This is a genomic window from Prosthecobacter sp., assembly GCF_044222565.1.
Taxonomy (GTDB): Bacteria; Verrucomicrobiota; Verrucomicrobiia; order Verrucomicrobiales; family Verrucomicrobiaceae; genus Prosthecobacter.
The window spans coordinates 114,950-169,658 of the sequence record NZ_JBGANA010000017.1 but is presented as its reverse complement, the minus strand read 5'-3'; the positions used below and the strand labels follow the sequence as shown (position 1 = coordinate 169,658).

The 54,709-nt window shown below is 60.7% G+C and carries 48 protein-coding genes (1 of these 48 only partly in view); 26 read left to right on the top strand and 22 right to left on the bottom strand.

Annotated features, from left to right (window positions below):
- Positions 1 to 320 precede the first annotated feature (320 nt).
- A complete protein-coding gene (locus ACILSR_RS22890) occupies positions 321 to 698 on the top strand; it encodes a hypothetical protein (protein ID WP_395752128.1) in 378 nt (125 codons plus the stop codon).
- A gap of 246 nt (positions 699 to 944) precedes the next feature.
- Here ACILSR_RS22890 and ACILSR_RS22885 read toward each other — a convergent pair whose 3' ends face one another.
- Entirely contained in the window at positions 945 to 1,385 is a 441-nt protein-coding gene (locus tag ACILSR_RS22885; protein WP_395752127.1) for a hypothetical protein, read from the bottom strand.
- Positions 1,386 to 1,515: 130 nt separating this feature from the next.
- Between ACILSR_RS22885 and trpA the strand changes: the two genes are divergently transcribed.
- From trpA to dapA, 4 genes are all read left to right on the top strand, one after another.
- Entirely contained in the window at positions 1,516 to 2,328 is an 813-nt protein-coding gene (trpA, locus tag ACILSR_RS22880; protein ID WP_395752126.1) for a tryptophan synthase subunit alpha, read from the top strand.
- 42 nt (positions 2,329 to 2,370) lie between these two features.
- On the top strand, positions 2,371 to 3,183 hold the full coding sequence (dapF, locus tag ACILSR_RS22875) for a diaminopimelate epimerase (protein ID WP_395752125.1): 813 nt from the start codon (positions 2,371 to 2,373) through the stop codon (positions 3,181 to 3,183).
- 26 nt (positions 3,184 to 3,209) lie between these two features.
- Positions 3,210 to 4,064, top strand: coding sequence for a DUF6348 family protein (locus ACILSR_RS22870; protein ID WP_395752124.1), 855 nt, complete (start codon positions 3,210 to 3,212; stop codon positions 4,062 to 4,064).
- Positions 4,065 to 4,150: 86 nt separating this feature from the next.
- Entirely contained in the window at positions 4,151 to 5,032 is an 882-nt protein-coding gene (gene dapA, locus ACILSR_RS22865; RefSeq protein ID WP_395752123.1) for a 4-hydroxy-tetrahydrodipicolinate synthase, read from the top strand.
- Positions 5,033 to 5,354: 322 nt separating this feature from the next.
- On the opposite strand, the gene ACILSR_RS22860 is transcribed toward dapA, so the two are convergent.
- The gene (locus tag ACILSR_RS22860) at positions 5,355 to 5,912 is read right to left on the bottom strand and encodes a hypothetical protein (protein WP_395752122.1); all 558 of its coding nucleotides are present in this window, start codon (positions 5,910 to 5,912) and stop codon (positions 5,355 to 5,357) included.
- 113 nt (positions 5,913 to 6,025) lie between these two features.
- Here ACILSR_RS22860 and ACILSR_RS22855 point away from each other — a divergent pair, with 113 nt between their 5' ends.
- From ACILSR_RS22855 to cimA, 6 genes are all read left to right on the top strand, one after another.
- Positions 6,026 to 6,688, top strand: a complete 663-nt coding sequence (locus tag ACILSR_RS22855; protein WP_395752121.1) for a hypothetical protein — start codon at positions 6,026 to 6,028, stop codon at positions 6,686 to 6,688.
- Positions 6,685 to 7,872, top strand: coding sequence for a gephyrin-like molybdotransferase Glp (gene glp / locus ACILSR_RS22850; protein ID WP_395752120.1), 1,188 nt, complete (start codon positions 6,685 to 6,687; stop codon positions 7,870 to 7,872). Before ACILSR_RS22855 ends, glp begins: the two co-directional genes overlap by 4 nt.
- Positions 7,873 to 7,916: 44 nt before the next feature.
- Positions 7,917 to 8,519, top strand: a complete 603-nt coding sequence (locus ACILSR_RS22845; protein ID WP_395752119.1) for a hypothetical protein — start codon at positions 7,917 to 7,919, stop codon at positions 8,517 to 8,519.
- 65 nt (positions 8,520 to 8,584) lie between these two features.
- Positions 8,585 to 9,229, top strand: coding sequence for a sigma-70 family RNA polymerase sigma factor (locus tag ACILSR_RS22840; protein WP_395752118.1), 645 nt, complete (start codon positions 8,585 to 8,587; stop codon positions 9,227 to 9,229).
- A gap of 46 nt (positions 9,230 to 9,275) precedes the next feature.
- Positions 9,276 to 9,770, top strand: coding sequence for a hypothetical protein (locus ACILSR_RS22835; protein ID WP_395752117.1), 495 nt, complete (start codon positions 9,276 to 9,278; stop codon positions 9,768 to 9,770).
- Positions 9,771 to 10,044: 274 nt separating this feature from the next.
- Complete coding sequence (gene cimA, locus ACILSR_RS22830) at positions 10,045 to 11,610, top strand: citramalate synthase (RefSeq protein ID WP_395752116.1); 1,566 nt, start codon at positions 10,045 to 10,047, stop codon at positions 11,608 to 11,610.
- A gap of 126 nt (positions 11,611 to 11,736) precedes the next feature.
- Here cimA and ACILSR_RS22825 read toward each other — a convergent pair whose 3' ends face one another.
- Together ACILSR_RS22825 and rfbD are read right to left on the bottom strand one after the other, a co-directional pair.
- The gene (locus ACILSR_RS22825) at positions 11,737 to 12,486 is read right to left on the bottom strand and encodes an RluA family pseudouridine synthase (RefSeq protein WP_395752115.1); all 750 of its coding nucleotides are present in this window, start codon (positions 12,484 to 12,486) and stop codon (positions 11,737 to 11,739) included.
- Positions 12,483 to 13,367 (bottom strand): dTDP-4-dehydrorhamnose reductase, encoded by an 885-nt coding sequence (rfbD, locus tag ACILSR_RS22820; RefSeq protein WP_395752114.1) that lies wholly within the window; start codon positions 13,365 to 13,367, stop codon positions 12,483 to 12,485. The genes ACILSR_RS22825 and rfbD overlap by 4 nt, the downstream gene beginning before the upstream one ends.
- 79 nt (positions 13,368 to 13,446) lie before the next feature.
- Here rfbD and ACILSR_RS22815 point away from each other — a divergent pair, with 79 nt between their 5' ends.
- Positions 13,447 to 14,718 (top strand): NAD(P)/FAD-dependent oxidoreductase, encoded by a 1,272-nt coding sequence (locus ACILSR_RS22815; protein WP_395752113.1) that lies wholly within the window; start codon positions 13,447 to 13,449, stop codon positions 14,716 to 14,718.
- On the opposite strand, the gene ACILSR_RS22810 is transcribed toward ACILSR_RS22815, so the two are convergent.
- From ACILSR_RS22810 to ACILSR_RS22800, 3 genes are read right to left on the bottom strand one after another with little or no spacing between them, the layout of a single operon-like run.
- Positions 14,657 to 15,133, bottom strand: a complete 477-nt coding sequence (locus ACILSR_RS22810; RefSeq protein WP_395752112.1) for a hypothetical protein — start codon at positions 15,131 to 15,133, stop codon at positions 14,657 to 14,659. The genes ACILSR_RS22815 and ACILSR_RS22810 overlap by 62 nt on opposite strands.
- A complete protein-coding gene (locus ACILSR_RS22805; protein ID WP_395752111.1) occupies positions 15,130 to 16,344 on the bottom strand; it encodes an acyltransferase family protein in 1,215 nt (404 codons plus the stop codon). The genes ACILSR_RS22810 and ACILSR_RS22805 overlap by 4 nt, the downstream gene beginning before the upstream one ends.
- A 58-nt stretch (positions 16,345 to 16,402) precedes the next feature.
- Complete coding sequence (locus ACILSR_RS22800) at positions 16,403 to 16,849, bottom strand: hypothetical protein (protein WP_395752110.1); 447 nt, start codon at positions 16,847 to 16,849, stop codon at positions 16,403 to 16,405.
- A gap of 126 nt (positions 16,850 to 16,975) precedes the next feature.
- On the opposite strand from ACILSR_RS22800, the gene ACILSR_RS22795 reads away from it, so the two are divergent.
- The 3 genes from ACILSR_RS22795 (at position 16,976) to rpsU (ending at position 19,213) form a co-directional block, all read left to right on the top strand.
- The gene (locus ACILSR_RS22795; protein WP_395752109.1) at positions 16,976 to 17,485 is read left to right on the top strand and encodes an FHA domain-containing protein; all 510 of its coding nucleotides are present in this window, start codon (positions 16,976 to 16,978) and stop codon (positions 17,483 to 17,485) included.
- 143 nt (positions 17,486 to 17,628) lie between these two features.
- The gene (locus ACILSR_RS22790; protein WP_395752108.1) at positions 17,629 to 18,900 is read left to right on the top strand and encodes an adenylosuccinate synthase; all 1,272 of its coding nucleotides are present in this window, start codon (positions 17,629 to 17,631) and stop codon (positions 18,898 to 18,900) included.
- A gap of 76 nt (positions 18,901 to 18,976) precedes the next feature.
- Entirely contained in the window at positions 18,977 to 19,213 is a 237-nt protein-coding gene (gene rpsU, locus ACILSR_RS22785) for a 30S ribosomal protein S21 (protein WP_395752107.1), read from the top strand.
- Positions 19,214 to 19,391: 178 nt separating this feature from the next.
- On the opposite strand, the gene ACILSR_RS22780 is transcribed toward rpsU, so the two are convergent.
- Positions 19,392 to 22,319 carry a PVC-type heme-binding CxxCH protein gene (locus ACILSR_RS22780; RefSeq protein ID WP_395752106.1) on the bottom strand — a complete coding sequence of 976 codons (2,928 nt, stop codon included), beginning with the start codon at positions 22,317 to 22,319 and terminating at the stop codon, positions 19,392 to 19,394.
- On the bottom strand, positions 22,316 to 23,764 hold the full coding sequence (locus ACILSR_RS22775; protein WP_395752105.1) for a hypothetical protein: 1,449 nt from the start codon (positions 23,762 to 23,764) through the stop codon (positions 22,316 to 22,318). The genes ACILSR_RS22780 and ACILSR_RS22775 overlap by 4 nt, the downstream gene beginning before the upstream one ends.
- 93 nt (positions 23,765 to 23,857) lie before the next feature.
- Here ACILSR_RS22775 and ACILSR_RS22770 point away from each other — a divergent pair, with 93 nt between their 5' ends.
- The 4 genes from ACILSR_RS22770 to ACILSR_RS22755 all read left to right on the top strand — a co-directional run bounded on the left by ACILSR_RS22770 (position 23,858) and on the right by ACILSR_RS22755 (position 29,631).
- The gene (locus ACILSR_RS22770) at positions 23,858 to 24,742 is read left to right on the top strand and encodes a polyphosphate kinase 2 family protein (RefSeq protein WP_395752104.1); all 885 of its coding nucleotides are present in this window, start codon (positions 23,858 to 23,860) and stop codon (positions 24,740 to 24,742) included.
- A 79-nt stretch (positions 24,743 to 24,821) separates the two neighbouring features.
- Complete coding sequence (locus ACILSR_RS22765; protein WP_395752103.1) at positions 24,822 to 25,355, top strand: sigma-70 family RNA polymerase sigma factor; 534 nt, start codon at positions 24,822 to 24,824, stop codon at positions 25,353 to 25,355.
- Positions 25,352 to 26,821: a LamG-like jellyroll fold domain-containing protein gene (locus ACILSR_RS22760; RefSeq protein ID WP_395752102.1), complete on the top strand. Its 1,470-nt coding sequence runs from the start codon at positions 25,352 to 25,354 to the stop codon at positions 26,819 to 26,821. The genes ACILSR_RS22765 and ACILSR_RS22760 overlap by 4 nt, the downstream gene beginning before the upstream one ends.
- On the top strand, positions 26,821 to 29,631 hold the full coding sequence (locus ACILSR_RS22755; RefSeq protein WP_395752101.1) for a PSD1 and planctomycete cytochrome C domain-containing protein: 2,811 nt from the start codon (positions 26,821 to 26,823) through the stop codon (positions 29,629 to 29,631). The genes ACILSR_RS22760 and ACILSR_RS22755 overlap by 1 nt, the downstream gene beginning before the upstream one ends.
- Positions 29,632 to 29,645: 14 nt before the next feature.
- On the opposite strand, the gene ACILSR_RS22750 is transcribed toward ACILSR_RS22755, so the two are convergent.
- Positions 29,646 to 31,040 carry a chondroitinase-B domain-containing protein gene (locus tag ACILSR_RS22750; protein WP_395752100.1) on the bottom strand — a complete coding sequence of 465 codons (1,395 nt, stop codon included), beginning with the start codon at positions 31,038 to 31,040 and terminating at the stop codon, positions 29,646 to 29,648.
- A gap of 315 nt (positions 31,041 to 31,355) precedes the next feature.
- On the opposite strand from ACILSR_RS22750, the gene ACILSR_RS22745 reads away from it, so the two are divergent.
- Entirely contained in the window at positions 31,356 to 32,825 is a 1,470-nt protein-coding gene (locus ACILSR_RS22745; RefSeq protein WP_395752099.1) for a DUF1501 domain-containing protein, read from the top strand.
- 84 nt (positions 32,826 to 32,909) lie between these two features.
- Here the strand turns inward: ACILSR_RS22745 and ACILSR_RS22740 are convergent, their stop codons facing one another.
- The 7 genes from ACILSR_RS22740 to ACILSR_RS22710 are packed head-to-tail and all read right to left on the bottom strand — an operon-like array spanning position 32,910 to position 39,107.
- Positions 32,910 to 33,791 (bottom strand): ribokinase, encoded by an 882-nt coding sequence (locus ACILSR_RS22740; RefSeq protein ID WP_395752098.1) that lies wholly within the window; start codon positions 33,789 to 33,791, stop codon positions 32,910 to 32,912.
- Between the two features lie 3 nt (positions 33,792 to 33,794).
- Complete coding sequence (locus tag ACILSR_RS22735; protein WP_395752097.1) at positions 33,795 to 34,790, bottom strand: nucleoside hydrolase; 996 nt, start codon at positions 34,788 to 34,790, stop codon at positions 33,795 to 33,797.
- Positions 34,787 to 35,791 (bottom strand): nucleoside hydrolase, encoded by a 1,005-nt coding sequence (locus tag ACILSR_RS22730; protein ID WP_395752096.1) that lies wholly within the window; start codon positions 35,789 to 35,791, stop codon positions 34,787 to 34,789. Before ACILSR_RS22730 ends, ACILSR_RS22735 begins: the two co-directional genes overlap by 4 nt.
- A gap of 5 nt (positions 35,792 to 35,796) precedes the next feature.
- Positions 35,797 to 36,720 (bottom strand): ABC transporter permease, encoded by a 924-nt coding sequence (locus ACILSR_RS22725; RefSeq protein ID WP_395752095.1) that lies wholly within the window; start codon positions 36,718 to 36,720, stop codon positions 35,797 to 35,799.
- 11 nt (positions 36,721 to 36,731) lie between these two features.
- On the bottom strand, positions 36,732 to 37,079 hold the full coding sequence (locus tag ACILSR_RS22720; protein ID WP_395752094.1) for a hypothetical protein: 348 nt from the start codon (positions 37,077 to 37,079) through the stop codon (positions 36,732 to 36,734).
- A gap of 20 nt (positions 37,080 to 37,099) precedes the next feature.
- A complete protein-coding gene (locus tag ACILSR_RS22715) occupies positions 37,100 to 38,035 on the bottom strand; it encodes a sugar ABC transporter substrate-binding protein (protein WP_395752093.1) in 936 nt (311 codons plus the stop codon).
- 52 nt (positions 38,036 to 38,087) lie between these two features.
- Complete coding sequence (locus ACILSR_RS22710; RefSeq protein ID WP_395752092.1) at positions 38,088 to 39,107, bottom strand: LacI family DNA-binding transcriptional regulator; 1,020 nt, start codon at positions 39,105 to 39,107, stop codon at positions 38,088 to 38,090.
- Positions 39,108 to 39,178: 71 nt separating this feature from the next.
- Here ACILSR_RS22710 and ACILSR_RS22705 point away from each other — a divergent pair, with 71 nt between their 5' ends.
- The 6 genes from ACILSR_RS22705 to modA are packed head-to-tail and all read left to right on the top strand — an operon-like array spanning position 39,179 to position 48,416.
- Positions 39,179 to 40,450, top strand: coding sequence for a sulfatase (locus tag ACILSR_RS22705; RefSeq protein ID WP_395752091.1), 1,272 nt, complete (start codon positions 39,179 to 39,181; stop codon positions 40,448 to 40,450).
- Between the two features lie 44 nt (positions 40,451 to 40,494).
- Positions 40,495 to 41,025: a sigma-70 family RNA polymerase sigma factor gene (locus ACILSR_RS22700; protein ID WP_395752090.1), complete on the top strand. Its 531-nt coding sequence runs from the start codon at positions 40,495 to 40,497 to the stop codon at positions 41,023 to 41,025.
- Positions 41,022 to 42,566, top strand: coding sequence for a LamG-like jellyroll fold domain-containing protein (locus tag ACILSR_RS22695; protein ID WP_395752089.1), 1,545 nt, complete (start codon positions 41,022 to 41,024; stop codon positions 42,564 to 42,566). Before ACILSR_RS22700 ends, ACILSR_RS22695 begins: the two co-directional genes overlap by 4 nt.
- The gene (locus tag ACILSR_RS22690) at positions 42,563 to 45,436 is read left to right on the top strand and encodes a PSD1 and planctomycete cytochrome C domain-containing protein (RefSeq protein ID WP_395752088.1); all 2,874 of its coding nucleotides are present in this window, start codon (positions 42,563 to 42,565) and stop codon (positions 45,434 to 45,436) included. The genes ACILSR_RS22695 and ACILSR_RS22690 overlap by 4 nt, the downstream gene beginning before the upstream one ends.
- 3 nt (positions 45,437 to 45,439) lie before the next feature.
- On the top strand, positions 45,440 to 46,864 hold the full coding sequence (locus tag ACILSR_RS22685; RefSeq protein ID WP_395752087.1) for a DUF1501 domain-containing protein: 1,425 nt from the start codon (positions 45,440 to 45,442) through the stop codon (positions 46,862 to 46,864).
- A gap of 28 nt (positions 46,865 to 46,892) precedes the next feature.
- A complete protein-coding gene (gene modA / locus ACILSR_RS22680; protein ID WP_395752086.1) occupies positions 46,893 to 48,416 on the top strand; it encodes a molybdate ABC transporter substrate-binding protein in 1,524 nt (507 codons plus the stop codon).
- A gap of 7 nt (positions 48,417 to 48,423) precedes the next feature.
- On the opposite strand, the gene ACILSR_RS22675 is transcribed toward modA, so the two are convergent.
- The 5 genes from ACILSR_RS22675 to ACILSR_RS22655 form a co-directional block, all read right to left on the bottom strand.
- Complete coding sequence (locus ACILSR_RS22675) at positions 48,424 to 49,578, bottom strand: ribonuclease D (protein WP_395752085.1); 1,155 nt, start codon at positions 49,576 to 49,578, stop codon at positions 48,424 to 48,426.
- Positions 49,575 to 51,011, bottom strand: coding sequence for a transcription termination factor Rho (rho, locus tag ACILSR_RS22670; RefSeq protein ID WP_395752084.1), 1,437 nt, complete (start codon positions 51,009 to 51,011; stop codon positions 49,575 to 49,577). Before rho ends, ACILSR_RS22675 begins: the two co-directional genes overlap by 4 nt.
- On the bottom strand, positions 51,008 to 51,610 hold the full coding sequence (coaE, locus tag ACILSR_RS22665) for a dephospho-CoA kinase (RefSeq protein ID WP_395752083.1): 603 nt from the start codon (positions 51,608 to 51,610) through the stop codon (positions 51,008 to 51,010). Before coaE ends, rho begins: the two co-directional genes overlap by 4 nt.
- Before the next feature lie 122 nt (positions 51,611 to 51,732).
- Positions 51,733 to 54,369, bottom strand: a complete 2,637-nt coding sequence (locus ACILSR_RS22660; RefSeq protein ID WP_395752082.1) for an Amuc_1098 family type IV pilus outer membrane protein — start codon at positions 54,367 to 54,369, stop codon at positions 51,733 to 51,735.
- 97 nt (positions 54,370 to 54,466) lie between these two features.
- Positions 54,467 to 54,709, bottom strand: partial view of an Amuc_1099 family pilus-like system protein gene (locus ACILSR_RS22655; protein WP_395752081.1) — the final stretch only. 771 nt of this gene lie beyond the right edge of the window; 243 of the gene's 1,014 nt are visible here — the last part of the coding sequence; its start codon lies off the right edge, out of view; the stop codon is at positions 54,467 to 54,469.

Here is a 54,709-nt window from a genome sequence, read left to right as displayed (position 1 = left end):
CCATGGCCACGCGAACCTCATCAAGAGTCGCGTTGTCCATATTGAGCTCGATGCACGGGCGGGCCACCACCGCCTATTCATTACTATGATTCTAAAAAGTACAGCACGAATATGACAATCTTTTCGAGAACTGGTCTAGGAGTGACTGTCGGATATTCGCACATAACGTGCAGCACTCTAAAGACCCCGGCTATCGCCTGCATCGTTTTATTTGGGCCGTGAAGGGGCGGGCATCCGTCTGTCAGGCAACTGGTGGACTACGTCCGGGTAGGGGTTCACCCCACTTGATATCTGGGCCATTCACCCGTCAGTGAATTCCTATGTCAGACAAAATCAAAAAACGCTTCGGAATCTGGATGGACACTCACCACGCGACCATCATCGGCTACGACCCCGAAGCCGCCACGTTCACTGTCCTCGGTCATGCCAAGAATCCAGGTCCAGGCTCGAATTCGAACGAGAATGCAGCGAACCACCTCGAAATCACTTTGGTTCACAAATTCTTCAAGGAGATCGACCACCTTCTGGTGAACGCGGATGAAATCCACATTACCGGCAGCGGCACCATTCAGGAGCAGTTCGTCCACCATCTCGCCGAGACGCCCCAGTTCAAAAAGGCGGTCGTTTCCCAAAGCACCTCCAACCCGATGAGCGATGACAAGCTGGTGGAGTTCATCACCAGCCATTTCAAAAACTAGAGTAAGATGCCGGGCATCGTGAAACCTGAACCAAATGCCCGGCATGAATGGCAGGTTAAGCACTCCGTGCGACATCCACGAGGAGCAGATGAATCGTAAATGCTCAGTTTTGAACCTCCAAGATCCGAACTGAAGCTAACCAAAGCGCATCAAAATCCACGATGACAGGTCTTAACTGAGTGCCATTCACGCCTGACATTTACCTTATGCGTTAATTCGCCACTGCTTCATGTTCAACCATGCCCCTCATTCCAAAGCATACCTCGCCTTCCAACTGTCTGGAATGGGGAGACGCAGGCCATAAAGGTATCTGATGAGCTGGCCTTGATGGGCCGCCTCGTGCTCAAGCAGGTCGATCATCAACCGGTTTTGGGTGTCGGTGAACGAGTCCATCGTGGTCAGTATTCCTGCCAGATTTTCGGCAGAACGGTCAAGTGCTTCGGCCACCGGGCTTTTCTGGGCCACCGAATCGAGGGAACAAGAGAAACCAATCCACTCTCCAGCCATGAGAGCCTGACAGTAGCTCTCACGGGCGCCAACAACACACCACAACTGCAGGCCAATGGAGTTCGAAGGGAGGTTGGGCAGCTTGGAACTCAGCGCCTCATCACCAAAGGAACCGACCAAATCACGATAGAGAGCGAACGACCTCTCAAAACTGGCCCGGACGACTGAGGAGATGGACATCCGTTCAGACTAGCGCCGCGAGCGCCGAGTTGCCAGCCTGCAAACCAACTGGCACCGACTATTTTCCCACAGGCACCACCCCATTCCTTCATTCGACAGCGGGGAAATTGCATGCTAAACACCCCGCCCCATGTCTGCTCCAACCAACCGTCTCGACGCCCGTTTTGCCCAGCTTCGCACTCAGAAGAAGAAGGCATTCGTCGCCTATGTCTGCGCCGGAGATCCCACGCTTGAGGCCACCATTGAGATTGTACTGGGCCTGGAACGCGCCGGAGTGGATGTCGTGGAGCTTGGTGTGCCATTCTCCGATCCTCTTGCGGACGGCATTGTCAACCAGATGGCCGCAGACCGCGCGCTGAAGGCCGGGGCCTCCACGCCGAAGGTGCTGGAGATGATCCGCCAGCTCCGCACACAGTCCCAGGTGCCGCTTGTGCTCTTCACCTACCTGAACCCCGTCTATGCCTACGGCTACGAGCGCTTCCACATCGACGCCGCCGCCGCTGGTGCGGATGGCGTGCTCGTGCTGGACCTGCCACCGGACGAGGCTGCGCAGAACACCGAGCTGAAGCCCACCCCTGAGCTGCGCCACATCCAGCTCATCGCCCCCACCTCCCCGGCCGACCGCATTGCCAGCATTGCCAAATCAGCCGAAGGGTTTGTCTATTACGTCAGCCGCCTCGGCGTCACAGGCGCACAGGCACAGATCGCCACCGGCATCGCCGAGCAGGTCGCCATCATCAAGTCCGCTACGGACGTCCCCGTCTGCGTCGGCTTTGGCGTGTCCAATCCCTCCCAGGCCGCCGAAGTCGCCAGCAAAGCCGATGGCGTCGTGGTGGGCAGCGCCATCGTAAAGCTCATTGAGCAGAACGGCACCGCGCCCGACTGCGCCGCCAAAGTCGAAGCCTTCGTAAAACCCCTCGTCGATGCCGTCCACGCACTTTGACCGCCTTGACATTTTGACCACTCCTTGACCCATCTCCGCCCCATGACTCTGAACTTCACCAAAATGAACGGCGCCGGCAATGACTTCGTCATGCTGGACAATCGCGACCTTTCCATCTCGCTGACCAAAGAGCAGATCGAAAAGCTCTGCGACCGCCATCGCGGCATCGGAGCCGATGGCCTGCTCTGCGTCGAGCCCGCCACCGGCACTGGCGACTTCAAGATGCGTTACTACAACGCCGACGGCGGCGAGGCCGAGATGTGCGGCAATGGCGCACGTTGCTTTGGCCGTTTCGTCAATCATCTGCATGGCGACAAGCTCACCAAGATCGCCTTTGAAACCCTCGCCGGCATCATCTCCGCTGAGTTCGAAGGCGACCAGGTGCGCATCAACATGAGCACCCCGCACAGCCTCAAGCTCTCGCAGCACCTCGAGGTGGCCGGGGCCGGGCTGACCGTGCACAGCGTGAACACCGGCGTGCCCCATGCCGTGGTCATGGTCGATGATCTCGACGTCGTCCCCATTCGCGAATGGGGTGCCGCCCTCCGCTATCACGAAGCCTTCAAGCCCAAGGGCACGAATGCCAACTTCGCCAAGGTCGTGGCCCCAGGCAGCATCGCCATCCGCACCTACGAGCGTGGCGTGGAGGATGAAACCCTCGCCTGCGGCACCGGCATGGTCGGCTGTGCCCTCATCTACCACGAGCTCACCGGCGAACCCGGCCCCATCAGCGTCCTCGTCAAAGGCGGCGACACCCTGAAAGTCGGATTCGAAGAGCCGGACAAGAGCGAATATACCAACGTGACCCTTTTCGGACCGGCGGACTTTGTGTTCACAGGGAGTGTGAACCTCTAAATCTCGTAAAGCGGACATGGACACCCATGTTTGAATGGCTGCGCTCAACTCCTGCTCCAATCATTTGTCCGGACAACCCGGGCAACGGCACCTCCATCCAATGTGCTTTTTCCAATGCCACCGGCACGTGGAATGAGGAAGTGGACCTGCTGCAAAGCCTTGCGGATGTCATGCTGGCAGCAGGACATTCGGTGCAGATCAAAAAAGGCTGGCTGGAAGTCGACGACGGCTTTGTCATCCTTCCGCAGTTTTACAACCTGCAGCCCCAGGAGCCTTCGGGGGTGAGCACCTGCTCCACCATCGAGGTCCGGCATTCCAATCAGATCCCCCAGGGCGTTTTTGAGTACCAGCATTCGTTCGGAGAAAACCTGGCAGCCTCCTTCGCCCGGGGTTTCCAGAAGTGGCTGGAGATCGACTTTGCCGTGTTCCAAGACACCGTTTTGAAGAAGCCGGAAAACTGCCTGAGTCTGGAAATGTCCTTCCCAGCCAAAGACGGCAGCCCTCCTCATTACCGGCGCGCGCTGCTCGGGCCTGTATCTCTGACCCGGGCCGAGCCTCCCGCCGCACCCGTCTCTGAGGATGAACACGAAGCATTCTGCCCCTGCTGCCTCTTCATGTCCCTGTCTGAGCCTTTGAAGCCGCACATGGAATCCTCCAGCTTCATGGCCATCCGTTTCTTCGCAGCCCGCAGTGCCGACGGCGAGGCGTCGGCGGATTGCAGAATCAACGGCATGGACTGGGAGCCCGGCAGGCAGGCCTTGCTGGAATACGTGGGCAAATGGCCCGGGCAGGGGTTTGAATGCCGCAAGCAATACGGAGTGCTCCACTCGGTTGACGGGCCGTTTGAGACGGTGGCGCAGGACGAGCAGCCCGCCGATTGAGGTTCCTCCCCCTACAATTTCCAATTTTCAGTTTTCAATTCTCAGTTTTCAGTCCGACACATCTGCCCTTTCCATCCACCTCTCTCATGTTCGCAGGAACCCACACCGCCATCGTCACCCCATTCCGCAACGGCCAGATTGATGAAGCCGCGCTCAAATCGCTCATCGATTTCCAGTTCGACAACGGTGTCACCGGCGTCGTGCCCTGCGGCACCACGGGAGAATCCCCCACGCTTGATCACGAAGAGCACACCCGCGTGGTAAAGCTGACGGTCGAGTTCTCCAAAGGCCGCGGCGTGGTCATGGCAGGCACCGGATCCAATTCCACCCGTGAGGCCATCGAGCTCACCCAGGAAGCCGAGGCAGCAGGCGCCACCGCCTCCCTCCAGGTCGCCCCTTATTACAACAAGCCCACCCCCGAAGGCCTGTACCAGCATTTCAAAGCCATCGCGGACAACACCAAGCTCCCGCTCATGCTTTACAGCATCCCCGGACGCTGCGGCATCGAGATCGGTCTTGATGTGCTCGTGCGCCTCGCGGAAAACTGCCCGAACATCCGCTCCATCAAGGAAGCGGGCGGCAATCCTGAGCGCGTCAGCCAGATGAAGCAGATCCTTCCTGCCGACTTCGAGATCATGTCCGGCGACGACGGCCTCACCCTGCCATTCATGTCCGTGGGCGGCGTCGGCATCGTCAGCGTGGCAGGGAACCTCATTCCGAAGCAGATCAGCGAGATGGTGCAGCTCGCTTTGAAGGGCGACTACGTCTCCGCGCTGAAGATCCACACGAAGTACTACCCGCTCTTCGCCGCCTTCCTGAAACTGTCCACCAACCCCATCCCGATCAAAACGGCGATGGCCCTCGCCGGTCACTGCACCGATGAGCTGCGCCTGCCGATGACCGGCATGGAGCCGGAGAAGGTCGCGGAACTGAGCGCCACGCTGAAGAAGCTGGGCATCATCGGGTAGGTGATGCTGGGCAAAGACCGCCTGCAATAGTGGTCCGCACCTGCGTAGCCCCGAAGGGAATCCTCTGTGCGGTTCGAGCTACCCAGGGTCAGCTTTCTTCCGAACCACTTCGTGCAGTCGTCGTAGCTTATGAAGCCCCCAATCAGGGTGCGCTGCATTTTTCGCTGCCTAAGTGCCCCGGATATCCAGGGGCTCGCGTGCCGCACAGAGGACTGCGCGGACCACGATCTCGCGCCAGCCGTCAGCCCTCGTCCTTGAGATACGGCTCCGCTAGATGCAGCCATGGGTGAACCCAAACATTGCCGCGGAGAAACCCTGCTCTTCATCGCCGGTGTGCGAACGCCGGAGCGATCAAAGCAACGAGAATGGACAGGACCATCAGCACGAGAAAGAGAATGAAAAGGATCGAGACGATTGAAAACCTGGTCTTCACCTCCGGCGTCAGATCGACGATCCTTTGATACCCGGGCGACATCACGATGCGTCCTTTCTCTGACATCATCAGCCACAGCACATAGCCGTTCATCGTCGGCCCGACGACGGTGGGAATGGACACCACCAGAAGAATGCCCGAGATGACCGCCACGGGCACTCTCGCCCAGGGTTTCAGCCGCCGCAGTCCAGTCCCCAGACACAGGGCGGATGATGCACTCGCCAGGATCACCAGCCAGATCGCGAAGTCATTTCCTCTGAATTTCACGGTGACCAGTTCTCCTCCCACAATCAGCGCCGGCAGTAGCAGCACCGCTCCGATCAGGCCAAACATCGCCCCCACCCCTCGGATCTCCGACTCATGCCTGAGCATCGCACGGCGCATGGCTTCGGGCGATGACTCATCCACCAGCCGCGACTGCGGCGGTGCGTAGGGATTGATGTCCAATTCCTGCTCCATTCAGAATCATCCTACCAGAGTTCTCGCAATGTGCGCCAGCCACATTTGGGTGGCTCTGTTCCATGCTGGACAGCCTGCCACGATTGCGGCATCTATACCGCATGTCGTTTCAGCGCCATCTGTGCCTCGCCTTGCTCCTGGGGCTGTCCAGTTGCACCTACCTCGAAAACAAGTTCGGAGGCATGATGTCCTCATCCTCGAAAAAGTCGTCTGGCGACAAAAAGATCGGCGAGGCCAAGGTCATCGGCGTCATCGAGATGGTCAACCCGGAGCAAAACTACGTGCTCATCAATTGCGAGCAGCGCGTGGACATCCCCGCCGGCACCGAGATCATCTCCCAAGGTGTCAATGGCTCGGACGCCAGGCTCAAAGTCACACCCGAGCGCAAGGGGAACTACATCACCGCAGACATCACTCAGGGTACACCACAGCTGCGCGATCTGGTGGTCTATCAGGTCAAAGCCCCGGAGGGCGCCGCGCCCGCCACCGGCCCCATGGTCGCTCCCAATGCCTCTCCCGTGTCTTTGACACCCATCATGCGGGGAGATGTGCCGCCACCGCTCGATACCCCTTTCCAGCCCATGGGTACCCTGCAGTCAGTGCAAGGCCAGATCCCGGCCCAAACTCAGTCTCCGTCCCCCGTGAACCAGATTCCGCCGTCCATGCTGCAGCCCATTCCGCTGCCGCCAAAAGCGCCCAAATCTTCCCAGCCTGCGGACGAACCTGCGGCAGACCTGAGCAAACTGCCGCCTGTGATCCGATGATCTCTGAAAGCGAAGCCCTCGCACGTGTCCTCGCGGCCATGGCGCCCACACCGTCGCGTTCGCTCGACCTGTTTGCTGCGCTGGATCACTACGCCGCGCAGGAAGTGACCGCCACGGTACCCATCCCCGCCTTTGATCAGTCCGCCATGGACGGCTATGCCCTCCTCGCCGCGGAATCCGCCACCTCCAGGCCTCTGCGGGTCTCAGGTGAGCAGGCTGCCGGGCTGGACGCCTCGCTCCACTTGCAAAGCGGCTGCGCCATTCGCATTTTCACCGGTGCTCCCATACCCGCCGGCGCGGATGCCGTCATCATGCAGGAGGACGTCCGGCGTGAAGGCGACTTCATCATCTGCACCGATCCAGTCTCCGCCGGAGAAAACATTCGCCGCGCTGGCACGGACCTCTGCCACGGCCAGTTCGTGCTGCGTGCCGGCGAGAAGATCACCCCAGGCCGTCTGGCCGTGCTCGCGTCTCAGGGCCTGGATCAGATCCAAGTTCACACCCCGCCGCGCGTCGCCGTTCTGAGCACCGGAGACGAACTCGTGTCTCCCGGCGCCGGCCCGCTGCAGGCGGGCCAGATTTACAATACCAACGGCCTCATGCTGCGCGGCATGCTCGCGGAAACGGGCGTTCGCGAGTCCACCCAAGCGCACTGCCGCGATGATCTGCCGCACACCACCGAGACCCTTCGGCTTCTCCTGAGCACTCATGACGTTGTCCTCATCAGCGGCGGCGTTTCCGTGGGCGATCATGACCAGATCAAGCCTGCGCTCAAACAGCTCGGCGTGGAGCCGGAACTCTGGCGCGTGAAGGTAAAGCCCGGCAAGCCCTTCCTCTTCGCGCGGAGCGGAGCGTCCTACGTCTTCGGCCTGCCCGGAAACCCGGTGTCTTCCTTCGTCACCTTCATGCTCTTTGTGCGTCCTGCCCTTTTGAAAATGCTCGGCGCTGCAGAGGCCCATCTCACGCCGCGTTTCATCGGCGCCACCGCAGGCACCGCCCTCTCCAATCCCGGTGACCGCCCCCACTACTTGCGCGGCACCTTCTCCCAAGACCGGTTCATGCCGCTCGGCCATCAGCAAAGTCATGCCCTGCTGTCCCTCAGCCGGGCAGATGCCCTGCTGCGGCTGGAGCCAGAACAAACTCTCCAGCCCGGAGACGCGGCACAAGTGTGGTTGCTGGATTGATCGGTTGCGCATGCACCACCGCCACCCATTCTGCCCCCTCTCCCATGGAACACGTTCTCGTCATCACCCGTCAGCTTTTTGATCAACTCGGCAGCTTCCAAGGCTTTCAGGCCGATGCCCCGCGCTACCTGCACGCCATGCTGACCCCGGGAGCCAATCATTTCATGGAGCGCCCCGCCGCTGAAAAAGATCCTTCTCACAAGCAGCTCATCCCCTACACCATCTTTCATCACGCCGGCCGCTACCTCAGCTACACTCGCGGCGGCAGCTCAGGGGAGAAGCGCCTCGTCGCGAAACGCTCCATCGGCATCGGCGGTCACATCAATCCGGTGGATGCAGGGCAAGACGGTCTCGGCGAAACCATGTACTACAATGGCGTCGAACGCGAGATGGCCGAAGAGCTCGTCATCGCCGGCACTCACACGCAGAAGGTCATCGGTCTCATCAATGACGACGCCACCGAGGTCGGCAGCGTGCACCTTGGCGTGGTCCACTTCTTTGACCTCAGCAGCGATGACGTGAAGTCCAACGAAGACGCCATCCAGGACCTCCGCTTCCACACGTTGGAAGAACTCCATGCCATGCACGACGAGCTCGAGACCTGGTCCCAGATCTGCGTGGACCACCTTTGGAATGTTCAAAAATAATTGAAATTCGTACGGCCGGAAGAAATGCTTGTCTCTTGGGGCAACGGGTGTTTCTCTTCCGTGTAATGGAAGAAACATCACTCAGCGCCGCGGCATCTCCGGAAGCTTCGCTGACACAGCCCGTGCCCAACAGCAGCTCCGCCGAGGATCGCATCCTGGTGGAAAAAGCTCAGGCGGGAGACACGCGTGCTTTTGATGATCTCGTCCGCAAGTACACCCCCAAGCTCTACGGCCTCATCTACAACATGACCTCCAACCGCGAAGACACCGCGGACCTGCTGCAGGACGTGTTCGCCAAGGCCTACCGCTCCATCAAGCGCTTCATGGGCAAGTCATCGTTCTATACATGGATCTATTCCATCGCGGTGAACATGACTTTGAACTTCCTCAAGAAGCGTGGCCGGCATCACAAGGTCAGTCTTGACGATGTAGATACCGGCATCGAAAACGATCCCGAATTCATTCGCGTTACCACGGCCAATTCAGGCACTCTTCGTGAGGTAAACATCCACGAATTGCAGAAAAGGTTGAACGCAGCCATGATGCGCCTGTCAGAAGACCACCGCACGGTGGTGACTTTGTACGACGTACAAGGTCTCCAGCATGCCGAAATCAGCAGGATACTAGGAGTCTCGGAAGGGACCGTCAGGTCCCGGTTGTTTTACGCACATCGACTTCTCCAAACCTATCTTGAAGACTTCGTTAAATAAGGAACGTCTGCCACTCACGCAAAGAAACAACAATCCACAGCACGCCATGAATGAATTCGAAAACATCCAGCGGTTGATTCGATTGAAGCGGTATGAACAGCCCGAAGAGGGGTTCACCGAGAACTTCCTTCAGCAGTTTCATGAGAGGCAGCGTGCCGAACTCCTCAAGCAGTCCTCCCTTGAGCTTCTCACGGAGCGCTTCTCCACCTGGTGGAGCCATCTTCTGGTTCCCAAATGGAGCCTGGCCACCGCCGCCCTTGCCATCTGCTCCGTCTGCGCGTGGATGCTTTCCCGCCCTGGCGAAACCTCCGGCGCGGCCATCACTGAATCCCCAACGGCTCCTGAAAAGCCCTTCGTTTCCAAAATGGATCTCAGCGGGATCCCCCTGGCCCGCGAACAATCCAAGGACAAGGCCGTCCCAGCCATCGAAGGCAAGGCCCCTCTGGCCCTACCCGCCTCCACCACCAACTGGGAGAAACCCAACGTGAAAAACGCCATCCCCGCCGTCCAGAGCGGTGCCGCAGGCGGTCAGGGCAAATAGACCGGCCCCACGGGTGCTGAAAACTTCTCTTTGCCATCAGGGCGGCCCCGGCGTAATTCTGCGCTGATCATGGGAAACCGCCCTGACAACCGCCTCATTTTCCGAATTAGCTTCGGACTCGTCCGCGCCTGACGTCGCCGGGTGAGTCCGTTGCCTTGCATGCCTGCGCACCTCGCGCCCCTGGCATCCGGCGTCCCGGAACTTCTGGCAACCCGCCAGCCCGGCCTGTTTTCTCATTGCGCACCCCTGTCCCCCTCTCCATTTCCCCTCCTTCATGTCTTCAGTTACCATCTATGACACCACCCTCCGTGACGGCACGCAGGGCACCGGCATCTCCTTCAGCACCCTCGACAAAATCCGCGTGGCGGAAAAGCTCGACGATTTCGGCGTGCACTACATCGAGGGCGGCTGGCCCGGCTCCAATCCCAAAGACGCCGCCTTCTTTGAAGAAGCCGCCAAACGCTCATGGAAGACCGCCAAAATCACCGCCTTCGGCATGACCCGTCGCGGTAAAATGAAGGTCGAAGACGATCCGCAGGTCAAAATGCTGCTCGATGCCAAGACGCCCGCCGTCACCATCGTCGGCAAGACCTGGGCCCTTCACGTCACCGAGGTCTTCCAGGTCACTCTGGAGGAAAACCTCGCCATGATCTCCGACACCGTCGCCTATCTGAAACAGCACGGCCGCGAGGTGCTCTACGATGCCGAGCATTTCTTCGACAGCTTCAAAGAAGATCCCGAATACTCCCTCAAAACCGTCAAGGCCGCCCAGGACGCCGGCGCAGACCTCATCGTGCTGTGCGAGACCAATGGCGGCGCTCTTCCCGAGTTCGTCGAAGAGACCACCCGGAAAGTCATCGCCCATCTGGGACGCCCCGTCGGCATCCACACCCACAATGACGGCGGCGTCGGCGTGGCCAATGCCCTCGCAGCCGTGCGCGCTGGCGCCTGCCAGGTGCAGGGCACCATCAATGGTTACGGCGAACGCGTGGGAAACTGCAATCTCACCACCATCATGCCCAATCTTCAGATCAAGATGGGCATCCCCCTTGGCATCGACCTCACCCGTCTGCTCGAACTCGCCAACTTCGTCGATGAGCTCGCCAACGTTCCTCACGACATCCGCGCCCCATACGTCGGCGTCGCCGCGTTCACGCACAAAGGCGGCCTCCATGTCCATGCCGTGCAGAAACTCGCCCGCACCTACGAGCACGTGGACCCCGCCCTTGTCGGCAATCAGCGCGTCATCACCATCTCGGACATGTCCGGCCAGTCCAATGTGCTGATCAAGGCCGAAGGCATGGGCTTCAAATTCGCCAAGGGAGACGCCCGCGTGCAGACCATCCTCGCCGAGGTCAAGCGCCTCGAAAGCGAAGGCTACGAGTTCGAAGCCGCGGAAGCCTCCTTCGAGATGCTCATCCGCAAGCAGCTCGGCCAGTATCAGCCCATCTTCAATCTCATCGAGTATCATTCCACCCACCGCTTCCACGGCGGAGAGCATGGCTTTGAAACCTGCGAAGCCACCATCAAAGTCGAAATCGATGGCAGCCGAGTTTACACCGTGGATGAAGGAGACGGCCCTGTGAATGCGCTCGACAACGCCCTGCGCAAAGCCCTCCTGCCCTTCTTCCCCGCCCTCAAGGTCATGCGCCTGGCCGACTACAAGGTCCGCATCATCGACGGCGGCACCGGCACGGCGGCCAAGACTCGCGTCCTCATCACCAGCACCGACGGCAACGCCACCTGGGGCACCGTCGGAGTCAGCTGCAACATCATCGACGCCAGCTGGAAAGCCCTCGTCGATGGCATCGAATACTTCCTGCTCAAGCAGGCAGCATAGCGGTCAGTACAGTAGTCATCTCGCTCCGTCGAGATGAGCCCAACGCGCTCGACCTCGCGGAGCGCCTGCACACCATGCAACGCCCCGCCCCGTAATTCCCTCGGCTCCTCTCGCTCCGCGAGAGGGCTACTGTCCTCCCTTCATTCCCGCCGCCGCCAGCACCGCCACCAAATCTGGCGGCAGCGGCGCTTTCACACTGAGCTGCTGCCCGGAAGCCGGGTGCTTCAGGCTCAGCTCATGCGCATGCAGAAACAGCCGCTTCGCCAAAATCGTCTTCCGCAGCTTCCGGTTCAGGTCAAACGACCCATACACATCATCCCCCACCAGCGGCAGCTGGCGTGATGCCGCCTGCACGCGGATCTGATGCGTCTTCCCGGTGATCAGCTCCACTTCGATCAACACCACGCGATTGAGCGCATTCGCTTCGAGCACCCGGTATTTCGCCTCCGCATTCGGCCGCACGCCATGGCGCACCGTCGTGCGCACCTGATTCTTCGCATGGGCGGTGATCAGATGATCCAGCCATACCCCTTCCGGTTTCGCTGCGTTCCCGCTGCACAGCGCCATGTATTTTTTCCGCACCACCTCCGCTTCAAACGCCGCGCGGCATGCCGCCGCCGTCTTTTCATCCTTGGCTCCCAGCAGCACACCTGAGGTGTCTTGATCCAGCCGATGCAGCAGCCACACACTTCCAGCCGCGGTTTTGAAACAGCGCCGGTCCTGATCATAGCTTCCTTCAAAGGCCGCCATCTGCGCTTTGCCCGCCTTCGGGTTCGGATGCGAAAGCACACCATGCGGTTTGTTCACCACAATGAGGAACCGGTCCTCATGGAGAATCTCGCAGCGGGTCATGGCGGAGGAGGGGGCGGGAGTCATTTCGGCTGATACTTCTGCACCAGATATTCTTCCAATGCATCGTGCCAGTTGCGGATCTCCTCCCCCAGCAGCCCCTGCAGTTTCGCATTGCTCATCAGCGTCATCAGCGGGCGCTGCGCCTTGAACTGCGTGAGGCTGGCCAGTGGTACTGGCTGTACGCGCGTAGTCTTCACCGGCACTCCAAGCCACTCGGCAATGCCCAGCGCCGCCTCTGCCCACGTATGCCAGGAGGCAATGCCGCTGTTGCACAGATGCAGCACCCCGTTCGTGCCGGGATGTTCCAGAACAAGCCGCTCAACCCAGCCGCAGATGTCCGCATTGCTCGTCGGCGCAGACACCTTGTCCGCCACCGCAGTCAGCTCCTCCGTCTGCATGGCCCGCAGGATGATGTTGTCAGGATGGCTCGGCTTGTCCGGGCCAAACAGCCAGGAGACGCGTGCCACCAGGGCACGCGGGGAGGCCTTCAGCACCGCCGCTTCTCCGGCCAGCTTGGTCCGGCCATACACATTCACCGGCTTCGTCTCGTCCTCTTCACGCCACAGATCATGCGGCTCCCCGCTGAAGACATAATCCGTGCTAAACTGAATCATGCGCGCCCCCTTGCGTTCACTGCATTCGGCGATGACCTGCGGTGCCACCACGTTGGCCAGCAGCGCACGTTCCGGCTGCACTTCGCACACATCCGGGCTGGTCATGCCTGCAGCATTCAGCACCACGTCGTATTCCTGCGCCGCCAGCTTCGCCGGGATCTCGTCCGGTTTTTCAAAATCCATCTCGGCCCGCCCCCAGCACGTGAGGTTATTTTTCCCTCCCAAATGGCGCTGCAAGGCACGCCCCAGGCCGCCGGTGGCGCCGAGGATGAGGATACGGGGGGATGGCATGCACCATGCTTGCCATGCCTACGGCGCTTGCAAAGCCAAAAGGCATCTCCAAAATAGGCGCACGAGTGATTAAGGATGAATGAGTGATGCGCAGCCCAGGATTGTAATTGTAGGCGCCGGCCTTGCGGGGCTGGCCTGTGCCCGCGTTTTGGCCGCCGCTGGTCGTCCCTTCACCCTTCTGGAAGCGTCCAATGCCGTCGGTGGCCGCGTGCGCACGGACGTGGTCGATGGCTTCCTGCTTGACCGCGGCTTCCAGGTCTTCCTTCCCGCCTACCCTGAGGCGCGTCGTGTCCTGGATTACGAGGCTCTCGATCTGAAGTCACTCTACCGTGGCGCGGATGTCTTCGTCAAAAACCGCTTCTACCGCATGGCGGACCCGCTGGCGCATCCGCTCACGGCGCTCAAAAACGTCAATGCCGAGATCGTCACCCTCCGGGACAAATGGACCACGCTCCTGCTGCGCAAAGAAGTTTTCGGCCTCCGCGAGCCCCCGGCGGAGCTTCCCGAGATGGAGTCCGAGGACTACCTGCGCGACTTCGGCTTCTCCGAGGGCATGATTGATCGCTTCTTCCGCCCCTTCTTTGGCGGCGTCTTTCAGGAAAAGGATCTGCGCACCAGCGCACGCATGCTGCTGTTTTTGTTCTCCATGTTTGACCGCGCCGGCAGTGCCCTGCCCGCACGCGGCATGCAGTCCATTCCCGATCAGCTCGCCATGGCCCTCCCGCCGAAGAGCCTCCGCCTCAATGCCCCGGTCTCCGCAGTGCGCGCCGGGGAGGTGACGCTGGACACAGGCGAGGTCATCCATGCCGACCACGTCATCGTCGCCGTTGGCGAGGAGGTGGCACACCGGCTCCTGCCCTCTCCTGAAAACACCACCCGTCTTCCCAGCCGCTCCACCACCTGCATGTACTTCGCCACGGACGATCTCCCTCCTGGAGATCCCATCCTCCATCTGGATGGCGACGGCCGCGGCCCGGTGAACAGCGTCGTCGTGCTCTCGCGGGTTTCACCGCACTACGCTCCGCCGGGGCAGCACCTCATCTCCGCCTCCATCATCGGCGCCCCTTCCAGTACCGAGCTTGAGCAGGTCGTGCGCGAGCAGATGGGCAGCTGGTTCGGCGAGGCTGTGGTCTCGAAATGGCGCCACCTCCGCACCTACCAGATCCGCCATGCACAGCCGGAAAGCCGGCAGCTGCGCCTCGGCGAGGGGCCGCTTCCCAGCGTGCTCGAACCGGGCCTCTACCGCTGCGGGGACTGGTGTGAAAACATCTCCATCAACGGCGCTCTGCTCAGCGGCCGTCGATGCGGAATGGCGGTAATGAAAGCGTTGGGAGATCCGAGCCTGGATTAGCCGGTGCCTGGGGCGCGGCCTGCGTCGGCAGCACAAAGGGATTGATCGTGGCCGGCGCATTGGCCAGCTTCACCTCCACCTTCGTAACTCCAAACTTCTCCGGTTTCTTCGCGGCGATCGTCCTCAGCTCCTGCGCCACATTTTCGGCATCTCCACGTTTCGCCAGGTCCATAATGGTCAAGGTGGTGAACCCAGGTCCGGCCTCAACATGGATCTTGCTGTCCGGCACTCCCATGTCCACATGGATCAGCTTCTCCCAGTTGCTCGAGTGCTGCAGGTCAGGGATCAGCACGAGGCCCGCCTTGTGCTTGCGCTCCTCGTCCTGCAGATCACGCCCGGCCGCAGGCGCCTCCGGCTTGCTCTGGCAGGCTGCAAGGCAGGAGATGCTGGCTAAAAGGAAGTATTTGGAGATCACAGTTTGATGAAGGCCTTCTGTTTATACAGCCACCAGCAGATCAGCCAAAGCACAAACAGCACTCCGCATCTGTCGATGACAGGAGTCCAATACGCCGGGAAAGCCGTCTCCGGCAGATGCTTGTGCAGATTTTCCCGGATCCATCCGGCGCACAGGCTGTGCAGCAGGTAGATCACGATGCTGTTCATGCCCACCACCACCAGCGGGAAAACCAGCTTCCGCATCCCCAGGATCTCCACCAGCCCGTAAAAGAAGGAGAGCAGGATCAACACCCAGCCGCCGCTCAGGATCACCCATGACGGCGTCCAGATGCGCTTCACCACCGGAAGCAGCGTGTACTGGTCAAACTTGGCTCCGATCACCGGCAGGACTTTCACGTCCAGCGCCGTCCCCACCACCACCAGCACCAGGCCCATGATCAGCAGCGCCGCCCATTTGCCCTTCTCCGTTTTGCTGCTGCGCATCAGGAAGCAGCCCGTCAGCGCCCCCAGCATCATCGTGGCCAGCGCCGGCACGAAGTTCAGCGTCTGGTATCCGCCAGAAGTGAACTGGTACGGCTGCGCCTGCGGCAGCTGGTTGAGAAACCACCGGTCAAACGCGGCCGCCGCATTGGTGTGAATGTTCCAGTGCCCGGCAAACCCCGGCAAAATCCCCTGCTCCACATCCTTCATGCCCGCGATCGCGGCCAGATCTTCCGGCGAGGGCAGCGGATGCTGGATGAAAAACCACGAATATCCCGCCAAAATCAGAATGATCCACGCCATCAGATACTCCCAGCCCAGGCGTGTCAGCAGGAACAGCACAAAGTACCCCAGCCCGATCTGCGCCAGCACATTGGTAAACAGGAAGACCGTGTGCTTGTCCCCGGCTTTGGTGGCCAGCATCACCCCCAGCGCCACCAGCAGTATGGAGCGCGTCAGCGCATGCCACGCCATGCCAAAAAATCCCTGCCCATGCTCGCGCCGCTTCGCATAGGAAAACGGCACCGACATGCCCACCATGAACATGAAGCTCGGCTGGATCAGGTCCCACAGGGAGCAGCCCTGCCAGGCCTGATGCGCAAACTGCGGCATCACAAACTCCCAGGCGGACCCCGGATTCGCGGCGGCCATCTGCACGATGCCAAAGCCCGAAGAGGCCATCAGCAGCATGATGAAACCTCGAAATGCATCGAGGGAAAGGAGTCGTTGGTTGGTTGTGGTTGGGTTCATGGACCAACCTCAAACGCACCTCGCGCACACCTGCTATCGAAAGCCCGTCAGGTATTGGTCAGGCCGCCTTGAGCACTTCGTGAGTGTGGATCGCAGGATTCACAATGTCCCGCACAAATTGCGCAGGCTCCGCCCCTTCCCCAAACACATAGATCCTGGTGCGCAGCGTCAGCTTTTTCAGTTCAAAGCCAGCGTTCGGCGTGCTGCGGTAGTAGTTCAAGATCATCTCTTTTTCCAAATCCAGCGCTGCTCCCTTCATCCCGTATTCAAGGACGAATGCCGCCTTCTCAAATGCCGGCTGGCCGCCCACGCGGGCCTCCTGGCTGATGGGGTCGATCAGCACCTTGTCCACAAAGGCCTTCAGGGCAGACTCGTCTCCGTCAAACTCGATCTTGTACACGCGTCCCTCACGATATTTCAGCGGCAGCGGATGCGGGGCATACAGCAGCTTGTGGCAGTCGCTTTCAGTGTCGAATTTACCAAGAATTTCAAAAATTTGGGTCACAGGGAGAGGAAGGCTGAGGTGGTTCCCCGCTTTCCTAGCGGAGAACCCCCGCCCGCGCAAGCCCGCACCCGCCTGCCGTGAATCCCTCTTGCCTCCCCGCCCCCGGCCTGCTAAGACTGCTCCGTTATGCCTCGTATTCAATTCACCACTCCTGACGGTGCCTCCGGCGCCCTCGAACTCGACGCCGAACGTATGACCGTGGGTCGTGCCGATGACAACCAGCTCATCATCGCTGATGACTCCGTGTCCAGCCATCATGGTGAAGTGGTCTTCGACGGCAGTTCCTGGACGCTCACCGACCTTGGTTCCACCAACGGCACCAAAATCGGCGGCACCCGCGTGGAGCAGGTCAGCCTCTCCCCCGGCGGCGCCTTTCAGCTCGGCAATGTGAACTGCGTGTTCGTCGGCGATGGCGAAGTGGAGGAGGATGCCTATTCCGCCCCGACCATCTCCGTTTCCACCCCGTCCAGCGGATACGGCAGCCAGCCCTACAACGGGCGCATGCGCACAGGCTTCGGCCCCAAGGTTAAACAGAAAAACCAAGGCTCCGGCCTTGTCCTCACGCTCGGCGTTCTCGGCATCCTCGCCTGCGGAGCAGCCGTGTTTTTCGCCAATCAAATGGGTGTAACCCCCTGAGCCTGACAACAGCACGCGCTCGCCTTCCTGACTCCCTCCGGGGAGACCTGCAGCGGCCCCTCCGGCTGCCATGCCCCAGTCTGCGCGTCACAAAACCAACCCTCTTGCGGCTTCCTCATGCCGCCATCCCAAGCTAAGAATCCATGTCTAACACTATCATTGTCGGCGCCCAGTGGGGCGATGAAGGAAAAGGTAAAATCGTTGATTACCTCACGGAAAACACGGACGTCGTCGTCCGCGCCGCCGGTGGCAACAACGCCGGCCACACCGTCATCAGCAACGGCACCAAGTACATCCTCCACCTCATCCCCTCCGGCATCCTTTGGAAGGACAAAATCTGCGTCATCGGCAACGGCGTCGTCATGGACCCCACCGGCCTGCTCGCAGAAATGGCCAAGCTCCGTGGCCAGGGCGTGACCATCACCCCGGAAAATCTCCTCATCAGCGAAACCGCCCACCTGGTGATGCCCTACCACCGCGGCCTCGACAAGGTCCGTGAAGCCAAGCGTGGCGACAAAAAGATCGGCACCACCGGACGCGGCATCGGCCCGGCCTACGCCGACAAAGTGGAGCGCGACGGCCTGCGCACCATCCTGATGACCCAGCCCGAAATCTTCGAAGAAGAGCTGCGTGACCGTCTGGCCCGCCATAATGCCACCTTTGCCGAACTCGGCGTGGAACTCGTCCCCGTGGAAGAGACCGTGAAGGAGATGCTCGAAGCCGCCAAAACGCTGGCCCCACACATCACCAACACCACCGTGTATCTGCACGAGGCCATCAAGGCCGGCAAAAGCCTCCTGTTTGAAGGCGCTCAGGGTACCTACCTGGACATCGACCACGGCACCTATCCCTTCGTCACCTCGTCCAACACCACCTCCGGCGGCGCCTGCACCGGCTCCGGCGTCCCACCGCGCATGATCGACAAGGTCGTCGCCGTCGGCAAAGCTTACACCACCCGCGTCGGCAGCGGTCCTTTCGTGACCGAAAACGACGCCATCGGTGACATGCTGCACAACATGGGCCGTGAATTCGGTGCCACCACCGGCCGCGCCCGCCGCTGCGGCTGGCTGGACTCCGTGCTCGTACGCTATGCCGTCATGGTCAATGGTGCCGATGAACTCGCCATCACCAACCTCGACGGCCTGGACGGCCTGGACACCATTCAAATTTGCACCGCCTACACCCTGCGCGGCAAGACCATCCACTACCCGCCGAGCACCGCTGCCGATCTGGCTGCGTGCGTCCCTGTTTACGAAACCCACCAGGGCTGGAAGCAGGATCTCAGCGGCATCCGCAAGTTCGCCGACCTCCCCCCGCTGGCCAAAGCCTACCTCAAGCGCCTCGAAGAACTCACCGGCGCACGCGTCAGCCTCGTCGGCATCGGTCCGGACCGCGAGCAGACTCTCGTCGCTTGAGGTCATATTCCATTTGACGCAGGCCCTCATTCCCCTATTTTCACGCCCCTTTTCCCAAACCACCCCGACCCCGTTTATGACCGAAATTCAGATCCGTAAAGGCGAGCCCGTTGACCGCGCTCTCAAACGCCTCAAGACCCGCCTTGAAATGGACGGCATCCTTGAAGAAGTCCGCCGCCTGCGCGCCCACGAAACTCCGAAAGAGCGTACCAAGCGCAAAGCCCGTGCCGCAGCCAAGCGTGGCAAGATCCGCTATCGCTTCACCCTTCCGAAAGCCCCCGGCGCACCGGAAGCCCCTGTCTCCGCCGCTTAATCCGGCTCAGGGAAAAGAAACTTCAAAGGGCGGGTTCATCCCCGCCCTTTTTTGTGCCTGTGTGGTGGAGACGGTCAAGCTTTCTCTGTCAAGATGGTCAAGGCTTCGACGGTCAAGAAGCCGTCAAGAAGGTCACTGCCGCGACACTTGACCATTCCTTGACCTCTTGACTGCTTCTCTACCTCCCCAGCCCGGCGAGATACGCGATCAAATCCCTCAGCTCCTCCCGCGTCATGTTCATGATCAGCCCCTCCGGCATCAGCGAGCCGGCCTCCTGCTTCTCCTGAATCTGCGCGGGAGTAAATCGGCTCACTTGACCACCTAAAAGGTCACGAAGCTGCAGTTCGCCACCAGCTTCGCTCACTTTGTAGCCTTGCAACTGGCGACCGTCCTTCAGCTTCAGTGTCGTGGCCACATAGCCCTCTTTGATCTGCCGGTTCGGCCAGACCACGGCTTCGATGAGCAGTTCCACTGGCACACCACGGCCCACCGCATCCAGCTCCGGGCCCACCACGCCACCCTGCCCGCCGATCTTGTGACAGGCGATGCAGCCTGAAAGTGGCGCATTGAAAACGGCCTTCCCCTTCACCGCATCGCCACCCCTTTTCACCTCCGCTGCCAAGGCAGCTACCCAGGACGTTTCATAGGCGGGCACCGTGTTCTTCACGCCCAGGATTTTGCCAAAGGCGGTCGTCAGCGCGGCATCGCCCCTGCCCGCCGCAGTCAGTGTGGTCAGCGCCAGTTTTGCCACTTCGGCAGAACATGGCCTATCATTCAATTCCTTCGCCAGCGCCGCCACGGCAGGCTCACGCGCCAGGAGCGGCGTCAGCCAGGCCCGCATTGTGTCTCCATCTGCAATGCTCCCAAGCGCCGCCGCCGCGAGCTGACCTGCCAGAGCCGGCTTCTTCTCCGCCACCGCCGTGAGCGCCGCCACCCGCACCGGCCACGGTTGTTTCACATCGCCTGCAAAGGGTGCAAAAGTCTCTACGGGTTCGCCCAATCGCACGAGTGCCGCCACGGCAGCGGCGCGTGTGGCCTCTCCTGTATTCAGCAAGGGGCGGATGAGTTCCACCGCACTTCTCACACGCCACTCGCCCGTGAGTATGCAGGCTGCAACTTTTTGCGCGTCGGTGCCACTCTGCAGCACTTCCTGCAGCACGGCTTCCGCTCCTTCAGGCAGCTTGCCACTCCGTTGCTTCGCGGCGTTCGCCAAATCATCCAGCACCGCCTGATCCTTCAGCCCCAGCTTCAGAGCGAGGAGCATGTCATCGGGTCCCCCTTTGCGCACCAAAGCCGCCACCAGCCCTCGGCGTGTCTCCGCAGACATCGACTCCCCCTTTTCCGCCAGCATCGTGCGCACCACCCCCAGCAGCTCCGCACTGCCCTCCTTCTCCACCAGAAACGCCAGATGATTCGGCGGCAGCGAATTCAAAATCTCAAACGGCGGCTTCTTCCACTGCGGTGCCGTCGCATGCACCGCCAGCCACAGCGCCCGCTCGATGAAGCTGTCCATCGGCTTGTCGAGCACCTTCAAGGCCACTTTGATCGCCTCAGGTGATGGCACCTTCGCCGCAGCAACGACGGCTTCTAGACGGACGAGGGGAGAATCGTCCTCCGTCGCCTTTTCAATCTCCCGCAAATCACTCAGCCCATGTACATGCGAGGCATGTCCATTTTCTTCCGTCCATCTGTTCTCCATCCCCACTTGCCGCTCTACTCGATCCACTTGATAATCTAACCACCTGCTGGGTTGACCTCGGACTCTAACACCCTTCATGCCTGGGACTAGGTACTCACTTATGTTAAAACGAGGGATGTTTGTTTGTCCCTTTGCCACGACACGCCAGATGCGCCCATGAGTCGCATCACGATGCGGATGGCGGAAGCTCGCTTGATAGTGACCGATGATGGGGTCGTACCAGTCGGCGATGTAGAGCGCTCCTTCGGGACCGAAGCGGATGTCGATGGGGCGGAAGGCGACGTTGTCGCTGGTGATGAGCGGGGGCTGCTCGATGGCCTGCATGCCGCTGGGGAACTCTTTGTCAGGAGTGAGCTTGTAGCGATAGACGGCGTTTTCGAAGAAGCCGCCGCTGATGATTTCCTCCTGCATCGGTTCGGGCCAGTGGGAATTGCCGACGATGTCGATGCCGCAGAATTTTCGCAGGCCGTCGGTCTTGATGATCTGGCCGCTGTAGGGAAGCTGGAAGCGTTCGAGGACAAAATGGGGAATGCTGTGCACTTGCGTGTCTTTTCGTTCGCGGGACTCCTCTGCGTTTTCGATGAGGGAGGTGCTGACTTCCATGGGGCGTGCCCAGAACATGCCTGCCGCACCAGCCACCATGATGGGCTGGCCCCATTTCGTGAATGCGGTGCCCCAGGCGTTCAGCGGCATGCCGGTGGGATAGGGATTCAGCCGCCCGCTCTTTGGGTAGTAGTGCCAGAAGCCTGCGCCGTAGAGAGTCTTGGTGCCATGGGCTGTGGTCACCCGCGAGTAGCAATGGAGGCCCTGATGCATCACCAAGGCGCCATCGGGTGCCCAAATGAAGCTGTTCAGGCACTGATGGGTGTCTCCAGTGCCAAAGCCACGCAGCACGACTTCGCGACGGTCCACGTGGTCGTCTCCGTCGTCATCGTGCATGAGCCAGAGTTTTTCTCCTTCGCCGACATAGACGGAGTGGCCGTTGGGTGATTTCACGCCGGGGTCTCGCGGAGCGAGTTCCATGCCCATGGGCTGGCTCAGGCCTCCGGTAAAGAGGGTGCGCTTGTCAGCGCGGCCATCGTGATCGGTGTCTTCAAGGATGATGATCGTGTCGTCGGAGACCTTGCCGGGCTGAGCTTGGGGGTAGTCGCTGGTTTGCAGCACCCAGAGGCGGCCACGTTCATCCCAGCGGATGGCGATGGGATTGGGGATGCCGTCGGCTTCGCTGGCAAACAGGTTCACTTCGAAGCCTTCGAGGACCTTGAAGGACCTTAACTCTGCTTCGGGTGAGTGGTCAGCGGGTGGTTCGCCGACGGAGATGCCTTTCTTTTTGGCAGGCTGTTGTGCGAGGGAGAGGGGCAGGAGACAGAACCAGAACAAGCTAAAGCCCAGGACTACTTTTTTCATGGCAGCTTTCCTCCCAATTCGTTCGCTCGTTGCGCTATTTCGCTCTCCTTTGCCTCAATCAGCGGCAGATACTGCTCAAGTTCGCTCGGAAACCAGCGCTGCGCGGGATCCGCATGATTGCGGCTGCTGGGCTGGGCGGTGCGGTCACCATGGAGGAAGGCCCAGTTGGCGGGACGCCAGTAGCGATGCCAGAGGGCGTTCTTCTGCTGAATGAGGGATCTCAATGTCGCATCGGGTGCTTTTGAGTCGCTGCTCCAAAGCTGGGCGATGCTGAGGCCAAGCTGAGATGCGCCGGTGGACGTGAGGTTTAAGCCGTCTCGTGTGGAACCGGGCTGCAAGGAGTTGTTTGGAGCTGCAACCAAAGCCCCGTGTGCCCTGGCCACCTCGGCAATGACGGCGGCATACTGTTTCAAGGCTGCGTTGTGTTGTGCGAGTTTTCCTTCAAACGCAGGCGGATGCACCAAGACGATGCGTGGGGTCACTTCGGTGCATGTGGATACCAGCTTCTCCAAAGAGGTCTTAAATTCCGCCAAACCGCTTTCACCACGCTCCAGGCATTCCTGGCGGCCGAAGATTAACATGGCGGCGGTGGCACCTGAGCGTTCGAGTTGCTGCCTGAGGCTGCCGAAATTCATCGGGCGGTCCTGACGGAAGACTGTGTCGGCTTCCCAAGTGAGATCACGCAATTTGATGGGATGCTGTGCTACAAGCTGCGTCTCCATGCTGCCATCTTCCACCACGGCCACGGCTTCGGAGCCGCCGAGGATGGCGAGGACCTCGTTCGTCATGATGCCCTTCCCTGCCGCCCATGGCGTCAGCGTGCGCTTCAATGCCGCACCGGTGGGCAGAGCCGCGAGCTCGAGGATTTCCGGACGGGTGAGAGCGCGATCATAGAGCCGCAGATGGGCGATCTGGCCGCCGAGGCCGCGGCTGTTGGGTTCAAACAGGGCATTGGCAAGCAGCAGCGGCCCGGGAGGCTCACGCCAGGAATTGAGTTCTATGCCGTTCAACCAGATGCCTGTAAGTGCCTGTTTTGCGTCCCGCTTCACGTTGAGCACCACATGCCACCAGCGGCCGGTGATGGGTGGGGAAAGAGGAACGGCATGCATGAGGCCACGGTCTTCGAGGGTGATGCCGACGCCCTGGGAGCCGAGATGCCAGTCGATCAGGGGCTTCTGGGATTCGTTGCCCAAGGCCAGAATGTGGTTCCCGTGCTCGGCATCCGGGGCTGATTCGACCCGAAAAGCAAAGGCGATGGCGAAGTCCTGCAACTCCGACTTGTGTGTCGGATTCGGCAACTTTAGCGGTTTTTCGCCGTCCAGCGGCAACACTCCATCCCACCGCTCCAAGAGCCCTTTTTCGAGATCCGACGTGCTGCTGCTCACCTGCCCGATGGCGGCGCCGAGGAGCATGAGGTGGATGCCGAAAAATAGCCGGAGGTGCATGGAACCGAAAAAACAGGCGGAACGAACAGCTTCTTGCACTTCCTCCTGTTCATCAGGGTTCGCTGCTGTTAAATCCTGAATCCTTTTCACCTCATGAAACTCAAGCTTGATCTCGATGACTTTCGCGTGCCGGATGGCAAACCTTTTCGCATCAAGAAGGCGAAGACCAAGGTGAAGGACCTGTACAAGGACGATGCGCACTATGAATCGCTGATCGCGGAGTTCCGGACGGAGATCGACGATCTGCAGCAGAAGATGTATGCGCAGGACCGGCAGGCGCTGCTGCTGGTGTTTCAGGCGATGGATGCGGCGGGCAAGGACAGCACGATCAAGCATGTGATGAGCGGGGTGAACACGCAAGGCGTGGAGGTGCATGCCTTCAAGCGGCCCACCTCGGCGGAGCTGGACCATGACTTCATGTGGCGCCACACGCGCGCGATGCCACCACGCGGGCGCATCGGGATTTTCAACCGCAGCTACTATGAGGAGGTGCTCATCTGCCGGGTGCACCCCGAGATCGTAACCAAAGTGCAGCGGCTGCCGGATCACACCACGAAGCACGTTAAGAAGCTGTTTGAAGACCGGCTGGAAGACATCGCCAACTATGAGGCCTACTGCCACCGCAACGGCATTCTCATTCTGAAGTTCTTTCTGAATGTGTCCAAGAGCGAGCAAAAGAAGCGCTTCCTGGCCCGCATCAACACGCCGAGCAAGAACTGGAAGTTTGAAGAGGGCGACGTGGGTGAGCGGGGGCACTGGAAGGAGTACATGAAAGCGTATGAGGACGCCATCCGGGTGACCGCGACGGAAAACTGCCCCTGGTATGTGGTGCCCGCGGACGACAAGAAGAACATGCGGCTCATCGTGAGCGCGGCGATCCTCAATGAGATGCAGAGCATGAAGCTGAAGTATCCGGAACTGCCGCCGGAACAGAAGAAGCACCTGCAGGCCGCGAAGCGGATGCTGGAGGCGGAGTAGTGCAGCGTGGAGATTTGAACAAAATCTGCATTCGTCCGTAAAATCCCCGGTTCTGGCGGAGATACAGACATGACCGATCATGTCTCCCTCCGAAACCGAACGCCACCGCCGCTTCCTGCGCAGCTTCACCGCGCATGAGCCGGCCATCCGTGCGCATGTGCGGCGGCTGGTGCCCTCGCGGGCAGATGCGGATGATGTGATGCAGGAGATCAGCGTGGTGCTGTGGGAAAAATTTGACTCCCTGCATGAGGGGACGGAATTCAAGACCTGGGCTTTCGGCGTGGCGCGCTTCGAGGTGCTGGCGTGGCTGCGGGACCGAGGACGTGACCGGCTGGTGCTGGATGAAGAGGTCATCGCCAAGATGGCTGAAGAAACCACCGCCCTGGAGCCGCTGCTGGAGCGACAGAGGGAGGCGCTGGAGCAGTGCATGAAAAAAGTGCCGGAGGATCAGCGCGGACTGCTGATGCAGGCGTACCAGCCCGAGTCGAGCATTCAAGAAGTGGCGCAAGGCAGCGGGCGCACGGTGCCGGGCTTTTACCAATGGCTGCACCGCATGCGGCAGAAGCTGCTGGAGTGCATCCGCCGTGCGATGACGCAGGAGGTGGCGTCATGAAGACAGAGCTGGATTCACTCGCAGGCGTCTATCTGGACGGCAGCATAACGCCGCAGCAGATGGAGCGGCTGAATACGCTGCTGCTGGCCGATGGGGAGGCACGGCGTGAGTTTGCTGAACTCATGAATGTGGACTCCGCTCTCGCGGCTCTGGCTGCGGACTGGGCGCCGGAGGAGGTGACGGGGAAGCCGGTGAAGGCCACGCGCTGGATCAGCGCCTCGCCCCGCTGGATCGCTGCTGCCGCCGCCTGCGTTTCTTTCCTGCTTGGCGCCTGGTTTTGGCAGGAGGCCCACCGTGCGTATGCCGTGGTGGGAAGAGCCGCAGGTGTGGTGGAGCTGGTGGATGGCGCGAGCGTGCGCGGCGAGAGCCATGACATCCGAGCGGGCAGTGTGTCGCTCATCACCGCACGCGGTGCACGCCTCGTCATCGAAGCGCCGGCGGAGTTTCGTTTTGAGTCGGCGCAGCGCCTGCACATGAAACGCGGCCGTCTGGCCGCGGATGTGCCGCCAGGGGCGAAGGGATTCACCGTCATCACACCGACGGGAGACGCGGTGGATCTGGGCACGCGCTTCGGGGTGGATGTGGCGTCCAGCGGTGCAGCGGAGGTGCATGTGTTTCAGGGCGAGGTGATCACCAAGGCCGCGGGTGCGCGGGCCAATCAAAGCCTGCATGGCGGTGATGCGGTGTCATTTGACCAAGGGGCCAGCACGGCGCGCGAGCTACGATCCTCCGCCTTCATCCAGCCGGATGAAATGCCCGGGCTCACCGCAGGCCTCGCCGCCGGTCAGCGTGCGCAGTCGGAGGCCGCACTGTCTGCCTTGCGAAAAGATCCGGCGCTGATTGCCTTGCTGGACTTTGAAGCTCCCGAAGAGCTGCCGGGCGTGTACCGCACCGTGCAGGGACGCTGGCCAGGCTCTCACGCGCCGGAGTTTGTGAATGTGGGGGACCACCTGAAGCTCGATGTGGGAGGCGGGCGCGACTGGCCGCAGCTCACGCTCGCCGCGTGGGTGAGGATCGACCGGCTCGGTGCGGCGGCGTACCAGTCTCTGCTGCACACGGACGGGTGGAGCAAAAACAATCCCGGGCAGGTGCACTGGATCATCAACCGGAACTCCACGATGCGGCTTGCGCTCATCGGCGATACGCTGGCGCCGGGCTCCACCGAGCTGCAGGGGTACCCTGACTCGCGCAGCCCGGTGCTTCCGGAGCAGGGACGCTGGGTGCATCTGGCGGCCGTCTATGACGCCACGCGGGCAAGCGTGCGCTTTTATCTCAACGGACAGTTCGACAAAGAAACGCGGCTGGAGACCGCCTACCCGGCACGCCTTGGCCCGGCGCAGATCGGGAACTGGAACCAGCAGGACCGCAAGCTCAGCGGCCGAGTGGATGAACTGCTCCTGCTGGGCCGCGCCATGAGTGACGCTGAAATCCAAGCCCTGCATGCCGCAGGCAATCCGTACCGTTGATGAAGACCGCCCTTTCCATCCTGCTCGCATCTTCCACGCTCGCCACTGCGGTGGATTTTGTGCGCGATGTGCGCCCGATTTTTCAGCAGCACTGCTACAGCTGCCACGGCGAGAAAAAGCAGAAGTCCGGCCTGAGGCTGGACATCAAATCTCAAGCCCTGAGAGGAGGCGACAAGCACTCCCCTGACATCATCTCCGGCAGAGCCAAGGACAGCCCGCTGATCCATTTCATCACGACGGATGATGAGGATGAGCTCATGCCGCCGAAAGGAAAGCTGTCTGAAAAGGAGATCGCCACGCTGACGACCTGGATTGATGACGGGGCGGTGTGGCCGGAGGGGGTTGATCTCGCAAAGCTCGAAGACAGGCGTGATCACTGGAGCTTAAAGCCGATCCAAGTTGCAGGTTTAAAGCCTCAAGTTTCAAGTTCTTCGCGGAGCATCGATGGATTCATCGAGGCGAGGCTGGCCGAGAAGAAGCTGCATCGCTCGCCGCCTGCGGATCCGGTGGCATGGCTGCGCAGGGTGACGTTTGATCTCACGGGGCTGCCACCGACTCCAGATGAGGTGTCCGCGTTTTTAAAAGATCAAGACCGGGCCGCTGTGGTGGAGCGACTGCTGAAGAGCGAGCGCTATGGTGAACACTGGGCGCAGCACTGGCTGGATGTAGTGCGCTATGCGGACACGCATGGATTTGAGGTGAACACTGAGCGGCCCAATGCGTGGCCGTACCGGGACTACGTGATCCGTGCTTTTAACAATGACACGCCGTACGACCGGTTTATCCGAGAACAGCTCGTGGGCGACGCGATGGGGCAGGACGCGGCCACGGGTTTTCTGGTGACCGCGTCCGTTCTGCTACCCGGACAGATCGGGAAGGATGATGCGTCCAAGCGGCTCGCGCGGCAGGACTCCATCGACGAGATGGTGGTGAACATCGGGCAGACTTTCCTCGGGCTCGGCATCGGCTGCGCGCGCTGCCATGATCATAAGTTTGATCCGATCACGGCCAAAGACTACTATGCCATGCAGGCGTTTGTGGCGGGAGTGGAGTATGCGGACCGCGACCTGCACACCCCTGAGGCCGAAGCGGCGCGGATGGAAGAAAGCCGGCTGAAGACACGCCTGGCGCAGATCGACAAAGAGCTCGCGCGCTTTGTGCCTCTGGTGAAATCCGGCGCTGAGAGGCCCATGGTCAGCGCCCGGGAAAACGCGGACCGTTTTGCGCCGGTGAAAACCAAACGTGTGCGGTTTACCATCAAGGCCACCACCAATCTGGAGCCGTGCATCGACGAACTGGAAATCTTCAACACCAGCGGCGAGAACGTGGCGCTGGCAAGCACGGGCACGCAGCGCAAATCCTCGGGCGACATCGGAGTGGCTGAGCGCCACGAACTGAGGTTCATCCACGACGGCCGCTACGGCAACTCACGAAGCTGGCTCTCCAGCAAGACCGGCCAAGGGTGGGTGGAACTGGAGTTCCCACAGGAGCAGGCCATCGAGCGCGTGGTGTGGAGCCGAGATCGTGAAGGGAAGTTCACGGACCGACTGGCCACCGACTACCAGATCGAGGTTTGCGATGCCGAAGGGGCATGGCACACGGTGGCCGATGCGAGCGACCGGCAGAAGTTTGATCCGAAAAACAAGAAGCCCGCGAAGGCCACGCTCAAGGGGCTCACGCCTGCGGAAAACAAACTCGCCCGTCCGCTCTTTGAAGAGAAGGCCCGCACCGAGAAACAAATCGCCCAGGCGGTGAACATGCAGAAGGTGTTTGCGGGAACTTTCCGCGCGCCGGACGACATCCACCTGCTGAACCGCGGCGACCCCGAGCAGCCAAAGGAAGCAGTCGCGCCTGCGGTGCTTAGTTCACTGGGCACTGTGAGGCTGCCCAAGGAAAGCGGCGAACAAGAACGCCGCCGCGCTCTGGCGGAGTGGATCGCCAGTCCGCAAAACCCGCTGACGGCGCGTGTGATGGTGAACCGGATCTGGCAGGGGCACTTCGGCACAGGGCTGGTGCAGACACCCAGCGACTTCGGCCGCATGGGGATGAAGCCGACCCACCCCGAACTGCTCGACTGGCTAGCCGCCGAATTCATCCGCAGCGGCTGGAGCGTGAAGCACATGCACCGGTTGATTGTGATGTCTGAGACGTATGGGCAGAGGGGGCAGATTTATGATTTACGATCTACGATTGATGATTTGGCGGAAGGAGAGGCCCGAGGTGGCAAGGCAGGTGAGGGCGGAAACGACGGGACCTTGGTTGATGCGGATGTGCGTTACTATTGGCGCTTTCCTTCGCGGAGGCTCGAGGCGGAATCGATTCGGGACTCGATGCTGGCGGTGAGCGGGCGGCTGAATCTGAAGATGTATGGAAGGGGCTTTAACTTCTTTGACCAGCGCGGGGGCCTCAGTGGCTTTGATCCCATTGAGACTTTTACCCCTGACAACGAACGGCGCATGATCTATGCGCACAAGGTGAGGCGCGAGCCGGAGACGGTGTTTGGCGCCTTTGACTGTCCCGATGCGGGGCAGAGCACTGCGCGACGGCTGGAAAGCACCACGCCGATTCAGGCGCTCAATCTTTTTAACAGCCGGTTCACATTGGTGCAGAGCGAGGCTTTTGCGGAGCGCGTGGAGCGGGAGGCGGGGACAGATGTGGGGACGCAGATCGCACACGCGTACCGCCTTGCATTGAGTCGCGCGCCGAGCGCTGCGGAGCTGGCTGATGCGATGCCTGTCGTACAAAGTCACGGACTGGCAGCGCTCTGCCGAGCGCTTTTCAACAGTAATGAGTTTCTTTTTATGCCGTAGTTCGGGTCTTGTGCTCAGGGCAGATTTTGATTGCCCGATTCCCGCAGTTCTTTTGGCAGAGTTCCGGATGAATCTGGCGCGATGTAATCGAAGCAGCCGGACATCTTCATGTCGGTGAAGATGTTTTCCTGTGCCAGAACGTTCTGGGGAAGCAGCGGGTATTGGGGGCGGGGGTAAATGCCTGCGGCGATGCGTTTCGCGCAGTGCTCGAAGCGGTTGCGGATGATGAGAATGTTTTTGGCGCGGCCGTAGCCGCCCAGTTCATCGCTTTCGCCAAAGGTTTCGACGTCTGCGGCCATCAGGGAGACGGGCCAGGCGTAGTAGTCCGCAGGTTTACCGAGATTGCGGAAGGTGTTGCCAAGGAGGATGTGGCCATCGCCTTGCAAACGTACTCCGCCGGTGTTTTCGCGGTCATGGCCATCGAAGACATTGTCCTGGACGAGAACACGGCGTGCGGTGCGCAGACAGAGAACACCCTGGCTGGCCAGAAAGCGATTGTCGCGGACCACGATGTCTGATGCTTTCAAGGTGATGAGTTCATTCTCGCCATCGCATTTCTCAAAGGTGTTTCCCTGAATGAGCGATCCGGTGGGTGCGGCACGCACTCCGCTCCAGCCTATCTGGATGACTTCGTAGCCGTTCTGGTTGTCGAGGTAAGGGCGGCAGGCGAAGCGGTTGTTCAGGATGTGCAGACGCTGCAGGCCCTGCGCGGGAAGTTCAGAGGCGCCGAGCATCTGGCCGATGTTGCGGAGGTTTTCGAAGGTGCAGCCGGCCACAGTGTTGTCGCTGCCGCGAAGGGCCATGAGCCAGACATGAATCCTGGCGCGATCGGCGGAGTCAGCAGAGCCGCAATCTTCGATGCGGATGCGATGGAAAATACAATGGTCGGCTGGCCTGGCCTCGCCATTCCCGACTGCAAAAACGGTGGTGTTGTTTCGTGTGACCGTGATGCCGCGAAAGGCCAGATCATGCACGATGAGATGCTTTCCGTGAAAGCGCACACTGGAGCCACCGCTGAAGAACACACTGCCTGGCTTCTCCGGACAGATCAAAATGGGGGCCTCCATGGTGCCGTGACCTTCAAAGACAAACGACTGGTCCTTCCACGCGCCTGCTGCGAGGATGAGCTTGTCTCCGGGAGCGAGCCGGGATGAGAGGCGGCGCACCTCCTCGGCGTCATGAGCCAGGTGGGTCTTTCCAGGGAAGAGACCGCAGCGAAGGACGTCGCCGCCTTCAATGGTGGCGAGCCGGGGATCGATGGGGCGTTGGAGATCCAGCCGCAGGGCGCTGGTCCACTTCGCTGCCTTCAACGCCGCGGCAAGCTCTTCGTCGGCGGAAGCGCTGAAGGTGGATGCTGGCACAATGAACAGCCATGAGATAGCGGCCCAGAGGCAGGTGGCGGATTTCATGCGGCGAACGAGAGATCGACTTCAAGGTTGTACATCAGGCCAAGAACAGCGGCGATGACCGGCACCATGAGCAGGGCGTAGAATAAGAGCGTGGGGGTGAATTTCATCGAAGAGCCCAACAGAGGCAATCACCTCATACGGCGGCTGCCACCCCGGCTTCTCGAAGTAGTCTCCGAATCAAGAACTGGTGGTGCTCCAGACCAGCGGCTGGGAACCTTGCCTTTTTTCGTCATTCAGTCATGAATCATCGTTAAATGTCGCCGCGTTGTGGAGAGTGTCAGGTGGACTTTCTTAACCTGACCTCGCGCTCCAGACATGCCTCTCCACGCCGAACACCTTTCTACCGCAGGGCGCACGCTGCTCGACCGCCGCCGCTTCCTCTCCAGCAATGCGACGGCGCTGGGATCCATCGCGCTGACAAATCTGCTGGGACTGGATGGACTGCTGGCGGCGAACGGGCCGGTCATCGATCCGGCGCGGCCTTATGCGCCGCGCCAGCCGCACTTTCCGGCGAAGGCGAAGAATGTGGTGGTGATCTTTTGTGCGGGAGCGGTGAGCCAGCTCGAAACCTGGGACTACAAACCGGAGCTGATCAAATGGGATGACAAGCCGCTGCCGGGCGGACCCGCGGTGACGTTTCAAGGACCTGCGGGCAATCTGGCGCGGCCGCAGTATGAATTTCGGCAACGAGGGCAGACGGGCAAATGGGTGAGCGACATGATCCCGCATCTGGCGGAGCTGACAGATGACTTTGCGTTTGTGCACTCGCTGACGAGCAAGTCGAACACGCATGGACCGGCGGAGAATTTTCTCTCCACGGGCTTCAACCTCGATGGTTTTCCTTCGCTGGGTGCCTGGACGACGTATGCGCTGGGAAGTGAGAACCAGGATCTGCCCTCCTATGTTTCCATTCCTGATCCGCGCGGTGTGCCGCAGAATGGCGCGAACAACTGGGGGCCGGGATTTCTGCCGGCGGCGTTTCAGGGGACGACGATGAGCTCCAAAGATCCGGTGCGGCATCTCGCTGCGCAGGGTGTTACTCCAGCGACGGATCAGGCTGCACGCTCGCTTCTGCAGCGAATGAACGCGCGCCATCTGGCGGCGAATCCGGGTGATGGCAAGCTGGCGGCACGCATCGCGAGCTATGAGCTGGCGGCGCGCATGCAGCTGAGTGTTCCGGAGATCAGCGATCTGAGCACGGAGCCTGCGCATATTTTGAAACTCTACGGGGCTGATGATGCGCAGAACGCGGAGAAGGCGGCGTTTGCGAAGAACTGCATTCTCGCGCGGCGGCTGATCGAAAAAGGAGTGAGGTTTGTGCAGCTTTTCAACGGCGCGTATGCCAGCGGCGGGAAGCTGAACTGGGACGGGCACAACGCGCTCAAAGATCAGTATGACGTGCATGCGCCAATCCTGGACCAACCGGCTGCGGCGCTGATTCGAGATCTCAAGTCACGCGGTTTGCTGGAGGACACGCTCGTGGTGTGGTGCACGGAATTTGGGCGCATGCCTTTCTTCCAAAAAGGTGCGAAGGGGCGCGATCACAATCCTGATGGCTTTACGTGCTGGATGACGGGGGCCGGTGTGAAGCGTGGTGTGAGCTGTGGTGAGACGGATGAACTCGGGCAGAAGGCGGTGAAGGATGTACACCCGCTGTATGACTTTAATGCGACGATTCTGCACCTGCTGGGACTTGATCACGAGCGGCTCACGTTTGAGCACAATGGCGTGCAGCGAAGGCTGACGAATGTGGAGGGGCATGTGATCAGGGAGATGCTGGCGTGAGGATCGAAGTGATTCGGATGCTCTTGCCCGAAGCGAATGCGGTGGGACGCTCGAGTTGCGGGCAGGAGTGCCCGCAACACTGATTCATCTGCTCGCAAACGCCTCGATCTCCTGGCGCGTCGGGATCGCGGGCTGTGCTCCGGGTTTCAGGGTGGCTAGAGCACCGGCTGCATTGGCGAAATGAACTGGGTTTTCGCAGCCTTCGCTGCTTGCGACGGCGAACGCGCCTGTGAAAGTGTCTCCTGCGCCCACGGTGTCGATAGGAGTGACCTGGGGTGGTGCGATTTCTTCGGTGCGATCTGCCGTGATGCTGAGTGTGGTGTCTGCGCCTCGGGTGATGATGAGGTGGCGGCACATGGCCTCGCGCAAATTTTGGCCGGGGGTGATCTGCGCGGCTTCGCCTTCGTTCACGATCAGGGTATCGACCGCGAATCTCGCGGCGAGATATTCTGCACTAAGCGGGGATGGATTCAAAATTACCTGCACGCCTGCGGCGCGGGCGATCTCCGCCGCACGCTGGACCACGGGGAGCGGGCATTCGAGCTGCAAGAGAAGCAGCTCTGCGCCGCGAATGAGGGACGCCTGATTTTCGATATCGTCCAGCGTGATGGCGTGATTGGCTCCGGCGTTTACGATGATGGAATTTTCACCGTGATCGTCCACGGCAATGAAGGCGGAACCCGTGGGCGCGGCGGAGCGGATGAGGCCCGTGGTATCGATGCCTTCGCTGTGCAGGTGCTCGATGTAGCGAGAACCAAAATCATCATGGCCGACGCAGCCGATCATGCTGACTGCGCCTCCCGCGCGCGCTGCCGCGACGGCCTGGTTTGCGCCCTTGCCTCCAAAGCATGTGAGCATGCTGCTGGAGGTGAGGGTTTCGCCGGGAGCGGGGATGTGGGGGACACGCAGGGTGTGGTCCACATTGAGCGAGCCGACGACGACGATCTTGGGACGCGGCGTGGGCATTGTTTATTTCTTTGCGGGTGGTGGCTCGACGCTGAGCTGCACGATGGCTTCGCGAACACGGGCGGACTGCGCTGCGCTCATGACCAGAAAGCGGTGGGTGCCTTTGCCTTTTTTGTCGGCGCGAAAGAGCGTGGCGGAATCCTTTTCAACAATGACTGTTCCGGGCGGGGAGAGATCGAAGTAACCGCGATCTGGCAGCACGGCATACAGCACGGAGGTGGGGTCCCAGGTGGGGCGGTCATGCGGCGGAGGATTGTACAAGTAGTAGGCCTCTTTCAGCGGGTGGTGAGGGATGTAGTTGAGGTCCTCCTCGATCACGACGTGAGGAAACGCGGCTGCGACACCGATTTCGTAACCGCTCCACACAATGGGTGTTGGCCATTCTTTGGCGAGTTTTTGCGCGGCGGGCACGTCGAGTTTTACATTGTACTCCAGATGGCGGGTGTCCCACTGAACGGTCTGAAAGGCACCCGCCATGATGCTGAGGACTTTGACTTTCTTTGCGACCAGGTCCTTGCCGCCAGGAGAGTCAAGCAGGCGTGAGAGATTTGTGAAAAAGCCGACCTGGGCGATGACGACGCTGCCGTCTGGCTGCTTGGCGAGGATGTCTTTGATGAGGCCCACGGCCTCCGGAGCGTCTGCGCCGCTTTTGAGATCATGCGGATAGCGCAGGCTGCCGTCGGCGTTTTTTTCATCGGCGAGGAGATTGAATTTTCCCGCTTCCTTTGCCGCGCCATCGCGGACTACGCCGATGGGGATGTCCGGGTAGCCGTAGAGCGTGTTTACAGCATCGACGAAAGCGGCGGCCTGTGGGTGATCTTTGGTGACTGTCACGGCCAGCAGCTCGCATGCGCCGCGCTTTTGGAGATTGTGGATCATCGCGAGGGCCATCAGGTCATCGACGTCATTGCCCATGTCGGTGTCGAATATGAGCTTGACGGGGGCGGCCTGGGAGAGACCGCAGATGGCACAGAAGAGGAGAGTGATGAAACGCTTCATTTTTTAGGTGGTTGAACGGTGGTTTGAACGATGGCCTCGAGCACGCGGGCCTGTTGAACGGATGACATCGTGAGAAAGCGGTCGCGTTTGCCGCCCCTGGCATCTTTGCCGGGTGGGGTGAATTTGGTGAAGCCATCCGTGCCCACGGTCACGCGCCCGGGGGAGGAGAGGCCGAAGAATCCGCGATTTGGAAACACTGCCTGAAGCACGCTGCTCTCGTCCCAGCAGGGGCGATCGTGCGCGGGGCCGCTGTGGAGCAGATAGGCCTCTCTTACGATATGGTGCGGTGTGTAGCCAAAATCCTCTGCGATGCTGTCGCGTGGGAATGGCAGTGCCTCGCCGATCTCGTAACCGCTCCAGTACACCGGCACGTCCTCGGGCCACTCGTTTGCCACCGTCTGCATGAATGCGATGCCATTGATGACGTTTGCTTCCAGGTGATAGTTGGTGCGATTGCAGAAGGCGAAGGCTCCGGCCATGATGGAAAGCGCCTTCACCTTTTGACGGATGAGTGCGGGGCCATCGAGCGGAGAGTGCTTGTCCGCTTTTGATTTGAGGAGGTTTGCCATGTTTGAGGCGATGCCAACGCTGATGATGGAAACGCTGTTGTCGGGCTGCTTTGCCAGCAGTTCACGCAGCAGATCCACGGCCTCGCGCGCGGCATCGTTGCTTTTCAGATCGTGCGGATATTCGGGGGAATCGGCCAGCTTCAAATAACTGCTGGGGCGCTTTTGAGCTTTGGGATCGCGCGTTACTCCGATCGGAAGATCGGGCCTGCCGTAGAAGGTGTTCTGCGCGTCCACGAAGCTGGCGGAGAGCGGATTGTCCTTTGAGATTGTGACTCCGAGAAGGCCGCAAGCGCCGCGATCTGCGAGGGTGTGGCACATGGTCAGAGCGAGGACGTCGTCCACGTCCCCGGTGATGTCGGTGTCGAAGATGATGCGCGGCTTTTCTGCGAAAGCAGAAGCAGCAAGGAACAGCAAGAAGGTCAGAGGTTTCATGCGGATTATTTTCTCCTCCAGGTATCAGCCAGGACTGCGGCGATGATGACGAGGCCGGTGACGACGCGCTTCACCGGCTCGGTGGCTCCCACCTGGATGAGGCCGGCCTCGAGCGTGGCGATGATGAGGACGCCCATGAAGCTTTTGACCACGGAGCCGCGGCCGCCCATGAGGCTCGTGCCGCCGACGACCACGGCGGCGATGGCGCCGAGCTCGAAGCCTGTGCCGGCATTGGGATCGGCAGAGCCGAGGCGTGAACCATTGAAGACGGCGGCGAGACCCGTGAGCGCACCGAGCAGCGCATGAGCGAAGATGCGTGGCCGATCCACGGGCAGACCGGAGACGAGGGCTGCCTCGCGGTTTGCGCCAATGGCGAGGAGGTGGCGGCCGATGGCCATCTGGGAGAGCATCACCTGCCCTGCTGCGACGACGAGAAGACTGATTACAAATGCGGGGGAGATGACGAGTCCGCCGAAGGGCGCGCCGAGGGATTCGATGTCCGCACCGATGTATTTCGTCTGCGAGTTCGTGGTGAGGAAGGCGAGGCCGCGGGCGATCTCCAGCATGCCGAGGGAAACGATGAAGGACGGAAGGCGCAGCTTCACACTGACTGCGCCGGTGGTGCCGCCGAGCAAGGCTCCGACGGCTACGCTGACGAGCAATGCGAGCGGCAGAGCCCAATGCAGATCCGCCATGAGTACGCCGACCACCGCACCGCACAGTCCGAGCAGCGAACCCACGGAGAGGTCAATGCCTCCAGTGACCATGACCAGCGTCATGCCCGTGGCCACGAGCGCGAGGGCGGGGATGCGGTTTGCCACGGTGCCAAGGGTGACGATGCTGAAGAAGCTGTCCCGCATGAGACCGAAGAACACGATCATGGCTGCGAGGACAGCGATGAGGATGAAGAAATCGGTGAAGCGGCGCATGTGTTCTGAATTCAGATGTAGTGCTTGGCGATGTAGTCCCCAACAAAACGAACACGGCTCAACTCCCAGGCTTTTTCCGTGATTGCATTCGGACTGCTGGAGAAGTCCTTTCGTGACATTTCATCCAGCACCGATTTTCGCATTTCTTCACCAAGTCCAGCCCACCATCGTTCGATGTCAGCAGAAAGTAAGGCTGCCGCCTCGCCCCCTTTGATTGCTTTGTTTGAGTCGATCAAAAGAGCTCGTGGTTCGCCAGCGAAGGGAGTTTCAAGCCAAATCCTCTCTTTGATTCCACCTCGTTCAATGAAGAACTCGATGGAACCACCATCGCGGTAGAACTCGATGCCTGTGATATTCATTTAAACAATATTTTCCAGTCTCATTTCACCACAACATCCACCGGTGTCTGCTGGTCGGCAGGCGTGGTCTTGTCCTTGAGGATTTTTAGCGCGGCTTCGATGCCGAAGACGGCGAGCTGATCACCATGTTGATCGCAGGTGGCGAGGACGCGACCGTCGGCGAGGAGGGGCTTAAGGGCGGCGATGTTGTCGAAGCCGATGATCTGCACCTGACCGGTCTTGCCGGCGGATTGCACGGCGGCGGCGGCGCCGAGGGCCATGTTGTCATTGGCGCAGAGGAGAGCTTTGACGTTGGGATTTGCAGCGAGGATGCCTGCGGCGACGGCGTTGGCTTTTTCCATCTCCCACTGGCCGCTTTGTGAGGCCACCACTTTCATGCCGGCGGCGTTCATGGCGTCTTCAAAGCCGGCTTTGCGCTGCTGGCCATTGAAGGCGGTGGTCACGCCTTCAATGATGGCAACTTCATCGCCTGCCTTGAGCTTTTTTGCGAGAACCTCCGCGACAGCTTTCGCGCCGGCGCGATTGTCGGGGCCGACGAAGGGAATGCTGAGTCCGGCTTTTTGAAGGGTGTCGGCATCGAGCTTGTTGTCGATGTTGATGACGAGAACGCCTGCGGACTTGGCGCGATTGAGCACGGTGACAAGCGCCTTGGAGTCCGCCGGGGCGATGACGATGGCCTGCACGCCCTGAGACACCATTTGATCGACGAGGCCCACCTGCTCGGAGAGATCGGTCTCGTTTTTGATGCCGTTGACGAGAAGCTCGTAATCGCCTGCGTGTGCGGCCTGGTGCTTCTTCGCGCCTTCGGCCATGGTTTGGAAAAACTCATTCGCCAGGGATTTCATCACGAGAGCCACCTTGGATTTTCCTGAGGCGGAGGAGCTGGCGGGACCGCCTGCGGGCTTGCAGGAAAGCAGCGCCAGGCTGGCCAGGAGAAGTGGAGTGAGGCATTTCATGGTTGGAAAAGAGGGATTTGCGCAAACGATTGTGCAGAAGGAAGTCTTTCGGTCAATCTTTCTTCCTGGGACCGATGGAGGCGCGCTCGATCAGGCGCACAGGGAGGGTCGTGAGGGTCTTTCGGGAGGTTCTGGCGCCGCGCTTGATGAGGTCACAGAGGCGGTCCACCGCGACTGTGCCCATGTCCTCCACCGGCTGGGCGAGGGTGGTGAGCGGGGGGGAGAGAAGCGTCGCCCAGGGCTGTTCGTCGAAAGCGATGAGAGAGAGATCGTTTGGGATGGCAAGTCCGCGCTCTCGCACAGCCTCCAGAGCGCCAAGTGCAAGCTGATTGCTGAGGGCAAGAATCGCGGTGGGACGCGGCTTCATCTCCAGCAGGCGCAAGGTGTGCTCTCGCGCGATGGCCTGGGAGTGCTCGCCGCCGACGAGGAATTTGTTTTCGACGCGCAGTCCGGCATCGCACAATGCGGAGCGATAGCCGCGCACGCGCTCCATGATGACCGAACTGTCCTCCCTGCCCTGCAGGCAGGCGATGCGGCGATGGCCGAGCTTCACCAGGCGCTTCACCGCCTCGCAGGCGCCGGTAAAGTTGTCGGCGACCACTGCGGCGGTTTTCAATGCGGTGAACACGCGGTCCACCTGGGTGAGAGGAAGCCGGGAGGCGATGAGGGGCTGAAGATGTGCGCTGTCTCCGCCGACGGGTGCGAGGATGAGGCCATCGATGCGGCGGTCCAGCAGTGTGCGGATGCATTCCGCCTCGACTTCGTCCGACTCCTGGGAGTCGGCCAGCAGGACCGTGTAACCCAGCGAACGGGCGCGGCGCTCCACGGCGCGGGCGAGCGCGGCGAAGAAGGGGTTGGAGATGTCCGGAATCACGAGTCCGAGCGTGCGTGTGCTTTGCAGGCGGAGGCTGCGGGCGAGTTCATCCGGGCGCACCCCCATGGCGGCGGCTTCATCCAGAATGTGCTTTTGAGTCTCCTTCGCGATGCGGAACTCATCACCGCGTCCCGCCATGACACGTGAGACCGTGCTGGCGGAGATGCCGAGATGCTGGGCGAGGGATTTGAGATTCATGCGAAGCGGTGAGCGCTGAATTTTGGCACAAACTGGCGATAAAGAGGGATAACCGCAACGTCACCTTCCACATGTTCCCTTCACGCCATCTGCTGCTCGCGATTGTACTGAGCTTTCAGGCGCACGCCGCCGTGCCTAATGTGATACTCATCAACTGCGACGACCTGGGCTACGGCGATCTGGGCTGCTACGGCGCCAAGGACATCCGCACGCCGGAGCTGGACCGCATGGCGGCGGAGGGAACGCGGTTCACGGATTTTTCGGTGACGACGGCGCTTTGCACGCCATCGCGTGCGGCATTGATGACGGGGAAGTATCCGGGCCGCGTGGGGCTGGCGGTGGGCGTGCTGCGGCCGGATGCACAGACGGGCCTCGCGGGGACGGAGACGACACTGGCGGAAGTTTTTAAAGCTGCGGGACATGCCACCGGCTGCATCGGCAAATGGCACCTGGGCTTTCTCAAAGGCATGCGTCCGATGGACCAGGGTTTTGACAGCTACTACGGCGTGCTGCACAACCTCGATAAATTCGAGACTGACCTGTTTGAAAAGGACGGTGGCATGCCAGTGCTGCGGGGAGATCTTGTGGAAAAGCGGCCCGCGGTGCCAGCGGAGATGACGGGGCTTTATACGGCGGAGGCGCTGAAGTTCATTGAGGAGCATCGTGAGCGGCCGTTCTTTTTGTATCTTGGTCATGCGATGCCGCACATCCCGTTTGATGCCTCGGCGAAGTTCAAAGGCAGATCGCAGAGGGGGCTTTATGGGGATGCGGTTGAAGAGCTGGATGACAGCACGGGGCAGATTCTGGAGAAACTGCGTGTGCTGAATCTCGCGGAAAGGACGCTGGTCATTTTTACCAGTGACAATGGGCCAGAGCGCAAGACTCCCGGCACGGCCGCGCCGCTCACGGGGACCAAGCACACTGTCCATGAAGGAGGGCTGCGGGTGCCCTGCATTGCGTGGTGGCCGGGGCAGGTGCCTGCCCAGCGAGTGTGTGATGAGTTTGTGAGCACGCTCGACCTGATGCCTACTTTTGCCAAGCTTGTCGGCAGGTCACCGCCTGAGAAGATCGATGGTTTTGATCAGACTGATGTTCTGCTGGGGCGAGCTGGCGCGAGGTCTGTGCGCGGCACGCTTTATTCCTTGTATGGCCTCAAGGAGCGTCGGCTGCAATCCATGCGCGAGGGGCGGTGGAAGCTGCATCTGGGTGCGCAGCCGAAGCTGTATGATCTTCAGAGGGATGTGAGTGAGACGACGGATGTGGCGGCGCAGCATCCTGAGATTGTCCAGAAGCTGACGAGGGAGGCGAAGGAGATTCATGACGCCACACTGGATGCTCGATAATTTTTTGGCACTCGACTCCTCCCCGCCGGGAATACATTGAGACCATGCCAGACTCACCTTCCAGCACCGAAACTCTCGTGCTGCTGCTGACGCAGCATCAGGAGGCGCTGTTTCGATACATTTTCAGCCTGGTGCCGAAGGAGGCGGATGCGCGGGACATTCTGCAGGAGACGAGTCTGGCGCTGTATCGGAAGCTTGACCAATATGATGCGACGCGGCCTTTTCTGCCGTGGGCCTACCGCTTTGCGTATCTTCAAGTGCAGAAGTATCGGGAAAAATCCGCCCACTCTCCGCTTCTCTTCAGCGAGGACGTGATGGATTTGCTGGCCAGCGAGCGCACGCACATCGAGCCGCAGCTGGATGAACGGCTGCGGCTGCTGGATGGCTGTCTGCAAAAGCTCACGGCACAGGATCAGGAACTCGTGACCAGCCGGTATGCGCTGCGCCAGAGCGCAGAGGAGATGATGAGCCGATTTTCGCTGAGCCGGCGCACGCTTTTCCGCAATCTGGAGCTGCTGCGGCAACGGCTGCATGAATGCGTGACACGCCAGCTGCAAACGGAGGGCCTCACATGAGCACGAATCTGGAATCTCTCATCCACGCCAAGATCGATGGCGAGATCACCGCCGAGCAGCAGGCGCAGCTCGAAGACCTGCTGCGGTCCGACTGGAAGGCGCGCCGGCTTTACCTGGAGCTGGTGGATCAGCACGCACGCCTGCTGCAGCAGCCCGCCGTGAATACTGGGCGCCTGCAACCCACGACGCCGAAACGCAAGCCGCGGCGATGGGGGCCCTCTCTCGCCGCAGCGGCTGCGGCCATCGTTTGCGCCTTTCTTTTCTGGCCGCGCCATCAAGTTGAAACGGAAGCCACGTCCAATGGCGTGGCCATGCTCAGCCAGACGATGGATGCCAGATTCACCGGCACCGCACCGCGCAGTGGCGACACCCTCAAGCCCGGGCGCATCCAACTCGCCCAGGGCCTGGCGCAGATCGAGTTTTACAGCGGAGCCACCGCTTTGATCGAAGGCGCAGCCGAGATCGAAATCGTCTCCGCCTGGGAGGCGCGCTGCCTCAGTGGTCGCGTGCGTGTGCACGTGCCGCCCGCCGCGCGTGGCTTCATGATGCACGCGCCCGGCCTGAAGCTCGAAGACCTCGGCACTGAGTTTGCCCTCAATGTGAAGGACAACACCAGCGCGGTGCATGTGTTTGAGGGCGAGGTCATCGCCCATCAAGGCAACGAAGCTCCCGCCAGTCTCAAGCAAGGGATGTCGCTGGCCTCCGCCAATGTCGCCGGCATCTCACCGCAGGATTTCCTCTCCATCAATGAGCTTCACGGCCTCGTGCAACAGCGCGACAGCCAGCGCTTTGATCAATGGCAGCAGTGGTCTCTTTCCACGCGCAAAGACCCGCGCCTCATTGCCTACTACACCTTCAAGCACTGGGAGAATGACCGCTGGGACCGCCTCGTGAACAATTTCACCGAACCCCGCCGCCCGAGCCGCGCCGGTGGTGCGGTCGGTGCCAGTTGGACGCAGGGGCGCTGGCCGAAGAAGGAAGCGCTGGAGTTCAAGCGGCCAGGCGACCGGGTGAGGCTCAACCTCGACGGCACCTACCAAGCCCTGACGCTCGCCTGCTGGGTGAAGGTTGATTCCGTGGACAAGAAATACAACTCGCTGCTGCTGACGGACGGCTACGACAATGGCGAACCGCACTGGCAGATCTATGAGGATGGGAGCCTGATGTTTTCCGTGATGTATCGTCCGGCAGAGGCGGCCAAGAATGCGAAGTACAATCAGATGTATTTCAGCAGGCCGGTCTTCACCGCCGACAGCCTGGGACGCTGGCACCATCTGGCGGTGACGTATGAGAATGTGAGTGGAGAGGTCATCCAATACTTCGACGGGCAGGAGGTGGGCCGGGAAATATCCAAGCTGCACCAGCGCGGGCGCGACATTGTTTTTGGACCGTGCGAAATAGGCAACTGGGGGCTGCCCACGCAGGGGCACCCGTTTCCCATCCGCAATCTGAACGGCGCAATCGATGAATTTGCGATCTACAGCGCCGCATTAAATGTTTCTGAAGTGCGTAACCTTTACGACCACGGCAAACCCGAATGACCACCCACCAAATCCTTTTGATCTGCCTGCTCGGCGCATCCTCCCTTCATGCCGCGGATGCCGAGGCGCTCTTCGTGCGCCGCGTGTGGCCGCTGTTTCAGGAGAAGTGCCTGGCCTGCCACGGCAATGACAAAAATAAAATCAAGGGCGGGCTCGACATGCGCACGCTGCAGAGCACGCTTAAAGGCGGCGAGAGCGAGAAGACAGCGGTGGTGCCCGGGAAGCCTGAGGAGAGTCCGCTGTATCTCGCCTCCACCCGCCAGCATGAGGATGACTGGGAGGCGATGCCACCAAAGGAAGCGGACAAGCTTTACGCGGAGCAGCTGGGCTGGATCAAGGCATGGATCGCGGGTGGTGCGCCGTGGCCGGATGAGGTGAAGCGTGAGGCGATTGCCAAGGCGAACGCGGAGAAATGGAGCGCGGAGGACGGCGTGACGGTGAAAACGACGGGAGCGCTTTCACCTGAATGGGCGAATCGACGCTACAAGCCGGAAGGTCTCTGGGCGTACCAACCGGTGAAGAAGCCGGCCGTCCCGGCAGGCAAACACCCGGTGGATGCGCTGCTGGATGTCAAAGCCCCCGCGCCCGCTGCTGATGCTCGCAGCTTCATCCGTCGCGCCACATTTGATCTGACCGGGCTGCCGCCGACTCCTGAGGAGGTGGCTGCTTTTGAGCAAAGCTACGGCAAGGATCCAGAGTCGAGCATTGAGAAGCTGATCAACCGGCTGCTGGAATCTCCGCATTATGGGGAACGCATGGCGCGGCACTGGCTGGATGTGACGCGCTACGCGGACAGCAGCGGCTTTGCGAATGACTATGAGCGTGGCAACGCATGGAGGTATCGGGATTATGTGGTGCGCAGCTTCAATACGGACAAGCCGTATGATCAATTTATCAAAGAGCAGATTGCGGGGGATGAGATGCATGGCGGGAATGCGAGTGCTGCTGCGCGCGAAGAGGGCGCTCATGCGGGCAGGAGTGCCCAAATCACTTCCAGGCCGGAGCTGCTGGTCGCCACAGGGTTTCTGCGCATGGGACCGTGGGAGCTTACGGGCATGGAAGTGGCCAAGGTGGCCCGGCAGAGGTTTCTGGATGATGTGACCAACAGCGTGGGAGAAACGTTTCTGGCGCATTCGCTGCAGTGCGCGCGCTGCCATGATCACAAATTTGATCCGGTGCCGACACATGACTATTACTCCATCCAGGCATGCTTTGGAACGACGCAACTGGTGGAGCAGGCCGCGCCTTTTCTTCCGACGGAGAACACCGCGGGATTCGAGGAGAGGAAATACCTGGAGGCACGGCGCGACGAGCACATGGCCATGCTCGCCCGCCTAGACGAAAAGATGCTGGCCAATGCCGCCCAATGGTATGAGCAAAAGAAGCTGGACCGCAGCACGTGGGACAAGGCGGTGGCCTCCGCGCGCGCTTTCATTGCCAACGGCGGCAAGATGAAGAAGGGCCGCAGCTTTACCGGCGTGTTTGAGACCGCGCGTGCCGCCCTGCAAAAACAAAACCTTCCTGAAGACCAGTACCCGCCCAAGCTCGTCGGCTTTGAGCCTGAGGACTACGGCAATGAGCGGGTGGCGCGCAAAGGCCTTGAGCGTCTGAAATGGGAACTGGAGCGCTACGAACCCTTTACCTTCAGCGTGTATGACGGTCTCACCCCGCAGGTCACCAGCATCTACCAGCCCATCCGCATGCCGCAGGATCCCATGTCCGGCGGCGAGCTGGAGCAAACCGCCATCCTCGGCGGTGGCGATCCATTTTCCCCAACTCAGCCGGTGAAGCCGGGAGTGCTCTCGGTGCTGGGCAGCGTGGAGTTTCCGGACGCCATCGAAGGCCGCCGCACCGCGCTGGCCAACTGGATCGCGAACAAAGCCAATCCGCTCACCACGCGAGCCATCGTGAACCGTCTGTGGCTGTGGCATTTTGGGCAGGCCATCGCGGGAAATCCGAACAACTTCGGCAGCACGGGAAAGAAGCCCACGCATCCGGCACTGCTGGACTGGCTGGCCGCCACGCTGGTGGAGAAGGAGTGGTCGATCAAAGAGATGCACCGCGTGATCATGACAAGTGCTGCGTATCGGCGCAGTACAGACCTCAAAGAGGGCACCACGGTCAGCCACGAGGAAGCGGAGAAGTCCTACACTGTTTTCAAGGCCCGCCGCCTCATGGCTGAAGAGATGCGGGATGCGATGCTGAGCATCACGGGAGAGCTCAATCCGACACTGGGCGGCATTCCGAACCGGCCGGAGATCAACATCGAAGTGGCCATGCAGCCGCGTCAGGTGATGGGGACCTTCGCCGCGGCGTGGGTGCCGAATGCGCTGCCGACGCAGCGTCATCGCCGCAGCCTGTACGCGCTGAAGATTCGTGGGGTGCGAGATCCTTTCATGGAGGTTTTCAATGAACCCGGCCCTGACTTTTCCTGCGAAGCGCGTGAAGTTTCCACGGTCACGCCGCAGGTCTTCAGCCTGTTTAACGGGCAGTCCATCCACACGCGGGCGCTGGCGCTGGCACACCGAGTGATGCAGGAAAAGCCGGAGGATGTGATGGCGCGCCTCTTCCAGCTCGCCTACAGCCGCGCTCCTTCAGCCGAAGAAAAGACCGCATGCGAAGCTCACTGGCAGGCGATGGAAAAGAAACAAAGCGGCCTCACCTTCACAAAGACATCCCCTCCCCTTACAGTGAAGCGCGATGCGGTGGAAGAAAACACCGGCGAGAAATTCAGCTTTCAAGAAACCCTCCCCGGCTATGCCGACTTCGTCCCCGATCTCCAGCCCGGTGACGTGGATGCCCGCACGCGCGCACTGGCGGACGTGTGCCTCGTGCTGCTGAACTCGAATGAATTTGCCTACCTCTACTGAGCCATGAACAAGTCCTTCTTTCCCTGTGCAGGATCGCGCGCGCTGCATGCACCGACGCGGCGCGAGTTCGTCTATGGCATGGGTGCGTCTCTTGGCAGCGTGGCGCTGACGTCATTGATGGCAGCCGAGGCAAAAGGACCGCTGGCACCGAAGGCGCAGCAGGTGCCTGCGAGGGCTAAAAACTGCATCTTCCTGATGATGGAGGGCGGCCCCAGCCACATCGACACCTTTGATCCGAAGCCTGCGCTGGAGAAACTGCACCTGAAGGAATTCGTCCGCGAAGGCAAGCAGAAGTCAGCCATGGAAAGCGGCAAGCGCTACTATGTGAAGTCTCCCTTCAAGTTTGCCCAGCACGGCCAGAGCGGCGCGTGGATGAGCGAGCCGTGGCAGCACCTCGCGGGGGTGGCGGATGAGCTGTGCTTCTTTCGCGGCTGCCAGGTGGACTCGGTGAATCACCCGACGGCGATGTACCAGATGAACTGCGGCAACCGTTTCGGCGGAGATCCGGCCATCGGTGCGTGGGTGACATATGGGCTGGGTTCCGTGAATCAAGATCTGCCGGGCTTCGTGGTGCTGCCGGAGATCAGCTACCCGCAGGGTGGGAGCGCAAACTGGAGCAATGGATATCTGCCTGCGCAGTTTCAAGGCACGCCGCTGCGACCGAAGGGCTCGCCGATTCTCGATCTGCAACCGCCGCAGGGGATCGCGTCTGAGCATCAGCGGGCGAATCTGGATCTGCTGGCGAAGCTGAACACGGGCCATGCGGAGGGGCACCCGTGGCATGACGAACTGAAGGCGCGGATGCACAATTACGAACTCGCATTTCGCATGCAGACGCAGGTGCCGGAGACGCTGGACCTGAGCAAGGAAGACGAGAAGACCAAGGCGATGTATGGCATCGGCAGCGACGCCACGGATGCGTTTGGCAGGAAGTGCCTGCTGGCGCGCAAGCTGGTGGAAAAGGGTGTGCGGTTTGTGCAGCTCTACGCGGGCACCTGGGACAGCCACGACTACATCGAGCGAGCGCATGGAAATCTCATCCGGCAGGTGGACCAGCCAATCGCAGCGTTGATCAAAGATTTGAAGCAGCGCGGCCTGCTGGATGACACGCTCCTCGTCTGGTGCGGCGAGTTTGGCCGCACGCCGGACAATGGCGTGCGCGGCGGAACTGCCTACGGCCGCGACCACAATCCGAAGGCGATGACGGTGTGGCTGGCCGGCGGCGGGGTGAAGGCAGGACACGTGATCGGCAGCACGGATGACCGCGGCATGGAGGCCGTGGAGGAGGTGCACCATGTGCGGGATCTGCATGTGACGCTGCTGCGCCTGCTAGGACTCAGCGACAACAAGCTGACCTTCTACCACGCGGGGCGCTTCAAGCAGCTCAGCCAGTTTGGCGGGCAGGTGATCGAGAAATTGATCGCATAGCACGGCGTGTCTGGCACGTTTAGAGATCATGCTGAAGAAACTCCTCATCGTCCTCTGCCTGGGTGCACTCGCCGGAGCTGCCTGGGTCGCGCTCAAGCCTGCCAAGCCCCGCTCCACGCCGCTCACCGTTTTTTGTGCCGCCGGCATCAAGAAGCCGGTGGAGGAGATCGCCACTGCTTACCAAAAAGAGACGGGCGTGGAAGTCAGGCTTCAGTTCGGAGGCTCGGGCACTCTGCTGAGCCAGCTCAAGATCGCGAAGCAGGGGGATCTTTTCATCGCAGCGGATGATGGAGCCCTGGCGGATGCGAAGAAGATGGAAGTCACCCGGGAGGAGTTTCCCCTCGTCGTGCAGAAGCCGGTGCTCGCGGTGGCCAAAGGCAATCCCAAGCACATCGACGGCCTCGCTGCGCTGAAGAAGCCGGAGATCAAAGTGGCGCTCGCCAACCCTGAGGCCGCGAGCATTGGGCGTGTGGTGAAGAAGCTTCTCGGTGCGGAGTGGGAGGCGCTGGCGGCCAAAGCCGCGGTGATGAAGCCCACCGTAACTGAGATCGCCGCGGATCTCTCGCTGGGCGCTGTGGATGCCGCGATTGTGTGGGATTCCATCGTGCCGCAATTCAAACTCGATGTGGCCCCGCTGCCCGAGCTGGCCAAGCATGAAGAGCACGCGACGGCTGCCGTGCTGGCCTACAGCCAGCAGCCTGCCGAGGCGCTGCGCTTTGCCCGCTACATGACCGCACCGGAAAAAGGCGGCGGCGTTTTCGAGAAGCAGGGCTTCAAGGCGGTGCCCGGAGACAAATGGGCCGCACGCCCGGACTTGATCATTTACAGCGGGGGCGTGAACCGCACGGCCATCGAGAAACTGCTGCAGCAGTTTGCCTCGCGCGAAGGGATCACCATGACAACCGTCTTCAACGGCTGCGGCATCCTCTGCGCCTCGATGAAGACGATGGGAGACAGCAGCAACCCCAAGTTTCCGGATGTCTATTATGCCTGCGATGTCTGCTTTGTGCCGCCAGTGGCGGAGCAGTTTCCCGAGGCCATCCTGCTCACGGAGGCCGAGATCGTGATCGCCGTGCCGAAGGGCAATCCCCAGAACATCCACACGCTCGCGGACCTGGCACGGCCGGGGCTGAGAGTGGGGCTCTGCAATGCGGAGCAGTCCACGATCGGCTACCTCACGCGGTCCATTCTGAAGTCAATGAACCTGCTGGAGAGCGTGAGCAAAAACGCCTCGTCCCAGGTGCCCACGGCGGATTTTCTGGTCAATCAGATGCGCACCGGTTCGCTCGATGCGGCGGTGGTGTATGGGATCAACATCAACAACGACAAGGAGCACTTTGAGGCCATTCCGCTGCCTGCGGACAAAGCCAAGGCGGTGCAGCCTTTTGCGGTGCGCAAGGACACCGCGTATCAGCAGCTCAGCCGCCGGCTTCTTGCGTATCTTCGTGAAAACCGGGCGAGCTTTGAGTCAGCCGGTTTTGCCTGGAAAGGCGACACCGCGCCAGTGAAGAGCGCGGAGATCGTCCTCCCAGAGTGGCTGAAGCAGAAGTAGGCCACCCCTACTCTGCCGCCACAGCCTGCTGCAGCACCTGCTCCAGGCCGCCGACCATGAGGTCGTGCTGCCAGCTCATGAGATGGCTGGCGGGATTTCCATCGATGACGAGATCCTCGATGGTGGCGCGCGATCCAAGGAGCGAAGGCTCGATCTCGAGGCCCTGCGCCACCTTTTCACGGTAGGCACACAGCTTGTCGATCTGATCCCTCTGCGCATCGCTTAGGCGGCCCTTGGTTTTCTTGGCACGGGCAGGCCAGTCGGCCGGTGCCGAGGCCATGGTGGCGGCCACGATGTCAAAAAACTCCTTCTTCCAGCGGGGGCGCCAGCCATTCGGCGGGTTCAGCGGCTGCCCTGCTTCGAACTGCTCGGCATAGGCGACCATCTGCTTGTTTGACATGATCTTGAAGCAGGGGGTGTCGCGCTCCTTGGCGATGCCTTCGCGCCATTCCCACATGGATTTGAGGATGGCCAGGCCTCTGGGGTGCAGCCTGCCGCAGCCCTGCACGCGCCATGGATCTTCCCGGGAGACATTGTCACGGGCGGCGACGTCCTCCTGCAATGAGCGGCAGCTCTGGTGGAACCAGTCTTCGCGGCCTTTGGCCTTGAGTTCGGCCACAAATTTGTCGGCGATGGGCAGGAGGTAGCGAACGTCATCCACCGCATACGAGAGCATGTTTGGCGGAAGCGGGCGGCGGCTCCAGTCGGCCTTTTGCGAGGCTTTGCAGAGGTCCAGGTCGAAGGCGTTCTTCACGAGCGCGGCCAGGCCGAACTGCCGTGCACCAAGCAGGCGGGCGGCGATCTGCGTGTCGCGAATGACCTTCGGATTCCAGTCATAGGTCCGGCGCAGCATGGTCAGATCGTAGTCTGCGCCGTGAAACCAGAGCTCATGTGCGTCCAGAAGCTCCAGCAGCGGGGAGACATCTGCGATGGCCAGAGGATCCACCAAGGCGTACCTGCCGGCGCAGTTCACCTGGAGGAGGCAGAGCTTTTCATGGTAGTGGTGCAGGCTGTCCGCCTCGGTGTCGAGGCAGCAGCGCTTGTCCGGGCTGGTCTTCAGCCAGGCACGCATCTCAGTGACCCAGCGGTCAAGGTGCTCGGGGGTGTCGATGAACTCGTAGTCCGCCGCTGGTGCTGCCGGGGGTGGTCCTGAGTCGCTCATTTCAGGCCCATGAGAAGGATTTCAGCATTGTTGCTGGTCCGGTTGATATTGCGGATCAGCATCTCCAGCGCCTCGACCGCGGGAACAGCCGCAAGCTGCTTGCGCACCTGGGTGATGCGGCGGAACTCGTCGGGATGGTAAAGCAGGTCATCGCGGCGGGTGCCAGATTTGAGCAGATGCAGAGCCGGGTAAATGCGGCGCTCGGAGATCTCGCGGTCCAGGGTGGCCTCCATGTTGCCGGTGCCTTTGAACTCCTCAAAGATCACCTCGTCCATGCGGTTCTCGGTTTCGATCAACGCGGTGGCGATGATGGTGAGGCTGCCGCCTTCCTCGACGTTGCGTGCGGAGCCGAAGAACTTGCGAGGCTTTTGCATGGCCTTCACATCCACGCCACCGCTGCCGGTGCGGCCTTTGCCACCCATCAGGGCGTTGTGGCCGCGTGCGAGGCGGGTGATGCTGTCCAGCAGGATGACGACATCCTTTTTAAGCTCGACGAGACGGCAGGCGCGCTCACGCACGATATCGGCCACCTGGCCGTGGCGCTTGGGGCTCTCGTCAAAGGTGGAGCTGTAAATCTCACAGCCCTGCACGGTTTCCTCAAAGTCGGTCACTTCTTCAGGACGCTCGTCCAGCAGGAGGACGATGAGCGTGATCTCCTTGTGGTTTTGAGCGATGGACTTGGCGATGTCCTTCAGGATGACCGTCTTGCCGGAGCGGGGCGGGGCGCAGATGAGGCCACGCTGTCCTTTGCCGAGGGGGGCCACGATGTCGAGGATGCGGGAGCTGACGGCGCAGGGTTTGGCGGTTTCCAGAATGATGCGGTTGGTCGGGAAGGTGGCGGTGAGCTTGTCGAACTCCTGCGGGGTCTCCCATTTGTCGATGGAAATTCCTTCGACTTCCGTGATGCGGTCGATCGCGAGGTACTTGTCCCGGTCTTTGGGGGCCTTGGCCACGCCGGCAATTCTCTGGCTGGGGCGCAGGTTGAATTTTCGGACCAAAAACAGAGGCACGAAAACGTCCTCGGGCAGCGGGGCGAAGCTGTATTTTGGGTAGCGGATCAGGCCGTAGTTGTCGGTGCCGATTTCGAGCACGCCTTCCACCTTGAGGCGGGTTTTGTGCTCGGCCATCCAGGAGCACAGGTCATAGATGAGCTGGTGCTTGGTGCGGCTGGCATTGAGGCGGTAACCCACCGTTTCGGCGAGCTCCAGGAGCTCTGCCAAGGTGGAGTTCTGCAGGTCATTGATGGAGACTTCCTCCGGGAAGGGCGGCTGGGCGCCTTCAGGCTTCTGCGGCTCGACAGCAGGCTGAGCCCCTTCGGCAGCAGGCTGAGGGGAAGCCTCCGACGGGGTATTCGTGACAGGAGGGAGGTCCGACACTGGGAGGTCGGGGGTGGCCGCAATCGTGGCGGCTGATTCAGTGGATAGGTCGTTCATGCTTGCAAGAGTGGACTTGCCAGCGTCAGCACTTGGGCTTCAAGAGAGGCCAGAGAACCATCATTCCAAATGACGGCATCTGCTCTATCAACTTTGGCTTCGATGGGCCATTGGGCATCCAGGAACTTGTGAACGGTCTGTTCGTCGAGCCCCCGGGTTTCCATCATCCGCCTAACCTGCACCGACCGGCTGGAAGCCACCACGATGACAAGGTCTGCTGAAACTGTAGCGCCAATCTCATAGTGGAGGGGGACTTCCGCAAGGAAAAGATTCACCCCTGCCTTTCGGGCCTCCGAGCGGGCGGCCTCAAGAGCGACCAGCACCGGGGGGTGCAGGACAGCCTCGAGCTTCTTGCGCAGGGCCTCATCTGGCAGCACCACCTCGCGCAGCCAGGCGCGGTTGACCTCGCCGGGTGCGGCAAGCACCCTGCTGCCAAAGGCGGCCACCAGCGCGTTTACGGTGGCTGGAAGCTTCAAGACTTCCGCCACAGCGTGGTCGGCGGAGAAATGCAGGATCTGCGGGGAAAGCTGCTGGATCAGCAGATTTACCAAGGTGCTTTTGCCGCAGCCTGCCCCGCCTGTAATCACCCAAGATTTCATCTTCGTAGTCGTATGGACTTGTTCCGGCGCGCTGAGCCGCCCGCCGTAAAACAAATCAGGCAGGATGCGCGAAGCAATCCTGCCTGAAATTTATTCACGTTAGGGAGACCCTTGCAGCCGTGTTACGGAGTAGGTCCGGGCACTGCTGGCAGGAGTGGTGTAACTCCTGGAGCACCTCCTCCAATATCAGGACCTGGCTGCTGCTGAGTCGCTGGCTTGATGCGCTGACCGGAGGGGTCAATCAGGTGGGCGGTCACGAAGATCATCAGATTGCGCTTGTAGTGCTGTTCCGACTCGTTCTTGAACAGGCGGCCCACGAAGGGGAGGTCGCCAAGGATCGGCACTTTGTCCTGCACGTCCTGCACGTCTTCGCGGATCAGGCCGCCGAGGGCGACTGTCTGGCCATCCCAGACGGAGACGCCTGTGGTGACTTTACGGACGGAGAAGACGGGCTGGTTGATGATGTTCGGGGTGATGAGACGCTCAGGCTGGCTGATCGGCACATAACCCGTGGTTCCAACGACCGTGGTACCAGCGGCACCGAGCTGAATTGGAAGCACCGACTGGCTGGAAGGCGAAAGGATCGGGGAGCCGTAGTTGATGAATCCGTCGAACTCGACCACTTCAGGAGCCAAGGTGAGGTCGATGGTGTTGCCATCAGCGCCCACGGTAGGTTCGGCTTCAAGACGGACACCGGTCTGGCGCATTTCGAAGGCCGTCGGGGTCGTCGGTGTAGCAATCTGCTGCTGACCGCCGCCGCCGCCGCCACCCACGTTCAGACCGCCACCGCCCTGAGGAAGACGAGGAGGATCGAATTCCGTCGGATAGATGAATTCGCGAGTCACTTCCATGGTGGCACGGGTGCCGCTCTTGGTCGTAACGCTCGGAGCGCTCATGAGGTCCACACCTTTTTTCTGGCTCAGACCGCGGATGACGTTCTGGAACTGAGGATCGGTGAAGATACCCGCGGTGGAGAAGATGCCAGGAGCAACACTTGTGGTGCTGGTGGTGGAACCGGTGGTAAGCAGGTTGTCGATGCTGTTGTTGGTGACAGCGAAGCCGCCGCTACGAAGACCGCCAGTGATCGTGCCACCGCCGTATGGGAAGGGAGCCGTGGTGCCAGTGGGAACCGGGCCTGCAAAGGCACCAGCCACAGGGATTGCCGGGAACACCGTCAGGCCGTTCACCACCTGTGCAGGAATGGTGTAAGGGGTGGAGAAGGGGTAGTTGCCAGCGGAGTAAGGCACGCCGTTGCCAGCGGTACCACCGCCGAAGAAAACGTTGTTGCCGTTCACACCCACACCGCCAAGGAGCCAGTCAAAGCCGAGTTCTTCGGTGTTCTTCTGGGTGACTTCGACGAACTTGGAGGTGATGACCACCATCTTGGGAGCCAGCTTGGTGATGGACTCCACATAAGCTTCCACAAGATCCAGGTTTGGCTGGGTGTTTCTCACCACCAGCTGGGAAGTGGCTGCGTTGTAGCTGGCGGAAGAACCTTCTGGGAACTGAATACCAGCGCCTTCGAGGATCTGGCGGGCGTTCCTGCGAGCGATCAGACCACCACCGCCACCACCAGCGCCACCGGCCGGGGCGAAGGGATCCTGCGGAGCAGCGGCACCACCTGCTGGAGGAGCATCACCACCCTGGCCGCTGAGGAAATCTGGCGGAACGCGATAGGTCTTGGTATACTGCTCACTGTTATTTTCAGAAAGCGGCACCACCAGGACAGCGTGGGCTTCCACTTTGAACTTCATCTGGGCCAGTTCGGTGACGTAGCGCAGCGCTTCGGACATTGGAACGTCCTTCAGGTCGAGGCTGATGGAGGCGTTGCTCGGAGCGTCGCCGGTGCGGAGAATGATGTTCACACCCTTCACGCCGCCGGATTCGGTGAAGGTGTCGAGGTCACGGCTCTTCACGCGGAGGTATTCGATGGCTTCCTCAATCGTTGCCCCTTGGAAGGAAACCGTCGGGAAAATGATTTTGTTCATCTTTTCCGTGAGGTAGGCACCAGGGCTGCGGCCCACACCGTACTCAAATTGAATGGGCTGCTGCTTCACCGGCACTTTGTCCTCCCAAGACTCGGCCACCTGAGTCAGCATTTTGGCGCGCTGGTGGTCATAGGCGCTCTTGAAGTAAGCCATGCGCTTGCGCTCGGCATTCTCCATACCGCGGCGGGCGGCGCTGTTGTAAGGGTCCGTGCGGAGAACGTCCTGATAAGTGGCGATGGCCTTGTCGTAGTCGCCAATTTCCACGGCACTGTTGCCGAGAAGAAGTCCAGCCTGGACTTTGCCCACGTTGGTGACGTGATCGGCGCTGAGAGCGGGCGGCCAGCGATCCGGATCGTCCAACTGCTTCATGAAGACGATGGCAGCCTTGTGTCCTGGAATGTAGGCCAGCGCGGCATCAAGGGCTTCACGGGCGCTTTTGTAGTCGCCGACTTTGGCGCGCTCCTTGGCCACCACCACGCTGCAGTCCGCATATTTGAGCTGCGCGAGTTCCAGCCAGTCACGAGTCAGCGGAGCATTCGGGAGGGCTTCAATGGCGGCCTTGTAGGAATTAAGCGCACCATCATAATCACCGTCAGTAAAGAGCTTGTCACCACGATCCATGGCGGTGCGAGCATCCTCAATGCGGGCATAACGGCGAGCGATTTCACGATTAGCCATGCCTGAGGGGCTCTGCGCCATCATGACGGCAGGCGAGGCCGCTGACAAGACGATGAGAGAGAGATTGAACGCCAGACGAGAGTGGTGGGTCATAGGGCAAACTGACAGTATTTTGTGGTAAAGAGAGATTACTAACAGAAGAGGGCGAACTTTGGCGAGTTAATTTTTCACCGGGTTGAAAATTGCGGCATTAACCTTGCTTAATTGTGATGATTTCAGCAGCGGGCTTGCCATCCGGACCGAGAGGAGAAATCGTGGCCTTGGTCTCTTCCAGAGTGCGGATGTAATAGGTTTTGGCGAGTCCGGGAAGGACGAAGGTACCGCCCTCCTTGATTCCGGGGATGACCTTGCGGACCTTCCACCGGAATTCAAATTCAGCTTCATATTCTGCCAGATTGTAATCCTTGCCCTCAACCAGATCAAATTCCTTGGT

What these genes read in the sequence shown, in the direction of transcription:
- ACILSR_RS22765 (WP_395752103.1), top strand. Translation starts at nt 24,822, where the DNA reads ATGTCTCCCTCCGAAACCGAACGCCACCGCCGCTTCCTGCGCAGCTTC.
- ACILSR_RS22700 (WP_395752090.1), top strand. Translation starts at nt 40,495, where the DNA reads ATGCCAGACTCACCTTCCAGCACCGAAACTCTCGTGCTGCTGCTGACG.
- ACILSR_RS22705 (WP_395752091.1), top strand. Translation starts at nt 39,179, where the DNA reads ATGTTCCCTTCACGCCATCTGCTGCTCGCGATTGTACTGAGCTTTCAG.
- rpsU (WP_395752107.1), top strand. Translation starts at nt 18,977, where the DNA reads ATGACCGAAATTCAGATCCGTAAAGGCGAGCCCGTTGACCGCGCTCTC.
- ACILSR_RS22695 (WP_395752089.1), top strand. Translation starts at nt 41,022, where the DNA reads ATGAGCACGAATCTGGAATCTCTCATCCACGCCAAGATCGATGGCGAG.
- ACILSR_RS22750 (WP_395752100.1), bottom strand. Translation starts at nt 31,040, where the DNA reads ATGAAATCCGCCACCTGCCTCTGGGCCGCTATCTCATGGCTGTTCATT.
- rho (WP_395752084.1), bottom strand. Translation starts at nt 51,011, where the DNA reads ATGAACGACCTATCCACTGAATCAGCCGCCACGATTGCGGCCACCCCC.
- coaE (WP_395752083.1), bottom strand. Translation starts at nt 51,610, where the DNA reads ATGAAATCTTGGGTGATTACAGGCGGGGCAGGCTGCGGCAAAAGCACC.
- ACILSR_RS22795 (WP_395752109.1), top strand. Translation starts at nt 16,976, where the DNA reads ATGCCTCGTATTCAATTCACCACTCCTGACGGTGCCTCCGGCGCCCTC.
- ACILSR_RS22690 (WP_395752088.1), top strand. Translation starts at nt 42,563, where the DNA reads ATGACCACCCACCAAATCCTTTTGATCTGCCTGCTCGGCGCATCCTCC.
- ACILSR_RS22675 (WP_395752085.1), bottom strand. Translation starts at nt 49,578, where the DNA reads ATGAGCGACTCAGGACCACCCCCGGCAGCACCAGCGGCGGACTACGAG.
- ACILSR_RS22870 (WP_395752124.1), top strand. Translation starts at nt 3,210, where the DNA reads ATGTTTGAATGGCTGCGCTCAACTCCTGCTCCAATCATTTGTCCGGAC.
- ACILSR_RS22790 (WP_395752108.1), top strand. Translation starts at nt 17,629, where the DNA reads ATGTCTAACACTATCATTGTCGGCGCCCAGTGGGGCGATGAAGGAAAA.
- cimA (WP_395752116.1), top strand. Translation starts at nt 10,045, where the DNA reads ATGTCTTCAGTTACCATCTATGACACCACCCTCCGTGACGGCACGCAG.
- ACILSR_RS22775 (WP_395752105.1), bottom strand. Translation starts at nt 23,764, where the DNA reads ATGCACCTCCGGCTATTTTTCGGCATCCACCTCATGCTCCTCGGCGCC.
- ACILSR_RS22805 (WP_395752111.1), bottom strand. Translation starts at nt 16,344, where the DNA reads ATGAACCCAACCACAACCAACCAACGACTCCTTTCCCTCGATGCATTT.
- dapF (WP_395752125.1), top strand. Translation starts at nt 2,371, where the DNA reads ATGACTCTGAACTTCACCAAAATGAACGGCGCCGGCAATGACTTCGTC.
- ACILSR_RS22890 (WP_395752128.1), top strand. Translation starts at nt 321, where the DNA reads ATGTCAGACAAAATCAAAAAACGCTTCGGAATCTGGATGGACACTCAC.
- ACILSR_RS22685 (WP_395752087.1), top strand. Translation starts at nt 45,440, where the DNA reads ATGAACAAGTCCTTCTTTCCCTGTGCAGGATCGCGCGCGCTGCATGCA.
- ACILSR_RS22725 (WP_395752095.1), bottom strand. Translation starts at nt 36,720, where the DNA reads ATGCGCCGCTTCACCGATTTCTTCATCCTCATCGCTGTCCTCGCAGCC.
- glp (WP_395752120.1), top strand. Translation starts at nt 6,685, where the DNA reads ATGATCTCTGAAAGCGAAGCCCTCGCACGTGTCCTCGCGGCCATGGCG.
- ACILSR_RS22815 (WP_395752113.1), top strand. Translation starts at nt 13,447, where the DNA reads ATGAGTGATGCGCAGCCCAGGATTGTAATTGTAGGCGCCGGCCTTGCG.
- ACILSR_RS22735 (WP_395752097.1), bottom strand. Translation starts at nt 34,790, where the DNA reads ATGAAGCGTTTCATCACTCTCCTCTTCTGTGCCATCTGCGGTCTCTCC.
- ACILSR_RS22780 (WP_395752106.1), bottom strand. Translation starts at nt 22,319, where the DNA reads ATGAAAAAAGTAGTCCTGGGCTTTAGCTTGTTCTGGTTCTGTCTCCTG.
- trpA (WP_395752126.1), top strand. Translation starts at nt 1,516, where the DNA reads ATGTCTGCTCCAACCAACCGTCTCGACGCCCGTTTTGCCCAGCTTCGC.
- dapA (WP_395752123.1), top strand. Translation starts at nt 4,151, where the DNA reads ATGTTCGCAGGAACCCACACCGCCATCGTCACCCCATTCCGCAACGGC.
- ACILSR_RS22740 (WP_395752098.1), bottom strand. Translation starts at nt 33,791, where the DNA reads ATGCCCACGCCGCGTCCCAAGATCGTCGTCGTCGGCTCGCTCAATGTG.
- ACILSR_RS22745 (WP_395752099.1), top strand. Translation starts at nt 31,356, where the DNA reads ATGCCTCTCCACGCCGAACACCTTTCTACCGCAGGGCGCACGCTGCTC.
- ACILSR_RS22660 (WP_395752082.1), bottom strand. Translation starts at nt 54,369, where the DNA reads ATGACCCACCACTCTCGTCTGGCGTTCAATCTCTCTCTCATCGTCTTG.
- ACILSR_RS22855 (WP_395752121.1), top strand. Translation starts at nt 6,026, where the DNA reads ATGTCGTTTCAGCGCCATCTGTGCCTCGCCTTGCTCCTGGGGCTGTCC.
- modA (WP_395752086.1), top strand. Translation starts at nt 46,893, where the DNA reads ATGCTGAAGAAACTCCTCATCGTCCTCTGCCTGGGTGCACTCGCCGGA.
- ACILSR_RS22845 (WP_395752119.1), top strand. Translation starts at nt 7,917, where the DNA reads ATGGAACACGTTCTCGTCATCACCCGTCAGCTTTTTGATCAACTCGGC.
- ACILSR_RS22730 (WP_395752096.1), bottom strand. Translation starts at nt 35,791, where the DNA reads ATGAAACCTCTGACCTTCTTGCTGTTCCTTGCTGCTTCTGCTTTCGCA.
- ACILSR_RS22760 (WP_395752102.1), top strand. Translation starts at nt 25,352, where the DNA reads ATGAAGACAGAGCTGGATTCACTCGCAGGCGTCTATCTGGACGGCAGC.
- ACILSR_RS22885 (WP_395752127.1), bottom strand. Translation starts at nt 1,385, where the DNA reads ATGTCCATCTCCTCAGTCGTCCGGGCCAGTTTTGAGAGGTCGTTCGCT.
- ACILSR_RS22840 (WP_395752118.1), top strand. Translation starts at nt 8,585, where the DNA reads ATGGAAGAAACATCACTCAGCGCCGCGGCATCTCCGGAAGCTTCGCTG.
- ACILSR_RS22770 (WP_395752104.1), top strand. Translation starts at nt 23,858, where the DNA reads ATGAAACTCAAGCTTGATCTCGATGACTTTCGCGTGCCGGATGGCAAA.
- ACILSR_RS22825 (WP_395752115.1), bottom strand. Translation starts at nt 12,486, where the DNA reads ATGACTCCCGCCCCCTCCTCCGCCATGACCCGCTGCGAGATTCTCCAT.
- ACILSR_RS22715 (WP_395752093.1), bottom strand. Translation starts at nt 38,035, where the DNA reads ATGAAATGCCTCACTCCACTTCTCCTGGCCAGCCTGGCGCTGCTTTCC.
- ACILSR_RS22710 (WP_395752092.1), bottom strand. Translation starts at nt 39,107, where the DNA reads ATGAATCTCAAATCCCTCGCCCAGCATCTCGGCATCTCCGCCAGCACG.
- ACILSR_RS22835 (WP_395752117.1), top strand. Translation starts at nt 9,276, where the DNA reads ATGAATGAATTCGAAAACATCCAGCGGTTGATTCGATTGAAGCGGTAT.
- ACILSR_RS22755 (WP_395752101.1), top strand. Translation starts at nt 26,821, where the DNA reads ATGAAGACCGCCCTTTCCATCCTGCTCGCATCTTCCACGCTCGCCACT.
- ACILSR_RS22720 (WP_395752094.1), bottom strand. Translation starts at nt 37,079, where the DNA reads ATGAATATCACAGGCATCGAGTTCTACCGCGATGGTGGTTCCATCGAG.
- rfbD (WP_395752114.1), bottom strand. Translation starts at nt 13,367, where the DNA reads ATGCCATCCCCCCGTATCCTCATCCTCGGCGCCACCGGCGGCCTGGGG.